This is a genomic window from Streptomyces sp. NPDC041784, from assembly GCF_055591025.1.
In genome coordinates this window covers 114478-172148 of record NZ_JBVJAB010000013.1, presented here as the reverse complement: position 1 = coordinate 172148, position 57671 = coordinate 114478, and the positions used below count along the sequence as shown (strand labels likewise).

46 protein-coding genes and 1 pseudogene (2 of these 47 only partly in view) are annotated in these 57671 nt (G+C 72.1%); 14 read left to right on the top strand and 33 right to left on the bottom strand.

The features are described from left to right. The 14 genes from ACZ6D7_RS27225 to ACZ6D7_RS27160 form a co-directional block, all read right to left on the bottom strand. On the bottom strand, positions 1-360 hold the 5' portion of the coding sequence (locus ACZ6D7_RS27225; RefSeq protein ID WP_469495901.1) for a phage baseplate assembly protein V. The gene continues 348 nt to the left of window position 1, outside the view; 360 of the gene's 708 nt are visible here — the first part of the coding sequence; the start codon lies at positions 358-360; its stop codon lies off the left edge, out of view. After that, positions 357-1493, bottom strand: coding sequence for a contractile injection system protein, VgrG/Pvc8 family (locus ACZ6D7_RS27220; RefSeq protein WP_469495898.1), 1137 nt, complete (start codon positions 1491-1493; stop codon positions 357-359). The genes ACZ6D7_RS27225 and ACZ6D7_RS27220 overlap by 4 nt, the downstream gene beginning before the upstream one ends. Next, positions 1490-1792, bottom strand: coding sequence for a hypothetical protein (locus ACZ6D7_RS27215; protein WP_469495894.1), 303 nt, complete (start codon positions 1790-1792; stop codon positions 1490-1492). Before ACZ6D7_RS27215 ends, ACZ6D7_RS27220 begins: the two co-directional genes overlap by 4 nt. Before the next feature lie 66 nt (positions 1793-1858). Next, positions 1859-2524, bottom strand: a complete 666-nt coding sequence (locus tag ACZ6D7_RS27210) for a hypothetical protein (protein ID WP_469495891.1) — start codon at positions 2522-2524, stop codon at positions 1859-1861. 46 nt (positions 2525-2570) lie between these two features. Further along, complete coding sequence (locus ACZ6D7_RS27205; protein WP_469495888.1) at positions 2571-5792, bottom strand: eCIS core domain-containing protein; 3222 nt, start codon at positions 5790-5792, stop codon at positions 2571-2573. A gap of 65 nt (positions 5793-5857) precedes the next feature. Continuing rightward, on the bottom strand, positions 5858-6115 hold the full coding sequence (locus tag ACZ6D7_RS27200; protein ID WP_469495885.1) for a hypothetical protein: 258 nt from the start codon (positions 6113-6115) through the stop codon (positions 5858-5860). Continuing rightward, the gene (locus ACZ6D7_RS27195; RefSeq protein WP_469495883.1) at positions 6108-8102 is read right to left on the bottom strand and encodes an AAA family ATPase; all 1995 of its coding nucleotides are present in this window, start codon (positions 8100-8102) and stop codon (positions 6108-6110) included. Before ACZ6D7_RS27195 ends, ACZ6D7_RS27200 begins: the two co-directional genes overlap by 8 nt. After that, positions 8099-8815, bottom strand: a complete 717-nt coding sequence (locus ACZ6D7_RS27190; RefSeq protein WP_469495880.1) for a Pvc16 family protein — start codon at positions 8813-8815, stop codon at positions 8099-8101. Before ACZ6D7_RS27190 ends, ACZ6D7_RS27195 begins: the two co-directional genes overlap by 4 nt. Before the next feature lie 13 nt (positions 8816-8828). After that, on the bottom strand, positions 8829-9848 hold the full coding sequence (locus ACZ6D7_RS27185; protein WP_469495877.1) for a hypothetical protein: 1020 nt from the start codon (positions 9846-9848) through the stop codon (positions 8829-8831). After that, positions 9845-10774: a T4 family baseplate hub assembly chaperone gene (locus ACZ6D7_RS27180; protein ID WP_469495874.1), complete on the bottom strand. Its 930-nt coding sequence runs from the start codon at positions 10772-10774 to the stop codon at positions 9845-9847. The genes ACZ6D7_RS27185 and ACZ6D7_RS27180 overlap by 4 nt, the downstream gene beginning before the upstream one ends. After that, positions 10771-11280, bottom strand: coding sequence for a phage tail protein (locus ACZ6D7_RS27175; protein WP_469495871.1), 510 nt, complete (start codon positions 11278-11280; stop codon positions 10771-10773). The genes ACZ6D7_RS27180 and ACZ6D7_RS27175 overlap by 4 nt, the downstream gene beginning before the upstream one ends. A 4-nt stretch (positions 11281-11284) precedes the next feature. After that, positions 11285-13357: a phage tail sheath family protein gene (locus tag ACZ6D7_RS27170; RefSeq protein WP_469495869.1), complete on the bottom strand. Its 2073-nt coding sequence runs from the start codon at positions 13355-13357 to the stop codon at positions 11285-11287. Between the two features lie 397 nt (positions 13358-13754). Continuing rightward, positions 13755-14474, bottom strand: coding sequence for a DinB family protein (locus ACZ6D7_RS27165; RefSeq protein WP_469495866.1), 720 nt, complete (start codon positions 14472-14474; stop codon positions 13755-13757). Between the two features lie 150 nt (positions 14475-14624). After that, positions 14625-15221: an NADPH-dependent FMN reductase gene (locus ACZ6D7_RS27160; RefSeq protein ID WP_469495862.1), complete on the bottom strand. Its 597-nt coding sequence runs from the start codon at positions 15219-15221 to the stop codon at positions 14625-14627. A gap of 112 nt (positions 15222-15333) precedes the next feature. Here ACZ6D7_RS27160 and ACZ6D7_RS27155 point away from each other — a divergent pair, with 112 nt between their 5' ends. Next, positions 15334-16170 (top strand): helix-turn-helix domain-containing protein, encoded by an 837-nt coding sequence (locus ACZ6D7_RS27155; RefSeq protein ID WP_469495859.1) that lies wholly within the window; start codon positions 15334-15336, stop codon positions 16168-16170. Positions 16171-16298: 128 nt separating this feature from the next. On the opposite strand, the gene ACZ6D7_RS27150 is transcribed toward ACZ6D7_RS27155, so the two are convergent. Then, complete coding sequence (locus ACZ6D7_RS27150; RefSeq protein WP_469495856.1) at positions 16299-17264, bottom strand: hypothetical protein; 966 nt, start codon at positions 17262-17264, stop codon at positions 16299-16301. 224 nt (positions 17265-17488) lie between these two features. Continuing rightward, on the bottom strand, positions 17489-18175 hold the full coding sequence (locus tag ACZ6D7_RS27145) for a TetR/AcrR family transcriptional regulator (RefSeq protein WP_469495854.1): 687 nt from the start codon (positions 18173-18175) through the stop codon (positions 17489-17491). A 94-nt stretch (positions 18176-18269) separates the two neighbouring features. On the opposite strand from ACZ6D7_RS27145, the gene ACZ6D7_RS27140 reads away from it, so the two are divergent. Continuing rightward, a complete protein-coding gene (locus ACZ6D7_RS27140) occupies positions 18270-18986 on the top strand; it encodes an NAD(P)-dependent oxidoreductase (RefSeq protein WP_469495851.1) in 717 nt (238 codons plus the stop codon). A gap of 145 nt (positions 18987-19131) precedes the next feature. On the opposite strand, the gene ACZ6D7_RS27135 is transcribed toward ACZ6D7_RS27140, so the two are convergent. Continuing rightward, positions 19132-20745, bottom strand: coding sequence for an FAD-dependent monooxygenase (locus tag ACZ6D7_RS27135; RefSeq protein ID WP_469495848.1), 1614 nt, complete (start codon positions 20743-20745; stop codon positions 19132-19134). Between the two features lie 72 nt (positions 20746-20817). Here ACZ6D7_RS27135 and ACZ6D7_RS27130 point away from each other — a divergent pair, with 72 nt between their 5' ends. Then, positions 20818-21468 (top strand): TetR/AcrR family transcriptional regulator, encoded by a 651-nt coding sequence (locus ACZ6D7_RS27130; RefSeq protein WP_469495846.1) that lies wholly within the window; start codon positions 20818-20820, stop codon positions 21466-21468. Between the two features lie 80 nt (positions 21469-21548). Here ACZ6D7_RS27130 and ACZ6D7_RS27125 read toward each other — a convergent pair whose 3' ends face one another. Further along, positions 21549-23540, bottom strand: coding sequence for a heavy metal translocating P-type ATPase (locus ACZ6D7_RS27125; protein ID WP_469495843.1), 1992 nt, complete (start codon positions 23538-23540; stop codon positions 21549-21551). A 94-nt stretch (positions 23541-23634) separates the two neighbouring features. Here ACZ6D7_RS27125 and ACZ6D7_RS27120 point away from each other — a divergent pair, with 94 nt between their 5' ends. Further along, positions 23635-24021 (top strand): ArsR/SmtB family transcription factor, encoded by a 387-nt coding sequence (locus ACZ6D7_RS27120; RefSeq protein ID WP_469495840.1) that lies wholly within the window; start codon positions 23635-23637, stop codon positions 24019-24021. Positions 24022-24178: 157 nt separating this feature from the next. Further along, positions 24179-25144, top strand: a complete 966-nt coding sequence (locus ACZ6D7_RS27115; RefSeq protein WP_469496209.1) for an arsenic resistance protein — start codon at positions 24179-24181, stop codon at positions 25142-25144. Positions 25145-25166: 22 nt separating this feature from the next. On the opposite strand, the gene gcvH is transcribed toward ACZ6D7_RS27115, so the two are convergent. After that, the gene (gcvH, locus tag ACZ6D7_RS27110) at positions 25167-25556 is read right to left on the bottom strand and encodes a glycine cleavage system protein GcvH (protein ID WP_469495837.1); all 390 of its coding nucleotides are present in this window, start codon (positions 25554-25556) and stop codon (positions 25167-25169) included. A gap of 312 nt (positions 25557-25868) precedes the next feature. On the opposite strand from gcvH, the gene ACZ6D7_RS27105 reads away from it, so the two are divergent. Further along, on the top strand, positions 25869-26339 hold the full coding sequence (locus ACZ6D7_RS27105) for a hypothetical protein (RefSeq protein WP_469495834.1): 471 nt from the start codon (positions 25869-25871) through the stop codon (positions 26337-26339). A 13-nt stretch (positions 26340-26352) separates the two neighbouring features. Here the strand turns inward: ACZ6D7_RS27105 and ACZ6D7_RS27100 are convergent, their stop codons facing one another. From ACZ6D7_RS27100 to ACZ6D7_RS27070, 7 genes are all read right to left on the bottom strand, one after another. Continuing rightward, the gene (locus ACZ6D7_RS27100; RefSeq protein ID WP_469495831.1) at positions 26353-27189 is read right to left on the bottom strand and encodes a hypothetical protein; all 837 of its coding nucleotides are present in this window, start codon (positions 27187-27189) and stop codon (positions 26353-26355) included. 54 nt (positions 27190-27243) lie between these two features. Beyond that, positions 27244-27585 carry a hypothetical protein gene (locus tag ACZ6D7_RS27095; protein ID WP_469495828.1) on the bottom strand — a complete coding sequence of 114 codons (342 nt, stop codon included), beginning with the start codon at positions 27583-27585 and terminating at the stop codon, positions 27244-27246. Between the two features lie 98 nt (positions 27586-27683). After that, a complete protein-coding gene (locus ACZ6D7_RS27090; protein WP_469495827.1) occupies positions 27684-29564 on the bottom strand; it encodes a hypothetical protein in 1881 nt (626 codons plus the stop codon). Between the two features lie 203 nt (positions 29565-29767). Then, positions 29768-32203: an outer membrane protein assembly factor BamB family protein gene (locus tag ACZ6D7_RS27085; protein ID WP_469495824.1), complete on the bottom strand. Its 2436-nt coding sequence runs from the start codon at positions 32201-32203 to the stop codon at positions 29768-29770. Positions 32204-32343: 140 nt separating this feature from the next. Next, positions 32344-33960 (bottom strand): mucoidy inhibitor MuiA family protein, encoded by a 1617-nt coding sequence (locus tag ACZ6D7_RS27080; RefSeq protein ID WP_469495821.1) that lies wholly within the window; start codon positions 33958-33960, stop codon positions 32344-32346. Positions 33961-33967: 7 nt separating this feature from the next. Continuing rightward, positions 33968-36175: a DUF4139 domain-containing protein gene (locus ACZ6D7_RS27075; protein ID WP_469495818.1), complete on the bottom strand. Its 2208-nt coding sequence runs from the start codon at positions 36173-36175 to the stop codon at positions 33968-33970. Positions 36176-36217: 42 nt separating this feature from the next. Continuing rightward, positions 36218-36538 (bottom strand): S26 family signal peptidase, encoded by a 321-nt coding sequence (locus tag ACZ6D7_RS27070; RefSeq protein ID WP_469495815.1) that lies wholly within the window; start codon positions 36536-36538, stop codon positions 36218-36220. A gap of 359 nt (positions 36539-36897) precedes the next feature. Here ACZ6D7_RS27070 and ACZ6D7_RS27065 point away from each other — a divergent pair, with 359 nt between their 5' ends. After that, positions 36898-37764 carry an AraC family transcriptional regulator gene (locus ACZ6D7_RS27065; RefSeq protein ID WP_469495812.1) on the top strand — a complete coding sequence of 289 codons (867 nt, stop codon included), beginning with the start codon at positions 36898-36900 and terminating at the stop codon, positions 37762-37764. 136 nt (positions 37765-37900) lie between these two features. On the opposite strand, the gene ACZ6D7_RS27060 is transcribed toward ACZ6D7_RS27065, so the two are convergent. Continuing rightward, the gene (locus ACZ6D7_RS27060; RefSeq protein ID WP_469495809.1) at positions 37901-38263 is read right to left on the bottom strand and encodes a winged helix-turn-helix transcriptional regulator; all 363 of its coding nucleotides are present in this window, start codon (positions 38261-38263) and stop codon (positions 37901-37903) included. 97 nt (positions 38264-38360) lie between these two features. Between ACZ6D7_RS27060 and ACZ6D7_RS27055 the strand changes: the two genes are divergently transcribed. Further along, the gene (locus ACZ6D7_RS27055) at positions 38361-39242 is read left to right on the top strand and encodes an NAD(P)-dependent oxidoreductase (protein ID WP_469495807.1); all 882 of its coding nucleotides are present in this window, start codon (positions 38361-38363) and stop codon (positions 39240-39242) included. Between the two features lie 108 nt (positions 39243-39350). Here the strand turns inward: ACZ6D7_RS27055 and ACZ6D7_RS27050 are convergent, their stop codons facing one another. Next, positions 39351-40439, bottom strand: a complete 1089-nt coding sequence (locus ACZ6D7_RS27050; RefSeq protein WP_469495804.1) for a barstar family protein — start codon at positions 40437-40439, stop codon at positions 39351-39353. 546 nt (positions 40440-40985) lie between these two features. On the opposite strand from ACZ6D7_RS27050, the gene ACZ6D7_RS27045 reads away from it, so the two are divergent. Next, positions 40986-42149, top strand: coding sequence for a G1 family glutamic endopeptidase (locus ACZ6D7_RS27045; RefSeq protein WP_469495801.1), 1164 nt, complete (start codon positions 40986-40988; stop codon positions 42147-42149). A gap of 92 nt (positions 42150-42241) precedes the next feature. On the opposite strand, the gene ACZ6D7_RS27040 is transcribed toward ACZ6D7_RS27045, so the two are convergent. The 3 genes from ACZ6D7_RS27040 to mmsA form a co-directional block, all read right to left on the bottom strand. Continuing rightward, positions 42242-43351: a substrate-binding domain-containing protein gene (locus ACZ6D7_RS27040; RefSeq protein ID WP_469495798.1), complete on the bottom strand. Its 1110-nt coding sequence runs from the start codon at positions 43349-43351 to the stop codon at positions 42242-42244. A 276-nt stretch (positions 43352-43627) separates the two neighbouring features. Further along, positions 43628-44926, bottom strand: coding sequence for a multiple monosaccharide ABC transporter permease (gene mmsB, locus ACZ6D7_RS27035; RefSeq protein WP_469495795.1), 1299 nt, complete (start codon positions 44924-44926; stop codon positions 43628-43630). Continuing rightward, the gene (gene mmsA / locus ACZ6D7_RS27030; RefSeq protein ID WP_469495792.1) at positions 44923-46473 is read right to left on the bottom strand and encodes a multiple monosaccharide ABC transporter ATP-binding protein; all 1551 of its coding nucleotides are present in this window, start codon (positions 46471-46473) and stop codon (positions 44923-44925) included. The genes mmsB and mmsA overlap by 4 nt, the downstream gene beginning before the upstream one ends. Before the next feature lie 216 nt (positions 46474-46689). Between mmsA and ACZ6D7_RS27025 the strand changes: the two genes are divergently transcribed. The 3 genes from ACZ6D7_RS27025 (at position 46690) to ACZ6D7_RS27015 (ending at position 53312) form a co-directional block, all read left to right on the top strand. Next, positions 46690-47949 (top strand): ROK family transcriptional regulator, encoded by a 1260-nt coding sequence (locus tag ACZ6D7_RS27025; RefSeq protein WP_469495789.1) that lies wholly within the window; start codon positions 46690-46692, stop codon positions 47947-47949. Positions 47950-48259: 310 nt separating this feature from the next. Continuing rightward, entirely contained in the window at positions 48260-51199 is a 2940-nt protein-coding gene (locus tag ACZ6D7_RS27020; protein ID WP_469495787.1) for a hypothetical protein, read from the top strand. Positions 51200-51212: 13 nt separating this feature from the next. Continuing rightward, on the top strand, positions 51213-53312 hold the full coding sequence (locus tag ACZ6D7_RS27015) for a hypothetical protein (RefSeq protein ID WP_469495784.1): 2100 nt from the start codon (positions 51213-51215) through the stop codon (positions 53310-53312). 39 nt (positions 53313-53351) lie between these two features. Here the strand turns inward: ACZ6D7_RS27015 and ACZ6D7_RS27010 are convergent, their stop codons facing one another. Then, complete coding sequence (locus tag ACZ6D7_RS27010; RefSeq protein ID WP_469495782.1) at positions 53352-54338, bottom strand: NAD(P)H-dependent flavin oxidoreductase; 987 nt, start codon at positions 54336-54338, stop codon at positions 53352-53354. Here ACZ6D7_RS27010 and ACZ6D7_RS27005 point away from each other — a divergent pair. Continuing rightward, a pseudogene (locus tag ACZ6D7_RS27005) lies at positions 54337-55613 on the top strand (aldehyde dehydrogenase family protein). The gene ACZ6D7_RS27010 and the pseudogene ACZ6D7_RS27005 sit on opposite strands and share 2 nt — an antisense overlap. Before the next feature lie 48 nt (positions 55614-55661). Here ACZ6D7_RS27005 and ACZ6D7_RS27000 read toward each other — a convergent pair. Further along, entirely contained in the window at positions 55662-57386 is a 1725-nt protein-coding gene (locus ACZ6D7_RS27000) for a dolichyl-phosphate-mannose--protein mannosyltransferase (protein ID WP_469495779.1), read from the bottom strand. 251 nt (positions 57387-57637) lie between these two features. Here ACZ6D7_RS27000 and ACZ6D7_RS26995 point away from each other — a divergent pair, with 251 nt between their 5' ends. Beyond that, positions 57638-57671: the beginning of a PP2C family protein-serine/threonine phosphatase gene (locus ACZ6D7_RS26995; protein ID WP_469495776.1), read on the top strand. 1223 nt of this gene lie beyond the right edge of the window; 34 of the gene's 1257 nt are visible here — the first part of the coding sequence; the start codon lies at positions 57638-57640; its stop codon lies beyond the right edge, outside the window.

The window sequence follows — 57671 nt, the reverse complement described above, 5'->3', positions numbered from 1 at the left end:
CGAGGTACGCCACACCGTGCGCCCCGGACCGGCCTCCGCGTCCCCGGGGCCGGTCGGAGCCTGGTCGTGACCCCACCACGTACCCGTCCACACCGGGCGGCACGGGTCGCCCGCCTCGAACTCGACCCACACCCCGGCACCCCGGGGCGGCAGCTGGAACAGACCCACCCCCGGCCCGGCACACGGCACACAGGGCAGAGCCCAGCCGGTCGGCTGCTCGCCCAGCACCTCGGGCACCCTGGCCCGCAGACGACCTCGGCCATCGGGGTCGGCCACGTCCTCCACCACCCCTCGGTACTTGCCGTAGAAGCGGTCGGCCTGCTGCTCCAGCAGGGCGGACAGCATGCTCTCCAGACTCACAGCAGCCCCCTCGGTCCCGTGCCGATCACACCGGTCGCGGCGCCCAGGGCGTTGCGGCGCGCGGTGAAGCGTTGGCCGAAGCCGCCCCGGGCCAGCGACATCCGCACCCGCACCAGCAGGTAGACGCCGCTGTAGAGCCGGCCGGCGCCGTGCAGCGCCACCGTCTCGCCCGGCCGCAGCAGCCCCACGTCGGCGCCGGTGCCGCCCTCCACCGTCACCGCCATCGCCGAACGGTCGGCCGCCGCACGCGCGGCCGCCGAGAGTTCGGACGGCGCGAAGGCGCCGGTGCCGGCCGGCAGGACTGCGGCCCGCCCGCCGTCCAGCCGCGCGGTCAGCCGCTCCAGCACCGGCTCGGCACCCATCGCGGGCAGCGAGGAGCGGTCGGCGCTCGCGCCGCGCACCGCGACCTCGGCGGCGTCCACCGACGCCAGCGCCGCCTCGGTCGGCCGCACCATGTCGTAGTGGGCGGTCAGGTCACGGACGTTGGTGCGCTCCCCGGAGGCGACGTACAGCTCGGCCCGGGGCCCGGCGGCGGTGTCCGGCGGGCGGAAGACGCCGACGTCGCGGCCGGTGTCCGGGTCGGTGCGGATCCAGCACCAGTAGCCGTTGCGGCGCGCCAGGCGGCGCAGGAAGCGCAGATCGGTGCCGCGCTGGAGGACCGTGCCCTCGGGGTCCACCAGGGCGGGCGCGGGGGTCGCGGCGGTGTCGGCGGCCAGTCCGTACGAGCCGAACACCGCCGCGGCGATGCGGTCGTCGGACTGGTTGGGCCACGCCCGCACCCGCTCGGTGAGATTCATGAGGCCCGCCGCATCCGTCCCGGAGACCTCCAGCCAGGAGCCACCGCCCTCGCCCCACCCCGCGCGCTGACCGGTGACCCGCCCGTTGAGCACCGCCTCGGGGGCGCCGGGCCGTCCGATCCGGATGCCCACCCTCGCCAGCGGCCCGAACAGGTCGTCACGCAGCAGCGACCAGTCGCCCTGTTCCGCGTGCAGGGCCAGCCGCAGCGTGAAGGCCCCCGCCATCTCCGTGGACAGGTCCACGGTCAGGTCCTGGACCGCCTCCGCCAGCCCCTCCGGCGCGGGACGGCCGTCCAGACCGAGCGTGAGCACCGTCGCCTCCGGCGCCGCGCTCACGCCGCGCCGCCGGGCGGGAGCCGCAGGAGCGTGCCGGGGACGGCGGTGGCCTCCTCGGGGTGCACCACCGCGTTGAGATCGCAGATCCGCCAGTACTGCTCCGGGTCGCCCAGCAGCTCGGCGGCCAGCCGGTCCAGCCGGTCGTCCGTGCCGACCGCGTAGTGCAGCCCCGTCGGGACGCCCGCCGCGTCCGGCGCCCGGGGGACGATGCGCAGCCGCACATAGGTGCGGGGCCGGCCCGCCGCGTCGAGGTGCACGGCGAGCGGCAGTCCGGCGTACCGGCTGGACGGGTCGAACACGGGTCCTCCTGAAGGCGTTGTCGGTGGGGGTGGGGGCGGGGGGCTGTGCCGGGATCGGGTCACGGGTCACAGCATGCGGAGACCCCCCAACCCCTCGGCGCCCGCACGGACACCGGCGGCGGTGGCGAGGGCGTCCAGGGAGGTGCGACGGGCCGTGAGCAGCTTGGCCAGCCAGGGCCGGCCGGCGGGCAGCTCGGACTCGCGCAGCACGCCCAGCGTGAGGTCCGCCTTGGCCAGCACCGGGTTGAGCCGTGCGTCGAAGTGCTGCTCGGTGATCACCAGCGCCCCGATCGCGACCGGCAGGACCCGGGCGCCCCACACGAACAGCACCGTGGGCAGCTGGTGCAGCATCACCTTCTCGTCGCCGGGGGGAACCGGCAGACCGAGACGGTCCAGCGCCTTGCCGAGGAGGGTGCCGCGGCCGGACGGGTGCAGGAGCGTCTCCAGCTGCGCCAGCGCCGGCTGGAGCCCCAGCTCGCGGGCGAGCGGATCCTGCATGGAGGGCTGGTCGCGGGAGTCCAGTTCCAGGGTGAGCTTGATCTGCTCGTCGGGCGGTCCGGAGGTGGTGGTGTGCCTGTCCTTGGACCCCGCGGCACCCGTGGGCCGGCCGCCGTTGTCGGGCAGCGAGAGCGTACGGGACAGCGACTCGCTGTTGAACTGGAACACGATCACCGCGGTGGGGATCGGCCTCGGATCGGCGAAGACCACGAAACCGCCACGGGAGACGGTCATGAGCGGCACTCCCTTCGTCGTCGGCGGCAATCGGACACGGGCGGCATCAGCGACTCCCGCCCGCCGCCGCGACCAGCGCGGGCAGCAGCCGGCCCAGGTCGATCTCCGGTGCGGTGACCCGCAGCCGGGACAGCTCGGGGAACCGGAACGGCTCGTCGGAGGCGTAGCGCAGGGGCATGGTCACGGCCAGCCGCAGCCCGCTGCCGTAGCGCCAGGCGCCCAGGTGCCACACCCATGAATGGGTCCACAGTCCGCGCAGCGCCTCGGCGGTGACGTCCGCGTCGATGCCCAGTTCCAGGAACGGCTCGGCCGCCAGTGTGACCTCGGCCGTCGCCTCGAACCGCCCGCGCCGGTAGCGCAGTCGGAACGGCGCCGACAGACCGCCGGTGATCCCGGCCTTCCCGGTGACCGTCAGCCCGCCGGTGGCGGAGGCGGCCACCACCGAAAGACCGACGGCCCCGCGCACCGAGACCAGCAGCGCCGCCGAGGCCGGTACGTCCAGGGTGGCGTCGGCCGCCAGGGCGAAGTCGCCCTCCTCCGCGAGCGGATTGAACCCGGCCTCGGCCGTGGCCCCCAGCAGCGCCGCCGGCCCCAGCGACAACGCGTACCCGGAGCCGAACGAGATCCTGGCGATCAGACCACCGCTGACCGCGCCCAGGGAGAAGCCCAGGATCGGGACGTCCAGGTTCAGCGGCGGGAAGTGGTGCTCGGCGCCGAGCTTGCGGAACAGCTCGATCCTGGGCGGGAGTTCGAGCCGTCCGGACACCCGCAGCGGCCCGTCCTTGGGCTTGTCCACTCCGAGGACGGCGGTCAGCGTGTCGGTGAGCCGCACACTGACCCGGCCCTTGCCGTACAGCCGGCCGTCCGGATCCAGGGCGACCTCGACGGATCCGCCCAGGCGGCCCCGGTCCAGCCGGACCGAGCCGCTGCCGGACACCTTCTCGTCCGCGTAGCGCACGGTCAGCGTGCCGGCGAAGCCGCCCAGGGAGATTCCCGTGGTACCGGTCACCGTGAGTGCCGCGCCGCCGTACTCGGCGTGCACGGTGACCGGATCCAGGCCGGGTACGGTCAACTGCCCGTCGCCGCTGAAGAGATAGCCGCGCGAACCGCCGGCGCGCACGTCCAGCCGCGCCTTTCCGTTGCCCGGCAACGCCAACTCCAGCGAGCCGGTCGGGTGCACGCCCCGCGCGTCGAATCCCACGGTCAGCCGCCCGGTGGGCCGCCCGGGGAGCCGGGCCAGCGCGGCGCTCTCCACCTCGACCAGACCGGTGAGGCCGGTCGCGGGTGTGTAGTGCAGGCTGCCCTCGGCCTTGTCCAGGCCCGGCAGATGGGCGCGCAGCACCCCGTCGGCCCGGAAGCCGGAGGCGTCGGCGGATGCGGTGAGCCTGCCGGACGCCATGCTGCCGACGGTGAAGGCGAGTTCGCCGCCGGCGGCGAACTCGGGGGTGAGCGCGATCTTCAGCTCGCAGACCGTGCAGGTGAAGCCGGGGACCCCGGGCACCTTGACCTTCTCCGGAGGCAGGGCGAAGACGGCGTCCAGGGCCCCGTCCCGCAGCGTGACCCTGACGTCGGCGCGGCTGAGCAGCGGGAGACTGGGCGTGAGGGTGCCGGTGCCCACCAGGCCGCCTTGGCCGGCGTCGGGCAGCTCGAAGTCCAGGGTGCCTTTGCTGAGCAGCGGATAGTGGAAGGGCAGGCTCGTGCCCTGGCCGGGTACCAGCTTCAGCCGCCGGGGCGCGGCCTCCCCCTGCGTCGGGTTCGTCTGCGGCTCGGTGAACAGCAGGATCTTGGTGCCCTTGGGCAGGTCGATGGGTGTGCGGCTCTTCTGGCTGCCGGCTCCCTTGCGCTTGGCGTCGATGTCGATCTCGGCGGTGACCTTGTGGTCCTTGTCCCCGGTCGTGTCGACCTTCTGGAGCACCATGCCGGCCACAGCCTCCGCGCCGGGCTGCCCCTGTACGTCGTTCACGCCGTTGCGCTGGGTGAGCATGAGCACGGCGCAGGTCGTGCCCGCGATGATGCGGTAGGGGATGCCTTCGACGGCCGGCGCGTCCACCACCGGGTGCTGAAGCGCGCGGGCCTCGATGTCATAGGGGTGCTTCGCCTCGGCGAACGCCGTCTCGGGTGTGCCGACCTGGGCCTTCTCCAGGTGGGATGCGACCTTGCCACGCCTGGTCTCGTCCGCCCTGGGCGCGCTGGTCTCCGCGGCCGGTGTGCCCTTGGCCTGCTCGGCGGCGGCGAAGTGCAGGACGACCGTGGACAGTTTCGGGTGCGCGTCGTGGATCCGGGCGGCCAGCCGGGAGAGAGTCGTCCAGATCTCCCTGCCCGACGTGGTGTTGTCGTGCTCGCCCAGCGGGCTGAGGTTCTCCGGGACGTTGGTGCCCTGGAGTTGCAGCTCGACGACGTGGTCCATGTGCACGGATTCTCCGCCGAGCTTGGGCGCCGCCGTGCGGAAGTCCACGCCGACGTCGCCGCCGTAGAACAGCCACAGGGCGGCGGCCTTCTCGGCGGGCCACTTCATCTTCTGCAACCACCGCGCACGCAGCTCGGGGGAGGTGCTGCGTCCCTGCCGCAGGGCGATCGAAGCCTGCTTGCCGACGAAGCCGACCTCGGTGCGCAGCCCTCCGGCCTTGGCCACTTCGGCGTACTGCTTCCCGGCCGGTCCCTTGGCGGCGGGAACCTCGAAACTCTTGAACCGGAAGACTCCGGTGGGCTCGCCGTCAGGCGCGGACGTCTCGGTGACGTCTGGCAGGCTTTCGTCGCCGACCTGGATCGCCGATCCGGCCGCGCCGTTCGTCGCGCGGGCCACGCCCACCGGCGCCGCCCCGATGCCCAGCCCGACCGCCGCCGTGCCGACCCGGTCCGGACCCGCGAGGGCGGCCAGGGCGGCGGCGTCCGCCTGCTCCTCCCAGCCCGGGGCGGCGAAACCGGCGGCGGCGGGTGCCTCGGCGAGACCCTGCTGCAAGGTGTGGGCGACCTCGTGGGCGAGCAGGGCCAGCCCGTCGCGCTCGCCCGGGCGGTAGGCGTCCGCCCCCATCACGATGTGCCGCCCCACCGCGACCGCCCGGGCTCCCACGCTCGAGGCGGCACGGGCGGCCTCGCCGTCGGTGTGCAGTCGTACGGCGCCCAGGTCGTGCCCGAACCGGCGCTCCAGCGTCGCGCGGGGCGCCGCGTCCAGCGGCCGGCCGTGCGCGGCGATGCTCCGCAGCAGCTGCGGGGTCAGTGCCGAACTGCCCTGCTCCGGTGGGGCGGAGGGGGCGGGGGGTGGCGGCACGGCCGGGCGGGGCGGACGCACGGACGCGGGCCGAGGCACCGGGACGGGGCCTGCGGGGCCCGCGCTCAAGGGGTCCCACCCAGCGAGGCGTAGAGCACCCGGGCCAGTTCCACGGCCAGCGCCGACGGTTCGGCGAGGCGGTCGGCGAGGGCGGCGTCCAGCCGCAGCACGGGTACGTCCGCCCCGGCCGTGGGCAGCCCGCGCTCGGCCACCAGGCGCTGGAGCTCCATCGCCAGCAGGTCGGCCAGCGCGGCCCGGTCGGTGCGCCCGGCGGGCAGCAGCAACTCCTCCACGACGATGTCCAGTTCGGCCCGGTCAGTCATCGGTGCCCTCCCCGTGTCCCCTCGGGTCGCTCCAGCCGCGTACCTCGGACTCCGGCACCGGCCGTCCCTGTTTGGCGAACTCCGCCCGCACGGCCTCCAGCACGCGTGTCATGGTCACCGGGCCGCCCGCGCCGGCCGCCAGCGCCGCGGCTCCCTGGGCGATGCTGCGGATGCCTCCGCCGGAGACCGACAGCCGTCCCAGCAGTGCCGTGTCCAGCCCGGCCACCGGGACGGGCGGCGGGAAGACCCGCTCCCAGATCGCCCGGCGGGCGGCCGGGGCGGGGAAGGGGAAGGTCACCGCGTAGCTGATCCGGCGCAGGAAGGCGTCGTCGATGTGCTCCGGCAGGTTGGTGGTGAGGACCGCGAGGCCCTGGTACTCCTCCAGTCGCTGGAGCAGGTAGGACACCTCGATGTTGGCGTAGCGGTCGCGTGCCTCGCGGATCTCGCCGCGCCGTCCGAACAGCGCGTCCGCCTCGTCGAAGAGCAGCATCGCGTGCGCCCGCTGGGCCGCGGTGAACACCCTGTCCAGCGCCCGCTCGGTATCGCCGAGGTACTTGGAGACCGTACGGGAGAGGTCCACCCGGAACAGGTCCAGGCCCAGCTCGGCGGCCAGTACCTCGGCGGCCAGGGTCTTGCCGGTGCCGCTGGGGCCCGACAACAGCACGGTCACCGCGCTGCCGCGCCCGGCGGGCCCCGACATCCGCCACTCGCCGCGCAGCAGCTCCTGGTGCCGGGCGTGGGTCACCGCCTGCCGCAGCACCGCCAGCGCCTGTTCGGGCAGCACCAGGTCCTGCCAGCGCGCGGCCGGCGTGCCGCACCGCACCGCGCCGTCGGTCCGCGAGCCGCCGGCCTGCCCGCGGGCCGCGTCCAGCAGGCGGCGGGCGAAGTCGGGGGCGCGCCCGTCGCCCCCCTCCGGCAGCGCGGCGGCCACGGCGGCACGTACGGCCGGCCCGGAGAGCTCGAACGCGTCGGCGAGGTCGGTGGCGAGGTCGGAGCCGAGACCGGGGCAGGGGGTGGGATTGGTGGCGAGGCCGGGGGCGGGCGGCTCGAAGGCGTCGGTGGTGGCGGACGCGGACCGCTCGGACCGTCGGCCGGCGCGCCGCAGGGCCGCTGCCCACAAGGACTGCCGCTCGCGCCTGCCGGGAGGGGCCACCGCCACGGTCACGCTCGGCCTGCGCACCGGCCAGGCCCCAAAGTCGCCGTCGAGCACCACGGGGCACGCGGTCTCCTCCGCCAGCAGCGCGGCGGGCGCCCGCGCGCCGGGCGGGGCCAGGCCGTCGGCCTCTATCAGCAGCCCGGCGCCGCACAGCACCGCCTCACGCTCGGCGGCCCGGCGCAACCGGGCCAGCGCCTCGAGGTCCGCCGGGAGCAGGTCGGCCGGCAGCAGCCACAGTCGCAGGCCCAGCCGTTCGGCCAGAACGCCCGCGGCCGCCCTGCGGCACACGGGGTCGGGGCCGGTCAGGCGCAGCACGGGGAGCTGCCCGTCCTCGGCCCGGTGTCCCGCCCAGACGGCGGCGGCCCACTCGGCGGCGCCACGGACTCCCTCGGTGCGGTCCTCCTCGGCCGGCGGCGCCAGCGGATCGGCCAGCGCGGTGAGTTCGGGCGCGCCGCCGCCGACGCCGAGGAGAGCCAGGACCACTCCGTCGGACAGGGACAGCCGGCCGGCGGTCAGCGGACCGCCCCGCTCGCGTTCCAGCAGCCGCCAGCGCAGCAGCGGGGCGGTCGGGGCGAGCGCGGTCCAGTGCGGTTCGGGCAGGCCGGCGAAGGCGGCGGCGACGGTCGGGCCGCCGGGCGGCAGCCCCGGGAGGTCCAGCTCCGCGGCCGCGGCCAGCAGCAGCAGATCGCGTTCGAAGGCGGTCAGGCCGAAGCCCGCCGTGGCACGCGCCAGCGTCTGGGCGTCCAGCAGTTCGGCGCACACGTCGGTGACCTTGCGCAGCCCGTCCGGACCCGCCCGCCGCCGCGCCGCGGCCTCCGGCGGGGCGCTCACGGCGCGTCCCCCCGGATCGGCCGCGCGCCGACCCGTACGCCGGCGTCGGGGTGGCCGCCGTCCCGGGGCAGAACCGGTGGCGCGGGTGCGGCGAGGACGCCGGGCGGCTGGGCCACCAGGACGGGTGATGCCTGGTAGCCGAGCGAGAGGCGATGCTCCTGCTGCGGGAACAGGCCCCAGATCTGGGCGAGTTCCGCCAACGGCAGTGGCTCCAGCACGAGGTCCACGGGCACCTCGCCGAGCGGCACCCGCCCGTCCGGGACCGGTGCGGGCGGTGCCTGGGGAGCCCCTCCCGCGGTGCGCAGCGCCATGAGGGCGGCGCGCAGCGCCGGGACGCCGAGCGTGGCCCGCTTCTTGAGGTGGGCGGCGGCCAGCCCGGCCAGTTCCTGGGCCCGGTGGTGATCGCCGCCGAAGACCAGCAGGTAGTGGAGCGTCAGCGCCTCCACGGCGGGCGGCCGGTGTCCGGGGGAGTCCCCGTACGGCAGATCGTCGTTGCCACGCCACGGACACGGGTCGACCCGGTACAGATAGATCGACACGAGTGCCTTGTCGGTCCGGTCGGGCGGCCCGACCGCGACCTTCACCGCGCCCGCCTCCGTGGTCAGCAACGGCCCGCCGTCCTCGGGAGGCACATGGGCGGCCGCGCTGACGGCCTCGGACAGGGCGGTCAGCAGCGCCTGGCTGACCACGGCGATGGTCAGGGTCGGGCTCATCCTCGGCCGCCGTTCACACGTATCCCGTACGGTCCAGCCCGAGCCGCGCGAGCACGGCGGCGTCGGTCGCGGGCGAGGGCGGGGGCGCCGGGCTTGCCGGGGGAACGGGAGCGGGCGGCGGCGCGGGGACGGCGAGTTCGATGCGGCCGATCCGCACCTGGACGCGGGGCCCGGTCCCGGCGGCGGCGGCTCGCTCAGGAGGGGCGGGCGGCAGCGGCATGGGCGCCTGCGGCAGCACCGATGTCCTGGGCTGCCGCACGGGCGGCGGCGAGGGCTCGGGCGGGTTCGGACGGTGCGGCCCGGGGGTGGGGGTCGCCGGCGGCGGCACGGTGGGCGAGACCGCGCCTTGGCCGGCCGACGGCGAAGGGGGCACGATGCCTCGGCCGGCCGACGGCGGGGGTGGCGGAGCGCCCGGGGGACGGGCCGCCGGTGGCGCCGCGATCGACGGGCCGGCGGCAGCTGCCCGTGCCCCGACCCGCGTGGCCGACGGGGAGTTCACGGGCGGGGCGGACGACTCGGCCCGCACCTCACCGACAGCGGCGGGCGATGACACAACCCCTGCCGCGTGGGGCGCGGCCGGCCGCTCGCCTCCGGAGCGCACGGGCCCGTCCGCGCCGCGCGGACGCACGGCGCCGGATCCCGTGGACAGCGGGAGCCGGGCCGTGTCACCGGCCTCGACACCCTCACGTATCGGACCCGCCGTCGCGGCGGCCGCGACCGTCGGAGTCTCGCCCCCGCCGCCCGTCCCGCCGCCCGTCCCGCCGCCCGTCCTGCCGTCCGCTCTGCCGCCGGGCAGGCCGTGCGCTCCGGGCAGGGCGGTGGGTGTGACGGGCAGGGCCACCTGCTCATCCGCCGAGAGGTCGTCGGCAGGTTGCGGGCCGTTTCTGAACGGCACGGTCACGGTCACCGGCAGGCTGTCCGAGGTCGTGGACGGCCTTGCGGCCACCGTCCCCTCCCCTGCGGCCAGCCCGGCCGAGCGTCGGCCGAGCCTGCGCAGATAGGCCCCCGCCACGGGGGTGGACCCGCCGGTCACGCTTCCTCGCCCAGCCGGTCGGCGAGGAACGCCACGTACCCGCGCCTGCGCCGCATGGGCAGATCGAGGATGCTGCGCTCCGACCAGTGGTAGCGGGAGGCGAGCAGATGGACCCCCAGGTCGAGCTCGCCCCGGCGCATCTCGACCTCTCGGCGCAGCAGGTCCGCCGCGTCCACGGCGAGTTCGAGCCGTCGGCCACAGGCCGGGCAGCTGGTGTCCAGTAGCACCTCGGCCTGCGGGTCGAGGCCCGGCAACCGCTCGGCGATGCGCTCCAGGACCTCGGCGTCCGGTTCGCCGTCCACGATCCGGCGCAGCAGTTCCACCCCCGCCGCCTGCGGGTCGGCGAGCGCGGTGCGGGCCACCGCCTCCTGGTCGGCTCCGGTCGGCAGCCGGAAGGCATGTCCGCCCTCCGTCGGCGTGGCGCCGTCGGACTCGACAGGGGACACCAGCAGATCGCCCGTCTTGAGTTCGACCTCCAGCTCTTCCTCGCACGGGGCGGAGCACCGGGCGCCGACCAGCAGGTCCTCGCCGACGCTGATCCGGCGCAGATGGAGCAGGAGCGCCTCCCGGTCGCCCACGCTCAGCGCCCGCACCGCCTCCTCACCGACGCCGGCGAGGCGGGACGTACCTGGGGAAGGCGCTCCCGGGTCACCTGGGGAAGACGCCCCCGGGTCACCTGCTGGAGGTGCCCCCGGGCCGTCCAATTCCAGTACGCAGCGTGCGAGCACCGCGGTCGCGAACGCGGCACCGCGCGGCGGGGAACCCATCTCGGCCAGCGCCAGCTCGTCGCGGCCGCAGATCGGACGCAGCAGAGCGTGCCGGGGACCGCCCCGCCCCGCGGCGACGGACGAGGTGGCGGACGAGGTGGCGGGCGAGGTGGCGGGCGAGGTGCCGGGCAGAGGCACCCGTACGGCGTGCTCCTTCATGTCCCCGCCTGGGGGTCGGTCACGTTCTCGTCCCGCACCCAGCGCCCGTACTCGATCTTGATGTGTTCGATGGCCACCGCGTTGCCCATCCCGTCCAGCTCGGGCAGCGCCTGGTACTCGCTCACCCAGGCGTTGAGCAGGTGGTAGCGCAGCGCCAGATGTCCGGTGACGGTGTACAGCTCGATCGTGACGTCGCGATAGACGAGCTTGGCGTCCTCGCCCTCCAGCGGCCGGGCCGCCGAGTTCCACACCTGGTTGGCCCATTCCTCGAACTCGAAGCTGTGGGTCAGCCCGCGCTCCAGGGTGACCGGCTCGAACTTGGAACGGGTGGGCACCCGGGGGACCCCGGACGCGTCCCCGCCCGCGCGGTGTTCGACGAACTCGGTGGTGCGTTTCAGCGCGCTCACCTTGCTCACTCCGGCCACCACCGTGTCGCCGAACTTCACGCGGAACTTGAACGTCCGGTATGGGTCGCGCCGTTGTGCGTTCGCGCTCACCGTGGCCATGTGCTCAGGCCTCCCCGTCCGACACCATCTGGCGGATGGACACCACCACGAACTCCGCCGGCCGCAGCGGCGCGAAGCCGACCTCGATGTGCACCGCGCCCCTGTCCGGGTCGGGAGTCGTGTTCGCGTCGCAGCGCACGTAGTAGGCCTGCTGGGGGGTGCCGCCCGCGAACGCCCCCTGCCGGAACAGCGCGTGCATGAAGCCGCCGACGGCCAGCCGTAACTGCGCCCACAGCGGTTCCGCGTTGGACTGGAACACCGCCCAGCCCAGGCTGCGTTCCAGGGTGTCCTGGATGTACAGCGCGGTGCGCCGCACCTGGAGGTACTTCCACTCCGAACTCTGCGCGTCCGCGCCGTACAGGGTGCGCGCGCCCCAGACGACGTTGCCGTACAGCTCGAAGCCGCGCAGGCAGTTGATGCCCAGGGGGTTGAGTACGCCGCTGGAGGCTTCGGTGAGGTGGTTCTCGAACCGGACGATGCCGCGCAGGACGGCCTCCGTGCCCGCGGGCGCCTGCCAGACTCCCGGCCCGGCGTCCGTGCGGGCGCAGAGCCCGGCGACGGCGCCGCTGGGGCCCACCGAGCGCTCCCGGTAGTCGTCGGTGGGGTCGGCGACGATCAGGCGCGGGTAGTACAGCGCGGCGTCGGGGCTGCGCAGCCCCCCGGTCCGAGCGACCCACTGCTGCACGTCGGCGACCGTGGCCGCCGACTCGGGCGGGTCGACCAGCAGCACGGCGTGCCGCGCCTGGCAGAAGCGAAGGGCCTCGGCCAGGGTGCTCGGGAGCTGCATCGGGGGGAAGTCGGGGTGGGAGATCCTCGGCAGGCACAGCAGGCCGATCGGGCCCGCCACGCCGAGCAGGGACTTCAGCCCGGTGGGCGGGTCGCCGTCGTGTCCGATGAGGTCGGCCCCCTCCGGAACGGCCCCGTCCGCGCCGGCCTGCGTGTCCGCGCGCCCACGCTCGGGATTGCCGGCGGCCAGGCCGAACCAGAACGTTCCCGACGAGGTTTCCGGGGATGGGGGTGGGGGTGGGGGTGGGGTTTCCGGGGCTGCGGGAGATGCCTCGGGGGGTGTGGGAGGGGTTTCGGGGGGTGTAGGAGGAGTCTCGGGGGACGAGGGAGAGGGCTCGTGGTCTTCTTCGGCCGTGGTCTCGGCCTTCAGACCCAACGCCGCGCACACTGCTGTGCCGCCCGAGTCGTCGTCGAACTCCCACCACAGGTCGCCCGGGGAGTCACCGGGCCCCGGTATCACTTGCAGCCGTTCGTCCTTGACCACACGGACGCGTGCTCCGCTCAGTGCGGGGTGGGCCAAGGGTTTGCCGTTCTCCGTTTGCTCAGCCATCCGCAGGGCGCTCTGCAGCCGTTGCGCGGCGTGCTGGATGTCGGGGATCCCGGTGGTGCCGAGGTCGGCCCGCCATGTGCCGATCTGCTGCTCCCCCTCGTCCTCGTCCCCGTTGCTGGAGAGCTTCACGGCGATCCTGAAGGATTTCCCGGTGGCGGCGGGGACGGCTTTGAAGGTGCCGTTCTCCTGCGGGCACACCAGTCCCAGGGTGCCGGAGGCCGGCGGCAGCGGTTCGTCGGTGTCCTTGGCGGTCAGGGTGGCCCTGGCCAACTCGCTGGCCCGGTCCAGCACCTCCGACGCCCGGCGGGCTTTCGGCCCCCGGCCCAGCCCGGTGTGCCGCTCCTGGCGGACCGGGGCGAGGCGTCCGTCGCGCTGTGCCCACTCGGTCAGCACCAGGTCGTAGGTGTCTGTGTCGGTGTACTCGACGACGGCCGCGACCCAGTTGCCCCACGCCCCGGGGGAACGGGCCGTCAGCGCGAGACCATCGGTGCCGGTGCCGGTGCCGGTGTCGGTCTCGGCTTCGGTCGCCATCTCGGGTGCGGCCGCGTTCGCGGTCGCGCGGGTCAGGGTGACCCGTGCGGCGACCGCGGTGCCGGCCTTGGCGACGCGGACCACCCGGGCCCGCGAGCCGCCGTTCCGGAAGAAGAGATCCAGCGCGTAGCCAGCCTCACTGCCGCGGTCCAGCCCGCCGAAGATCCGCTCCACGTCCGCCCAGTCGGACACCAGAACGGGTGTGTCCATCGGACCTCGGCTGAAGCAGTCCACAAAGGCGGTCACCGCCGTCGGCGCCCCGGAGATGGTCCGGCTGCCGCTCGGGACCAGCTGCGTGTAGACACCGGGATGGGTAGGTGCAACAGGCATGGCGGACCCCCAACCGCGACATGACCGCGACATGACCGAGCTTCTCGAAATTCTCGTGAGAACCCGAGTTCCTCGAGGGTAGGGGCGCACCCCTATGTCCGTCTCGAAAAACCTGGAATAGGAATAACAGTTGCCCTGGTGACGCCTGGTGAATTGGGGAAAGCTGGGTGGGGACAGAATGGGGGTTCTTTTTTGTACGGGGACTTATTCCGGAGCGGAATGAGGCGAGTGTGACCGCCGCTTCGGAGGGAGTGGTGGCCCAGCGGCGTGCCCGGGCCTATCCGCCGGTGGTGAACTGGGCCCGCCACAGGTCGCGGAGCAGCGCGATCTCGGCCATGTGATGGATGAATTCGAGGTTGGCCCCCGACAGCACGCCGATGTACGGGTGGTCGGCGTCGTTGCTGTACGGGTACTGCGAGAAGCCGACCATGTCGAGCTGCTCCTCGGTGACGGCGGCGACGCTGTCGCGCCAGCGGTCGATCAGCGCCCAGAACCGCTCGAGTGCCACGGCGGCGGAGGGGCTGAAGTCGACCAGCAGCTTCGGCTCCTGCCGCCGTTCACCGAAGGTCCATTCCCATGCGCCCGCGAAGTGGAAGTGCAGATGCCCCAGCCGCCAGGCGATGGTCGTGAGCGGCGTCTGGTCGGGCTCCGGCTCACCGGTGTGGGCGAGGACCTGCTCGACCCGCTCGACGCTCACGCTCCAGTCGTCGGCGATCTTGGCGACGCTCATGCCGCCGGCGGCCTGCCGGGCGACCTCGGCGTACTCGCTGGCCGGGATCCGCGGTTCGCCCTGGTCGAGCACCCACGCGCCCGGCCCGAACGCCCGGGGCGTCGCCGCCTCGCCCCGGCGTCGGACGGACCAGCAACCGGGCACCGGCTCCCACAGGTACTCCTCGTCGGCGAGCCCCGTCAGCCGCACCTGGGCCATCTCCCTGGCCTGGTCGAACTGGTCGAGCAGTGAGCCCAATCGGTCCGTCCGCGCGCCCTCGGTCTCCATGCCCGGCTCCCTTCGGGATCGCGCGCCGTAACTCACGGCGCTCAGGCGGAAGTTAACGGCTGGGCCGACGGGGCGCGACTGATTTTCCCGGCCCGCGGCCGACCAGCGGATCGGTGGTCCCGGCAGGGACCTGCTCCATCGTCGTCGTCCTCATGCCGGGTAGGGAGTGGCCTCGCGCGCCGTCCGGAGCGCGCCCGCCCACCAGGCCAGTTGGTCGAGCAGGGTCTTGGCGTACCCGGCGGTTTCAGGGTCGAGCGGAGAACCGTCCTGCCACGCGGTGAAGTAGTTCGGGAAGGCCAGGCCGTCGCGGATGGTCACCGCGTGCAGCTCGTTCAGGACGTTCTCCAGATGCAGCACCGCGTGCCGCCCGCCGGCCGCACCGCCGTAGCTGACGAAGGCGACGGGCTTCGCCGTCCACTGGGTGAAGTGCCAGTCGATGGCCGCCTTCAACGAAGCGGGGTAGCTGTGGTTGTACTCCGGCGTGATCACGGTGAACGCGTCGGCCCGCTCCAGTGCCGACGTCAGTGCCGCCATCCCGGCCGGACGGGGGTAGTCGTCGCCGGCGAACTTCGGTGGTGCCGCGGGCAGTGAGAGGGGGATGTCGATCTCGGCCAGATCGACGACTTCCACATCGAAACCACCGTGAGCGTCGGCCTGTTCGGCGATCCACGAGGCCACGACCGGGCCGAAGCGTCCTTCCCGAACGCTTCCGACGATGATCACCAGCTTGTGCTTGTCGTTGTCCATGCGCACCACGATCGGGCCGCACCGCGGCAGCAGCCAGACCGTGCTGAGGCTGGCCCCCGCAGGGCCACCCTCAGCACCGCGCGATCACCGGGCGGCGCCATATCCTCGGGGCATGGGTACGCCGTTGGGGGATTTCATCCGGGCCAAGCGCGACAGCATCCAGCCGGAATCACTGGGGCTGCCGGATCGCGGCCGCCGCCGCTCACCGGGGCTACGGCGCTTGGATCTCGCCGCGCGGGCCGGCATCAGCGTCGAGTACCTGACCCGCATCGAGCAGGGCCGCGACCGCAATCCCTCGGTGGCGGTGGTGAACGCGCTCGCCGACGCTCTCAGCCTCGACCCCTCGGAACGCAACCACCTGCGCTACCTCACGAAGATCACCGGCGGCGAGTGCTCCGCTCATCTCCAGCCCGCACCACCGCGCCGACACGTGCGACCGTCCGTCCTGGACACTCTTCGCCTCCTTGAACCGGGCATCGCCATCGTGACCAACCGGCTGGGCGACATCCTCGCCTGGACCCGCGCCTACGAGTCGGTGACGAGCGGAACCGGACTGCTCGACGCCGACACGCCGAACCTCACCCGCTACGTCTTCACCGACTCCCGCGCCCGGACGCTCTTCGCCGACTGGGACGACGTCGCGGACGAGCAGGCCTTCGACCTGTGGCTCGGACCGTCCGTCGAGAACTCCGAATGGCTCACGGCGGAACTCGCGCCCCTGGCCGGCCCCGACTTCACACGACGCCTGAACCGTCACGTGGTTCCACGACGTGGAGTCCTCCGGCTCAACCACCCTTCCGGGTGCGAGCTTCAGTTGCACCGCGAGACGCTCGAACTCTCCTCGGACGCACAACAACTGGTCGTCTTCCTCCCCGCGGACGAGCGGACGGCCCAGGCCGTCGACCAACTCCGCCCCAGCCCCCACGGCCGGCTCCGGGCCATCTCGTAACAGACTCCGGGCGCATACGTCGTCACGCCCCAGCCGATGCTCGATCCGGCACCGCTGCTCCGCCACCGGCGGGAGACGCCGTACACTCATCGTTTCTGTCACTGGCTGTTGGATGGCCTCGGGCTCCGTCAGCCTGCCGGGTGTGGTGGTGCGGACGGCAATGAATCGCGGGACCAGCGGACGGGGCCGTCGGTGAGCCAGGAGCCGTCACCCAAGGGTTCCAGGTCGTAAGGGTGGGCCACCTCGACGATCATCTCGCCGCTGATCGTGCCCGTGCGCACGTCGATCAGGTGGTGACCGAACCGCTCCTCCCCGTCCTCGGTCTCACTGCCGAGGGCGACCACAGCCGTGTCCGGGGTCAGATAGCCGCCGCTCCATTCCACGAAGGTCTCCTCCGGGTCGTACCCGAAGGCATCGACGGGGAGAGTGAAGAGCACGTCGCCGCTGGGGTGGTGGTGGAAGGCGATGTCAGCCTGCCCGTGGTCGACGGTCATGAACTGCTCCCCGCCTGGAGCCAGGTCGATCAGGCAGCGGTCCGACCACGGGTACGTCACGAACTCCACCTCGCCGTCGGCCCCGGCCGTACCCCGGAGAATGACCGAGCCGTCCTGGCCCTCACCGATGTCGAGGTAGATGCTGCCGTCCACGGGGTGCACGTGGTGGCCGGCGCCGTGCCCGACCGTCTCCAGCTCCCGGCGGGCGAGGACCGCCCCGCTGTCGGCGTCGTACACGACCCACTGGTCTCCGCCCCCGCGTCCCGCCATCGCGTCCGGCCGGTAGATCCATACAGTCCGGCCGTCCAGGGACAGCGCACAGCCCGGCCGGTGGCCATGGCGCACGTCGGAGTGAGGCTCGAAAGCCGACGTCCACACCAGGTCACCGGCGCGCGTGAGGCAGACGACCCCGTTCAGCGTCGTATACACGACTCGCTCCAGATCGGGCCGCACCACCGACTCCACAACCTCGTCGCCGGCCCGCGGCTGGAACGCCGCGGCGGGCTCCAGCGTCCCGAAAGCGCCGGAGCCGATCACGTAGGCATGGATCCGCCCGTCGCGGTGACGGGTGATGACCTTCAGGGGTTGGGCAGGAATCATCAGCCGAGGCTAACGCCCGGCTCAGGCGCCCGACGGGTGGGGCTGGCGTGCACGATCCCGCCCATGATGACTGCATCCAACGGGACGGGGTGGACGGTGTCAGCTATCGCCCTCAAGTGACAACCAGCGCGATCTGGCAACTGACAGAAGCCTGCGCCGCGCTGACATCATCTACTCTGCGCACCACAGCCTCCCGGCGACGACCGACAGGTACAGGACGGCCCTCAGGTGCTCGCGGTCTCGTCAGGGTGGAGGGCGTCGAGGATGAGGGTGAGGCCGAAGACGAACTCGTCGGCGTAGTCGTAGCCGGGCTTGAGGAGGTGCTCGGTGGCCAGTTCGGTGAGGTGGGGGTAGGCGTCGGGGCTGGGCATGTCGCGCAGGATGGCCTCCGCGACCTCGTCCAGCTCCGCCCCGCCTCTGATCGGCAGGCTCAGTTCCTGGAGCACGAAGCCGTAGAGGTAGCTGTCGATCAGTGAGACGGCGTGCGCGGTCATCGGGACGGAGAACCCCGCGGCGCGCAGCGCTCCGAGGACGGCGTCGTGGTGGCGCAGGGTCGCGGGGCCGGGCCGGGAGCGGGAGTCCATCAGGCCGATGGCCCACGGGTGGCGGCGGAGGGCGGCCCGGGCGGAGTCCGCTCGGTGGCGCATGGCGGTCTTCCAGTCGATGTCGCGCGGCGGCAGGTCGATTTCGCCGAACACCGCGTCCACCATGCCGTCGAGGATGTCCTCCCGGCCCGCCACGTGGTGATAGAGCGACATCGCCTCGACTCCCAGCGGTGCGGCGATGGCCCGCATGGTGAGCGCGGCCGACCCCTTCTCGTCCGCCACCGCCACCGCCGTACGAATCACGCGCTCGCGACTGAGCGGGGTGCGCGCCGACGCCCCGCGCCGGCCCTTGCCCTCCTCGCGCATCCGCCTCTCCTTTTCGCTCCCCTTGACCGCCTTACAGCATAAGGCTAGCGTGCCTTACAACATAAGGTCAGCATTCCGGTGGAGGGGCTGCGCCATGGGCACGGATCGTGTGGAGAAGGTCTGCATCGTCGGGGCTTCGGGGAAGCTCGGGCAGTACATGATCCGGCACGCGCTGGAACGCGGCTACGAGGTGGTCGGCGTGTGCCGGGAGCGCAGCGTGCCGAAGCTGGCCGCGTTCGAAGGCCGGATCACCGTCGTCCCCGGACAGACGGACGACCCGGACGTGATCCGGCGGGCGGTCGCCGGGTGCGACGGGGTGTTGACGGTGCTGGTGCCCTGGGGTGTGCGGCAGTACGCGTCGGGCACGGCGCAGGCGGTGCTCGACCACGCACGGCCGGGCGCGCGCCTGGTCTTCTCCTGCGGCTGGCACATCACACGCGACGGCAAGGACAGGTACTCGCGGCTGTTCACCCTGGCCGTTCGGATCGCCGCCGTGCTGGCCAAGTTCGTCCGCGCCGCCGAGATCGACGATCAGGTGGAGGCATGCCGACGGGTGTTCGCCAGCGACACCCGGTGGACCGTGGTGCGCGGCAGCAACCTGGAGGAGGGCGAGAGCCAGGGCCTGCCCGTGTGGAGCCGGCACGTGGGCGACCCGGTACTGGCCAGCAACCTGACGCGCCGGGTGGACTTCGCCCTGTTCATGGTGGAGGCCCTCACCGACGACACGCTCGTCCAGGAGGCCCCCGCGATCGTCGGCTGCCGAACCCCCAGCGCCCTCGCCCACACCGGCGACGCCCACGACCACGCCTGACGTCACCCGGGCGGCCCTCGCGTGCCGACGTCCCTCTCTCGAAGGCGAAGGCGAAGGCGAGGGCGAAGGCGAGGGCGACGGCGAGGGGCGGCGGCAAGGCCGAGGAGGCCGAGGAAGCCTTTGTGGAGCGGGCGGCGACTGCCCGTCAGGGACACCCGGCTCGGGGCGACTTCGCAAGGTTCCCGGCGATCGCGGCGAGCGGTGTGTCGCCGTGGGCGGTGGAGGCGTCCGAGGCCCAGCAGACGTAGCCGTCGGGGCGGACGAGCAGGGCGGCGGCGCCCAGATCGTCGGCGCACGTGGCGCGGACGAGGTCGATGCGTGGCGGGAGTCGGAGGTCGGCCGGGACCGTCCCGGCCAGATCGAGCAGGACGGCGTGCCCCGAACCGAACAGCGTCGACAGCCGGGTGGGTCCGGCTTCGGTGACCAGGTCGGCGTCCGGCACGCGCTGTCCGGTGAGCGGATGATCGCCGGGCAGGGGGTAGCGCAGGGAGAGGCCTGAGACCAGCCCGGCGAGGTGGCGGTTGGTGTCGGGCAGTCGCAGCAGGTCGATGAAGATGTCGCGCAGGGCGGCCACGTCCTCGCTCGGGTTCGGATCCGCCAGCACGCGCTGCGCCGACGTGTGATGCAGGACCTGGGCCCCGACCGGATGCCGTTCGGCGTGGTAGCTGTCCAGGAGACCGCTCGGCGCCCGGTCCTGGACGGCCGCGGCCAGCTTCCAACCGAGGTTGAAGGCGTCCTGCAGACCGAGGTTGAGACCCTGGCCGCCCAGTGGCGGGTGGATGTGCGCGGCGTCCCCGGCGAACAGGACGCGGCCCGTGCGGTAGTGCTCCAGCTGTCGGGTGGCGTCGCTGAACCGGGAGGAGTTGTCCACGGCACCGAGGGTGGTCTCCTGGCCGTACACGGCCTGGAGCGCGGTGGTGATCTCCTCGTGGGTGACGGGGGCGTCGCCGGCGACGTCCGCCTGGCCCGCGCGCCCGAAGGTGATCCGGTACCGGTCGCCGCCGAGAGGGACCAGCATCGCCCAGTAACCGCCCCCTTGACGGGTCAGGGTGCTCATATGCCCCATCTGTTGCGGCACCAGCGACGACACGGCGGACAGGCGGATGTCGGCCAGCACCGCCTGATGGGTCCCGGGCCTGCCGGGAAACGGCAGCCCGAGCAGTTTCCGCACCGTGCTGTGGCCGCCGTCGCACGCCACCAGGTAGCGGGCCCGCGCCCGCACACCGTCCGCCGTCACATCCACACCGTCGTCCGCCGTCACATGCACACCGTCGTCCGCCGTCACATGCACACCGTCGTCCGCCATCACATGCACACCGTCGTCCGCCGTCACGACCACACCGTCATCGTCCGACTCGACCCCCGAGACGGCGATGCCGCGCAGAACCCGCGCGCCGGCGGCGGTCGCCCGCTCCTCGAGTACCTCCTCGATCTCCCACTGCGGGATCGCGATCGGGAAAGGGTGCCTGGTCCGCCACGGTGTGCAGTCCAAGGGCACGGGCAGGGCCGCGAAGTGCCCGCCGACCGGATCACGCGGCGTGGCCCGGCGCAGCAGCGGTTCCAGGAGCCCGCGCGATTCCAGCAACTCGGCGGTACGGGGCTGAATCCCGCCGCCCTTCACCTGCTCGATGCGCCGGGGCAGCTTCTCCAGCACCAGGGTCTCGACCCCGGCCAGAGCCAGTTCGTACGCCAGCATCAGTCCGGTCGGGCCGGCGCCCACGACGACGACCTCGGTCGTGCTCTCCGTCAACACTCTCACTCCGTCTCATCTCTCGCCTCGGGGAAAATGTATACCAGGTGCAGAAATCCCCTCGGGAGAGCTATTGCTACGATGGATGGCGTGGACGGCAAGCCAGGGCTTCGGGAGCGGAAGAAGCAGCGGACCCACGCGGCGATCTCCGACGCGGCGATCACGCTGTTCCTCGAACACGGCTTCAACCAGGTCTCGGTGGCCCAGGTGGCCGAGGCGGCCGAAGTGTCCAAGCGCACGCTCTTCGCCTACTTCCCGACGAAGGAAGACCTCGTGGTGCACCGCCTCGCCGACCACGAGACCGAGATCGCACGCGTCGTGCGGGCTCGCCCGGCCCGCACCGCTCCGCTGACCGCGGTGCGCGAGCACTTCCTCGAGGGGCTGCGCGAGCGGGACCCGATCACCGGGCTCAACGACCATCCCCAGGTGCGCAGGGTCCATCGGATGATCCTCGACGCCCCCTCACTGGTGGCCCGGATGGAGCGCTTCAAGGCCGGCGCCGAACGAGCGCTGGCCCAGGCGTTGCGGGAGACGGCGGACACCCCGGAACTCACGGCGCGGTTGGCCGCCGTACAGATCGTCGCGGTCCAGTGGACGCTGGCACAGGACAACGCCGACCGCCTGGCGTACGGGGAGCCGGCCGACGAGCGCTACGCGGGCGCGGTGGCGGACGCGGAACACGCGTTCGCGCTGCTGGAGAACGGACTGCGGCACCTGACCCCGCAGCGGTGAGGCCACAGTGGTGACGCCGGGCGCCCGGCGCGCCCGCTCCAGGGGTGTCCTTGCCGAGGCGAGGGAGCTGGCGCGCCCGCCTATCGGCTGTCCTTGCCGAGGGAGCCGTTCCACGCGCGGTCGCGCAGCAGACGCAGGCCGTTGAGGCCGACGACGACGGTGGAGCCTTCGTGGCCGGCGACGCCCAGTGGCAGCGGGAGGGTGGCGATCAGGTCCCAGACCACCAGCGCGGTGATGAAGATCCCGGCGATGACCAGGTTCTGGACGACGAGGCGACGTGCCGTGCGGGAGAGGGCCACGACGGCGGGGATCGTGGCGAGTTCGTCGCGGACGACGACGGCGTCCGCGGTCTCCAGCGCGAGATCGGAGCCGGCCCGGCCCATGGCGATGCCGGTGTGCGCGGTGGCCAGGGCCGGGGCGTCGTTGACGCCGTCGCCGACCACCAGCACCCGGCGGCCCTCGGCCTCCCACGCCTGGACGGCGGCCACCTTGTCCTGCGGGAGCAGACCGGCGCGGACATCGGTGATGCCGACCTCGGCGGCGAGGCGGCGGGCGGCGCGTTCGTTGTCGCCGGTCAGCAGGACCGGGGAGCGGCCGGTCAGTTCGGTGAGTGCGGTCACCGTCGCCTTGGCGTCGGGGCGGAGACGGTCGGCGATGCCCAGCACGCCGACCGGCGTGCCGTCGCGCAGGACGAGGACCGCGGTGCGGCCTTCCTCTTCGAGCTCGCGCACCGTGCCGTCGCTGTCCGTGCCGTCGACCGCCGCGCCGCGGGCGGGGGCGAGACGGGCCGGGGAGCCGACCTGGACGATGCGGCCGCCGACCGTGGCGGTGACGCCGGAGCCGGGAGCGGAGGCGAAGCCCGTCGCCTCGGTGAGGGCGAGGCCCCGTTCGCGGGCGGCCGCGACGACGGCGCGGGCCAGGGGATGCTCGCTGGGGTGCTCGGCCGCGGCCGCCAGGGCCAGCAGCTCGTGCTCGTCCAGGCCGGACGTGGGCCGGGGTCGGATGTCGGTGACGTGGGGGGTGCCTTCGGTGAGGGTGCCGGTCTTGTCCAGTGCCACGGCGTCGATCTGGCCCAGGCGTTCCATCACCACGGCGGACTTCGCCAGGACGCCGTGGCGGCCTGCGTTGGCGATGGCGGACAGCAGCGGCGGCATCGTGGACAGCACCACCGCGCACGGTGAAGCGACGATCATGAAGGTCATCGCGCGGAGCAGGGCGGGCTGGAGCGCGGAGCCGGCGGCGAGAGGGATCACGAAGACGGCCAGCGTGGCGATGACCATGGCGATCGAGTACCGCTGCTCGACCTTCTCGATGAACAGCTGCGTGGGGGCCTTGGTCTCGGAGGCATCCTCGACCATCTTCACGATCCGGGCGATCACCGAGTCCGCCGGATCGCGTGCGACGCGGACGCGCAGGGCGCCGGTGCCGTTGACGGTGCCGGCGAACACCTCGTCCCCGGGCCGCTTGGCCACCGGCAGCGGCTCGCCGGTGATGGTCGCCTGGTCGACCTCGCCGGCCCCGTCGAGGACTTGGCCGTCGGCGCCGACCCGCTCGCCGGGCCGCACGAGGATCAGGTCGCCCACCGTGAGGGAGTCGGCCGGGACGCTCTCCTCCCCGCCGCCGGGCAGGAGCCGGGTCGCGGTGGTCGGCGCGAGGTCGAGCAGCCCGCGCACCGAGTCGGCGGTCCGCACGGTCGCGAGCGCCTCCAGGGCCCCGGAGGTGGCGAAGATGACGATCAGCAGCGCGCCGTCGAGGACCTGGCCGACGGCGGCGGCGCCGAGCGCGGCCACCACCATCAGCAGATCCACGTCCAGGGTCTTGTCCTTGAGCGCCTTCAGGCCCTCCCATCCCGGTTCCCAGCCGCCGGTGAGGTAGACGGCGGCGTACAGCGGGGCCCACAGCCAGGCCGGGGCTCCCAGGAGGTCCAGCGGGAGGGCGAGCAGGAACAGCGCCAGCGCGGCGAGCGCCCACCGGGCCTCCGGCAGCGCCAGAACCCGCGTACGCCGCCGGGGCGGCGCGGGACGCGGCTCGGCGGCGGCCGGGGCGGGCCGCTGGTCAAGGGCAGAGGACATGGCGAAACAACCCTTCACGGGCGGACGGGGGAGCACTGAGCACCATACAGGAATATATGAACAGGTCTTCAGGTGTCGTCGCTATCATGTCCGCATGGGCCACGGAACCGACACCGCCAGCAGCGCCACCACCCGCGAGCGTCTCGACGCCGTCGGCACGGCCGACGTCGCCGCCACGCTCCAGGCCCTCGCCACCCCCTCGCGGCTGTACATCCTGGCCCGCCTTCAGGAGGGCCCCTGCTCGGTCGGCGACCTGGCGGAGGCCGTCGGCATGGAAGCCTCCGCCTGCTCCCACCAGCTCCGCCTGCTGCGCAACCTCGGCCTGGTCAGCGGCGAACGCCACGGTCGCTCGATCGTCTACGCCCTCTACGACAACCACGTCGCCGAACTCCTCGACCAGGCCCTCTACCACGTCGAGCACCTGCGCCTGGGCGTCCGCGACGTCCCGGCCGACCTGCCCGAGCCCGCCACCGCCGACTGAAACCGGCGGTCCTGTGCGGACGCGTGGAAGGTCAGGACCGAACGGCGTGAGGAGATTCCCGACGGCGGATGGAACAGGTGGCTGCCACGGGCGGCCGGCACGGTACGAAGGAGCGGTTCGGGTGTCGCAGCAGGGGCCACAGGGCCTGGTCGAGCGGATGGAACGCCACCAGGTCGCGATCTACCTGGCGGTGATGGCCGTCGGCGCCCTGCTGGGCTGGGCGGCCCCCGGCCTCGGGCCGGGGCTCGAGCATGCGATCAACCCGGTGCTCGGGGCGCTGCTGTTCGTCACGTTCCTTCAGGTCCCGGCCGCGGAGCTGGTGCGCTCGCTGCGCGACGGACGGTTCCTGTCCGCGGCGCTGGCCGTGAACTTCGTGGTGGTGCCGCTGGTCGTCGCGGCGATGTTCGCCCTCCTGCCCGCCGACCAGGCCGTCCGGGTCGGGGTCCTGCTGGTCCTGTTGTGCCCGTGCGTGGACTACGTGATCGTCTTCTGCGGACTGGCCGGCGGCTCCAGCCGCCGCCTGCTGGCCGCCACGCCGGTCCTGCTGGTCACGCAGATGCTGCTGCTGCCGGGATTCCTCTACCTGTTCATGGGATCGGGGCTGGCCGACATCGTCGAGGCCGGGCCCTTCCTCGAGGCGTTCCTCGTCCTGATCGTGGTCCCTCTTGCCCTCGCGTGGACCTTGCAGGCGTGGGCCGCGCGCCGCCCGGCCGGGCGGAAGGTCTCCGAGGCGGCGACCACCACGATGGTTCCGCTGATGGCCGCCACGCTGCTCGTCGTGGTCGCCTCCCAGGTTCCCAGGATCGGCGACAGCCTCGCCGACGTCGCAGCGGTCGTGCCGTTCTACGTCGTCTTCCTGGTCGTCATGGCATTCCTCGGCAAGGCCGTTGCGTGGGTGTTCCGCCTCGACGCGCCCGCGGGCCGGGCCGTCGTCTTCACCGGCGCGACCCGCAACTCCCTCGTCGTCCTGCCGCTCGCCCTGGCGCTGCCCGACGAACTGGCCGTCGCCGCGGTCGTCGTGGTCACCCAGACCCTGGTCGAGGTCATCGGCATGGTCACCTATGTCCGCCTCGTCCCCCGCCTGGTCCCGGCTGAGGACGAGCGCGGTGCGGTCCCCGTGTGACCCCGCGGCTGCTCGTCGGTCCTCACTCTTCGCGGAGGTAGTCCTCGTACTCCTTGCTGGTGAGCAGGCCGGTGAGTTCGCTCTTGTCGGTGATCTTGACTTCGATCAGCCAGCCCTCTCCGTAGGGCTCGTCATTGATCGTCTCCGGACTGTCCTCGAGCCCCTCGTTCCGCGCGGTCACCTGGCCGGAGAGCGGGGTGTAGACCTCGGTCACCGCCTTGACCGACTCGATGCTGCCGAACGGCTCTCCCGCGGCGAACATGTCGCCCTTGGCCGGCAGTTCGGCGTACACGATGTCGCCGAGCTGCTTCTGGGCGTGGTCGGTGATGCCGATCCGCACCAGACCGTCGCCGGTCGGCCGCACCCACTCGTGGTCCTTGGTGTACTTCAGCTCGGTCAGGACGAACGCCACGGGGACTCCTTCAGGGCCGTCGAATGCCGAACGGTCTTGGTCGGCCCGGCCAGTCTGCGCGAGCACCTCGGCATTCCGACGCATCGTCACCCGTATGGCCCGCCGGGCTTGTGCCGGAAGCAGGTGTGATGTGCGCCCGCGTGGGGCCCCGAGCCCGTGCGGGGCGGTTCGTGCCCGCGTCCGCGCGGCCCGCGGCCCTGTGAACGCGCCACCTCGGTGGCGACTTGTCGCCGTTGACCGGCCCCGCCCGCCGTGCGAGCGTCACCGGGACGCCGCCCGCACCGCGCAGGGCGACCGACAGAAGGGGAAACCATGCACGCACCACGGACCCGTCACACGGTGGCGGTCGCGCTGGCAATCGCCATGACGCTCGGGACGGTGGGCGCGGTGGGAGCCGCCCAGGCGGCGGAGTCCCGCCACACCGCCGACGCGGTGCGCGTCCTGACGATCCAGAGCGATCCGACGCCCGAGGAGCAGGCGCAGTTACGGGAGGTCGCCGCCGCGATCTGGACGCCGGAACTGGCGGCCGGCTGGAACATGAACACCGACGTGGCCGCGGTCCTGTCCGATGCCACCGGCCAGATCCTCCGCTGCTCGGAGGCCTTCGCCCTCGTCCCCAAGCCGCCCGGCTTCCTCCCCGGCATCGTCTATCTGGTCAGCTACGCCCAGCAGTTGAGGAACTACTTCCTCGCCGTCCGGGACAACCGCACCTACCGCGCCTGTGTGGTGACCGCCGCGGCGAACTACCGCACCGCCGTCGAACTCGCCTCCATGGGCATCTGAGCCCCGGAGCGGGTCAGGACGCCGGCGGTGCCGGGCACTCCGTGGACGGCGGGCAGAACCACGCGCGGGCCGTGTCGAGCAGTTCGCGTTCGTCCTCGTTTCCGCCGTCGTCCTGGGTGCCGTAGACGATGAGGGCGTAGTTCTCGTCGTCCACGGCCTCGAAGCGGTAGTCGATGACGTGGTAAGAGGAACCGGTGGCGGGTTCGCCACTCAGTTCGTCGGCCGTGTACTCGTGCTCGGCCGCCTCGCCTCCGGAGGGATCTGGCACGTACTGCACATGGATCCTCTGGTAGCCGTCCAGCGTGCTCCCCGCCTTCTGGGCCTCCACCACCGAGGCGTGGGGCGAGTCCTCCATGAGCTGGAAGACCTGGACCCTGCGGACGCGGTCGGGCGCGCGGTACTCGACGACGTCGATGCCGTACTGCGACGGGCTGCTCTCGCGGGTCCATCCCTCGGGCAGGGCGATGCGGAAGCCCTCGGAGTCGTCGAGGACCTCGAATCCCGCGGGCGGCGACGCCGAGGCCGCCGTCACCGTGGGGCCGGCCGTCGTCTCGCCCCCCGAGGCATTGTCGCCCGTGGGCCCGTCGCCCGAGGCGTTGTCCCCGGGGGCGCTGTCGCCGGTCATGCCCGGGTCGACCGGTGCCTCCTGGGGCGGCGGACGGTACGGCTCCGGTTCGTCCTTCCAGCCGAGGGCCCACGCACCGAAGGACACGGCGCACACGGTGAGGACGATCGCCGTGCGCCGCAGGATGTGCCGCTGGCGCGGCAGGTCGAGATACCGCTCGGCGTCGAAGAGGCGTTCACGGCGCGATCCGGCCCACTCCTGCCGCTCGGTGTCGAACACTCTCATCGTCGCCGTCCTCCGTGCCGCGCTGCCGTGTCCGTCATCGATGTGGTCCGCACCTCAGCCGAGCAGTTGGGCGACCCCCTGGACGACCGCGGTGGCCGAGGCGACCGCGCCCGCGGCGGCGGCCTGGGACCCCAGCCAGCCCCGGACCCCGCCGAGCAGCCGGGTGAGCCGACCGGTACTGGCCGTGCCGGCCGCCACGATCTCGGCCTCGGCGTCGGCGAGTTCCCCGTCGAGCGCCGCGTCCTCGTCGCCGCGGTCCGCCACCGGCGGCAGTACCCTGCGCAAGTCACGTATGGCTTCGAGGAGTTCGGCGTGGCGCGGGTCCGGACCGCTGCCGCTCGTGTTGTACGACGTCGCCGTCCCGTGGCTGCCGGTGGCGACCGACCCTCCGGTCATCGACCCGATGCTCACGCTTCCGCCGCCGCTCGGCGGCCGCTCCTGAGCGCTCTGTTCGTCGCTCTGTTCGTCGCTCCGCACAGGGGGCATCCCTCGTCTCATGGTGTGGGACCCGAGTTGGTCGCGGGCGCCGCCGACGGGCGCGACGCCGGCCCGTGGTGGACGGCGCTGCCGTGGCTGCCCGTGGCCACCGCGCCGCCGGACATGTCCTTGACGAAGACGCTGCCACCGCTGAGCTGGTACACGTGCTGCTCGAACTCCTCGGTGCGGTACCCGTGCGCCTTGAGCGCCTCGCGGACGCCGTTGACGATGCGTTCCTGGATCGTCTTCACATACCGGGTGCTGTCCATCCGCTGGAACACCGACAGCCGCCTGGTGCTCACCAGTTCACGGAGCGAGACCCTCGGCACGTCCGGGAGCGCGTCGCCGGCCGACCAGCCGGTCGCGAGGGCGCTGCGCAGGGTGGCGAGTCCTCCGATGCCGGCGTCGAGTCCGACGACGGGCGCGTGCCGCAGGGCGCGCAGCGCCGCACGGACCCATGTCTCGGGAAGCTGGTCCACGAGCGTGTCGACGGCACGGAAGTCCTTGCGGACGGGGCCGAGGACATAGGGCAGCACTTCGAGGACCAGCATGCGGCCCTGGGTGTGCACGCGGACGAGGACGGTGACGACGACCTGCTCACGCCAGGCACCGACCCGGACGCGCAGGAACACGCGGCGGCCCTCGGCGCCCTCGTCGACGGCCTCGCGCCGGTGGGCGGCGACCTGGGCGGCGTCGTAGACGGGCAGGCCCCGGCGCTGACCGGATCCTCGGGTGAGGTCGGCCGCGTCGGGGACGCCGCCGACCTCCAGCTCCTCGTCGCGCGCCACGCCCCCCGGCAGGTAGACGAACCGCTCCACCTCCAGATCCCGCAGCCGGTCCTTGCCGCTCAGGGCGGCGGACTCGCGCAGCCCTGTCAACTGCGGTTCGATCATGGACAGCGCGCTCGCCGCGGTGAGGGGGCCGCTGATCCGGTGCGGCGGCCCGCCGCCGTCGGTGCCCTCGGAGCCGTCCCTGGCGCCGGTGCCGTCGGGGCTGTCGGGAGCGGGGTCCGTGGTGTGCACTTCGCCGGCCCGCCGGGGGCGCTTGCGCAGCTCCATCGCGAACGACCAGGGAGTGCCCGGTTCGCCCAGGCCGACGAACGGATCGTCGGCGTCGTACAGCGTGAGCGACGCCTCCTGCTCACGCCGTACGTCGTCCCGCAGCATCTCGAACAGCGGGCCCGGGGGCAGCTCCGGCTGGGTGGCGGCGGGAAACGTCCAGCGCGCCAGCCAGCGGCACAGGGCCTTGCGCTGCGAGCCCTGGTACCACCAGGCGATGAGCGCCATCGCGAGGGGGAACAGGAGGGGGTACGGCGTCTGGACGTGGCCGCCGAGCACTCCGAGGACGTACCAGCACCAGTAGAAGAGGGCGAAGGCCCAGGCTCCCAGCGAGAACAGGGACCCGGCGCTGTCGGCGGCCTTCGCGACGGGGTCGGGCAGTCCCGCCGAACGGGCGGCGGCGCCACCCCCGCTGACGGTGTGTGCGAACCAAAGCGACAGGGCGACCAGCGCGTACCACAGAGACCAAGGCAGCGGCAGTCCGTTCGTGAGCCGGTCGTCGCCCTGGAAGAACGCGGTGAGGACGTCGCCGAAGCCGACATCGGCGCCGACGCCCCAGCGGTCGGAGAGGCTGTCCCAGAACATGATGACGTCGGACAGGAAGAAGCCCGCCCAGGCTCCGAGCATGAGCAGCGCCGTACGTGCCTCCTGCCGGGTCACCCGCAGGGCGTGGGAGAGCACGGGCAGGACGTCCACGCCGTTGGGCGGGGCGACGGGCCGCTCCCGGTGGTCGAGCAGTTCCTCGATGACCCGTCGTCGGAAGCCCGCGTCCTGGTAGACACCGACGCACAGCAGGCGCGTGGCCTCCGTACGGCTGTAGCGGTGTTCCGGAAGTCTCACGCCAGACACGTCGCTCCCCCCGATGGCCCGTCGCACTCCCCGGCAGTCCGTCGTACCCCCGGTCACGTCGTGCCGTCGGCCGGCCGCCTCGCGTGACGTACACGGCCGAACCTCACGGACGACATCTGACGGGGTGTCGAGCATGGCTGGCGGTCACTCCCGTGTCGAGGGATGTGACGAGAAAAGGACGTGTCGATGCGGTCTCACGTTCTCACGGCGTAGACGTTGCCGTCGTCGCTGCCGAAGTACACGACGCCGGCCGCCACGGCCGGGGTGGACTTCACCGCACCGCCGGTGGTGAACGACCAGAGCTTGTCGCCGGTGCGGGCGTCCAGCGCGTGGAGCGAGGAGGCGTCGCTACCGACGTAGAGCACGCCCTCGGCGGCGACGGGTGACGATTCGACGCCGTCACCGAGGCTGAAGGACCACTTCTCCTTTCCGCTCTCCGGGTCCAGGACGTGCACGGCGTCGTCCCCGCCACCGACACAGACGGCGCCGTCCAGGACGAGAGGGCGCGTCGCCAGCGGGCCGCCGGTGCGGAACTGCCAGTTCCGGTCACCGCTCGTGGCGTCCACGGCGTACACATGGCCACTGTCGGCACCCATGTAGACGACGCCGTCGTCCACGGCCGGGGAGCCCGGCGCCGAGGCTCCGCCGATGTGGAACGACCATTTCTGACTGCCGGTCACGCCGTCCAGGGCGTAGAGGCAGCCGCAGTCGCTGCCGACGTAGACGACGCCGTTCGCGACCGTCGGGGACGAGCGTACGTCGGCGCCGGTGTCGTAGGTCCATGCTGTGTCGCCTGTGGCGGCGTTGACGGCGTGGAGGTTGCCGTCGTCGCTGCCGACGTAGACGACGCCGTTCGCCACTGTCGGGGATGAGCGTACGTCGGCGCCGGTGTCGTAGGTCCATGCTGTGTCGCCTGAGGTGGCGTTGACGGCGTGGAGGTTGCCGTCGTCGCTGCCGACGTAGACGACGCCGTCCGCGACCGTCGGCGACGAACGTACGTCGGCACCGATGTGGTACGACCATGTCTGTTCCCCCGACACGGCGTCCAGGGCGTAGAGGCAGCCGCAGTCGCTGCCGACGTACACGACGCCGTCCACCACCACCGGCGACGAACGCACCAGGTCCCCCGTATCGAACACCCAGAGCTTCTCCCCGGCCGACTCGGGGACGCTCGCAGAGGAGTCCTCGGAAGCGGAAGCGGAACCGGAGGTGCGTGAGGTCGGAGAGGTGGTGGGATCGTCGTCGCCCCGATCGAGCAGTTTCCATCCGGCGAAGGCTCCGCCCAGCCCGAGTGCGGCGGCCGCCGTGACTCCGAGGAGAAGGTTCCGACGTGAAGGGGAGCGAGACTGCCCGGGTGTTCCCGTGGGCGTTCCGGGCGGCCCGAGAATGACCGGAGGGGGCCATCCCGCTTGGGGCGGGGACGGCCGACCCGGTGGGGGTGGCCCCCAGGACTGGTGGACGACCGGTGGGGCGGGCGGCGGGGATGTGGGAGGTGGCGAAGCGGCGGGTGCGGATGCGGGAGGTGGCGATGCGGGGGGTGGCGATGCGGGGGGTGGCTCCAACGGCTCGGGCGGCGCCGACGCGAGCCGCGGATCTGTCCTCATGGACTCCGAGGGCCGGGGCGCTGACGCCGATGGCGGTGGCGGAGAGGGCGGTGACGGCGGTGACGGTGACGGTTCCGATGCCGGCGTGGGCAGCGGCGGCGGGGTCGAGGGCAGGGCCGCGGACGTCTGCTCGCGTACCTCCCGGGCGACGGGCGTCGGCATCCACTCCGGCTCGGTCAGCATGCCCGCCATGCCGCGTCCGCTGCCGCCCCCTTCCGCCAGTCGCTCCAGGAGCGCGGCCACACCGGGGCGGCGGTCGGGGTCCTTCGCGAGGCAGTCGGCCACGATGTCGCGGAGCACGGGCGGGACACGGGTCAGCTCGGGTGCCTCGTACACCGTGCGGAAGTTCAGCGCGTTCGCCGGGCCCGTGCCGAACGGGCCGGTGCCGGTGGCGACGTAGACGAGGACCGCGCCGACGGAGAACACATCGCTCGGCGTTCCCACCTCTTGGCCGGTGAGTTGTTCGGGGGACATGAAGCCGGGCGTGCCTACGACCGTGCCGGCATGGGTGAGTTGGGTGAGCATGCTCACCTCGGCCGCGCGCGAGATCCCGAAGTCGATGACCCGGGGGCCGTCGACCGCGAGCAGCACGTTGGACGGTTTGAGGTCCCGGTGGATCACGCCCGCCCCGTGGATCGCTTCCAGTGCCTCCGCCAGGCCGGCTCCCAGGGCGAGTGTCGGCTGCTCCGGCCACGGGCCGTGTTCGGACAACGCCTCACCCAAGGACATGCCGGGCACGAAGACCGTGGCGAGCCAGGGCGGTGAACCTTCCGGATCGGCGTCCACGACCCCCGCCGTGAACGCCCCGTTGACGCGCCGAGCGGCGGCCGTCTCCCGCGCGAAGCGCCGTCGGAACTCCCGGTCGCCGGCGAGGTCCGGCCGTACCACCTTGACGGCCACCGGACGGCCGCCCGGCGAACGCCCCAAGTACACCTGGCCCATGCCGCCGGCACCGATGCGGGCCACGATCCGGTACCGCCCGACGAGCCGCGGATCACCCGTTTCCAGGTCTGCGAACGTCCCCATACGCGCTGCCTCCCCCCGGCGGCACGGCTCACGGAGTCCACGCCGCGGAACAGCATCTTCCCCGATCACCCCCGCCCGGCTCAATGGATTCCGGCGGGCGTTCCGGCCGGGTCGGGCCGGCCCGGCGGGGGTGGCCGGGCTCAGAGTCCGGTGACCTTGGAGTTCGCCGACAGTTCGTAGACCAGGGTGACGGTGCGTCGGCTGCCGGGCGGGAGAGCGAGGCTCCAGCGGGCGATGCCATCGTCGTCGACCGTGTCGGGGGCGGGGGAGCAGGACTCCTTCCGCAGGCGCACCTCCACCGCGGAGACCTCGGAGACGGGGATCCGCTCGCGCAGTACGATCACCTGTTCGCCGTGCTCGCCACGCTCGCCGCGTTCGCCGTGCTCGCCGTGCTCAGCGCCTGCGCCGTGCTCGTCGGGGGCGGAGAATCGGGACAGGTGGAGCCGGACCGTGCGGGTGAGCACGGTTCGTTGGGTGAGTGTGGTGGTGTCGCGCGTCTCCTCGGTGTGCCGGACGACCCGGTGGTCGTCGCGGCTGCCGTAGGCGAGTTCGACGGGGGCGCCCGGGGCGGTGAAGTCCAGGGTGCCGCGCCCGCTGAATCCGCTGCCGCGGATGAGGTCGACGGGGCCGGCGAGCAGTGCGTGCCCGGACAGGTTGTCGAACCGCACCACCTGGGCGACCAGCGGGGACAGCTCGGGTGTGCAGGCGTACTCGCTGCTCGCGGCGGTGGTGAAGGCCGAGAGCGGCACGCGGTGGGCGCGCCCGTCCGCGGGCACGGAGACGGGCGCGGGGGAGTGCAGTACCCGTACCTCGCCGCCGTCGTCCACTCCCGGCAGGCCGAGCACCGGGGCCGGGCCGAGGTCCGCGGTCTCCTCCTCGCGCAGCTCGACGTCGACGGTGCGGCGCTCCGCGGGGGAGCGGTCCTGGAGCGTGAGCCGGTCCTCGTCCAGCCGGGGCGGATCGGTGGCCAGTGCCGAGCGCGCGGTCGACAGCGTCAGCCGTACGTCGGACCAGTCCTCGCCGGTGCGCTGCCAGACGATCGCGTCGGTCTCCAGGGTGAGGGAGCCACCGTCGAGGACGGCCCGGTAGGCGGGCCGCCACAGCGCGCACGGGGTGAGGTGGCCCACCCGCAGCCCGGCCGGACCGGCGGCCGTGGCCTCGACGGTCAGTTCGATGTGACCGACCAGCTCGGCGGGTTCCTCCTCGGCGAGGTCCATGGCCCGCTGGGCGTCGCCGAGTTCCGCGATGAGAGCGGCCAACTGCGCATCCACGGCGCGCAGTTGCTCGCCGTAGGAGTCGCGTTCGGCGTCCACCCGGTCCAGTTCGCTTCTCCAGTGGGGCACATCGGTCTCTCCGGAGCCGGTGCCTTCGCCGATCTCGCGCAGCAGATCGGCGGCGAGACGGCCGAGCGCGTCGAGGCGGGTCCGCAGCCGGTCGCGCCGCTGCCCCAGAGCGCCCCGTTCCTCTTCGAGGGCGTGCACGCGGTGGCGCAGGGCGGAGTCGTCGTCGGTGGGCCGGCGGTCGCGAGGCGTCCAGGCGCGGACGATCCGCACGTCGAGCACGGTCGCCGGGTGGTCGGCGGTCAGCTCGGCGTGGAGGGTGCGGTCGACGGCCAGTGCGCTGACGGGCCCGAGACGCAGCCGCTGGACACCGGCCTCGAGGTCCAGCACGGTGCTGCGTTCGACGTGGGCGCGGTCCTCCAGGCAGGTGACGGCGGTGACGGGGAGGGGGATCGGCTCCGGTGCCGTGGTGGACATGGGTGTGTCAGCTCCTGCGGTTGCCGCCGGCCAGGGCCTTGGCGGACGGGATGCGGATCTCGTAGCCACCGTCGAGGGCGGTGACGGCGCCGGCCGGCAGGTCCACCCGCCAGATGCGGGTGCCGGGTGCGTGCTGTTCCGGTCCCGCGCCGTCCCGGGGCTCCGTCCAGTCGGCCCGTTCCTCGATCCGGACGTCCGCGTCCGAGGTCACCGGGACCCGCTCGCGGACCTCGACGGTGACGGGCCGGGCGAGCCGGTTGGCCAGCTCCACGTGGACGCGGTGGTCGAGCACGGTGGTGGTGTTGCGCATCCCCGACGTCGACTCGTGCAGGTTCGTACGGCGGGTGACCCGGATGCCCTCGGCCGGCCCGAGCCCCACCCGGCACTCACCGCCGGGGGCGAGCGTGGGCAGCGCGGTGGTCAGCAGGAAGTCGTCACCGGCGGTGACCTCCACCGGGCCGGCCAGCAGAGCCTGGTCGGTGGAGTTGGCGAGCACGAGTGTCGCGTACACGGTCTGCTCCACGGACGGCACGCACAGGTACTCGGTGCGCAGACCGATGGGGATCTCGCCGACGGTGACGGTGTGCCAGGTGCCGTCCGAGGGGATGTCGGCGCGGGCGACGGCATCGAAGCGGTGGTCGAAGGAACCGGCCGACTCGCGGGGCCGCACGGCGTGTCCGGGCAGCGGCAGCGTGGCCACCGCTTCGGCGCGACGGCGGTACTCGGCCGCCACCGGGTCGAAGGCGGCGTCGGGGAACAGCCTGCCTCGGCGACCGCCCTGCTCGTCCGGGCCGCGCAGGACGAGGGCCGTGTAGTCGAGTTCGGAGCCGCTCGGCTGCGGCGGACCGGGCGCCGGCGCCGGTTCCGGTGCGATGAGGGGCGTCGACGGCGGGGGAGTCCCGCCCGGGGCCGCGGGTGCGGGGGGCGGTGGCGGGGCCGCCCGGCCGGAGGCGGCGGGGGCCATGGCGGCGGGCGGCGCGAGGGGCATGCCGCCGGCGCGCGGCCTGCTGCCCGGCCGGGAGGGGCGGGAGGCGACCGGCTGCGCGAGGTCACCCATCCCGCCGCCGAAGGCCTCCGGATAGGCGCCGTCCGCGCCGCCGGGCAGGAGCGCGGCGGGCGGCGTGCCGTAGCCCTGCGGCATCGTCATCGGCATCGGCGGAGGTGGCGGTGGCGGAACGGGACCGGACGCGAAGCCGCCCACCGCGGCCACGGCCACGGCCCCGGGAGCGGCGGTCGTGGCGGGGCGAGGGCCTGCCGCGTCGTATCCGACGAACAGGTCGGCCAGGCCCGCCGGGGGCTCGCGCCAGCCGGAAGGCGTGGGCGCGGGCTGACGACGTCCGATGCGGATCGAGCGGAGCCTGGGCAGGTCGGTGCGGCGCCGCAGGTCGGCGGTGGCCAGGGCGATGCGTACGCCGGTCCAGTCCTCGCCGGTGCGCTGGGCGACCGAGGCGCGCAGCACCAGACGGCCGCTGCTGTCGTCCTGACGGTGGGTGAGACGGTAGGCCGGCACCCAGACGGCGCCCGGCACCCCGTACTCCACCTCCACCTCTACGTCCGCTGCCGCTGCCGCTGCCGCTTCCGCCTCGGCCTCCGCCTGCGCGTCGCCGGGGTCGGCGAGGTCGAGGGTCAGGACCGCCGAGACCGTGGTCTCCACGTGCGCCGACGGTGCGTCGGTGGAGGCGCGGGCGAGCTTGTCGGCGGCGATGGAGAGCGCGTGTTCCGCGTGGCCCAGTGCCTCCTCCAGCTCGACGAGTCGGCCGTGCAGCCCGGTCAGCCGCTCGTCGACGAAGTCGGCGAGTTCGCACCACGCGTCGACCGGGGTACGGCGGTACGGGTCATCCCGCTTGCGGGGCGGCGGGACCGGGTGCAGCGCCCTGACCTCCTCGATCAGGCCCAACTGCCGGTCCCGGCGCCCCCGGGCCGCCGCGCACTGGTCATGCAGCCGCTCCACCTCGCGCCGCAACTCGTCGGGCGCGCCGGGGCCGAGCGGCTCGGCCTCGACCTCCACCCGTGCCTCGGTGACGCGCACCCCGGAGGTGCCCGTGATGCGGGCCCGCAGGGACCCCGGGTCCACTGAACGGGGCAGTCCCGTCACGCGCACCCGTCCGTCCGGTGGCACGCTGCCCCGGGCCACTCGGCGGCAGAGAGCCCCCTGCGCGTACACCACGACCGAATCGAGGGTCGACCCCCACGTCTGTGCCGTCTCAGCCGTCATGTACTCCGCCCCCCGGCCGTCCCTGTGCTGAGCGAAGCCTACTCAGTCACTGCCAGAGGGGTCGGCCGCAGGGGCCTTGTCCGCAGGGGCCTTGTCCGCGGGAGCCTTGTCCGCGGTACGTGCCCGGGGAACGCCGTCGACCGCCATACAGATACCGAAGACACGAGCGTGGCTGGTCCAGCCGTTGACATGGCCCCGGTTGTTGCTGATCTGCACCCGTTTCCTGGCCGGATCCACGGACGACACCAGGTGCAGGTACACCGTTCCGGCGACACGGGCGAGGACGATGTCCCCGACCTCCAGCTTGGACGGGTCGACCGGAGCGACGACCACCTGCTGCCGACTGCGTATCAACGGGACCATCGAGGAGCCGCTGGGCCTGAACTGAACGGTGGCCCCACCCGCAACCCTGCCCGCTACCGCGTCCAAAGCGCCCATTCGACGATGATGGCGCGGATTCAGCCGAGGTCACCACCGAATTTCGTCCCGCACTCCCTGCCGGCCCCGCTCCTCAGGCGGTTCGAGTCCCTCGCGCCGGCGCACCGGCCCGCGTGCTACGCGTGCGTCTGCGGGGGATCGCCGGCCAGGCCGATGCCGGTTTCCACGTCGAAGCCGACCGGCAGCCGAGTGCACCCGACCCGACTTGATCGGGCACAGGATGTCGGGTGCGGCGGGATGCGGGCCGCCTAGCGTGGTGATCGTAAAGAGGAAGGAGACCGGGCGTGCTGGAGCGGCTGAACCAGGCCATGGAGCACATCGAGCGCCATCTCGACCAGCCCATCGACGTGGCGGGGCTGGCGCGCATCGCGGCCACCTCGGAGTACCACCTGCGCCGGATGTTCTCCGCGCTGGCGGGGATGCCGTTGTCGGAGTACATCCGGCGCCGACGGCTGACCGTCGCGGGCGCCGAGGTGCTCGCGGGACGTGAGTCCCTGCTGGAGATCGCGGTGCGCTACGGCTACGGCTCGGGTGAGGCGTTCGCGCGGGCGTTCCGTGCCGTGCACGGTGTCGGGCCGGGCGAGGCCCGCCGCACGGGCTGCGCGCTCGTGTCCCAGCCCCGGTTGACCTTCCGCCTCACCGTCGAAGGGAGCAGCAGCATGCGCTATCGCATCGTGGACCGTCCGGCCTTCACCGTCGTCGGCCTCAAGGCCCGGGTGCCACTCGTGCACGCGGGGCCGAACCAGGCGATCATCGACTTCGTCCGCAGAATCGAACCGCAGACCCTCGAACGCCTGGAGAAGCTGTCGGACCAGGAGCCGCAGGGCATCGTCGCGGTCTGCGACGACCTCGACCCCAGCCGCGCCGAGGGCACCGAACTCGACTACTACCACGCGGTGATCACGGCCTCGGCCGCCCCCGAGGGTACGACCGTCCTGGCCGTCCCGGCCGGCACCTGGGCGGTGTTCACCACCTCGGGGCCGGTACCGCAGGCCATCCAGTACCTGTGGCGGGACGTGTTCACGGAGTGGTACCCGTCCAACCCGTACCGCAGCCGCCCCGGCCCGGAGATCCTGCGCACCCGCCTGTCACCGGACAAGACCGAGGCCGAAGCCGAGTTGTGGCTCCCGGTGGAAGGGGAACGGAGTTGAACACGGCGCCGCGTTCGTAGAGCGGAGTGGTGCGGGAACGGGCGCGGAGAAGGGCGGCCGCCGCAGCTCGGTGGCCGCCCGGGCGGGCTCACCCGAGCGGCGCGGCTGCACCCGGGTGACGTACCCCGACGCGGCCCTAGCCCATTTCCTCCGTCAGCCCTCGACGGGTCGGCCGTTCGCGTCCCCACGCGGCCAGTGGCTGGAGTGCGTCGTTGAGGCGCGTGCCGTCCTCGGTCAGGGAGTATTCGACGCGGGGCGGCACCTCGTCGTAGGAGACCCGGTGTACGACGCCGTCCGCCTCCATCTCGCGCAGGTGAGAGGCCAGCACCTTCTCGGTGATCCCCGGAAGCAGGCGGCGCAGCTCGCCGAAGCGGCGGTAGGGCTGCTCGTGCAGCGCCCAGAGGATCAGCACCTTCCACTTGCCGCCGATCACCTCCATCGCCGTGTCGATCCCGCAGATGTGTCCGTCCGGCCCGCCCGGCCGGTTCAGCGTCGTCATCGCCCCACCCCTCTGACCTCCACGCTCACCCCGGGGTAACCACCCACTCCGTAGTGCGTACTTGATCGCCGCCGGGCCTGTGACCAGCCTAATCGGCATGACACAGAACACTGTTGAGAAGACCGCCGTCACGCTGCTCGGCCTCGGTGCGATGGGGACCGCGCTGGCGCGTACCTGGCTTGCCGCCGGCCACCCGCTCACCGTCTGGAACCGCACCCCGGGCCGCGCCGCGGCACTCGCCGCCGAGGGGGCGAAGGTTGCGGACAGCGCCGCCGACGCGGTCGCGGCGAGCACCCTGGTCGTCGTCTGTCTGCTGGACGACGCCTCGATCGACGAGGCGCTGGCCGGAACCGACCTGGCCGACCGGGACCTGGTCAACGTGACCACCAGCACCCCTGCCCAGGCCCGCGCCCGCGCCGAGTGGGCCCGTGAGCGCGGCGCCCGCTACCTGGACGGCGGGATCATGGCCGTCCCGCCGATGATCGGTGTCCCGGAGGCCGGTGGCTACGTCTTCTACAGCGGCTCGGGGGAGTTGTTCGAACAGCACCGGGAGACGCTGGGCGTCCCGGCCGGCACCACCTACGTCGGCGAGGACGCGGGCTTCGCGGCCCTGCACGACGTGGCCCTGCTCAGCGCCATGTACGGGATGTTCGCCGGGGCCGCGCACGCCTTCGCCCTGATCCGCAAGGAGGACATCGACCCCGCGTCGCTGGCCCCACTGCTCGCCGACTGGCTCGTCGCGATGGCCCCGGCAGTCCACCAGACCGCCGACCAGCTGCGGAGCGGCGACTACACCAAGGGTGTCGTCTCCCAGCTCGCCATGCAGGTGGCCGGCACGCCGACCTTCCTGAGCACCGCCGAGCAGCAGGGCGTCAGCCCGGAACTGCTCAGCCCCTACTTCGACCTGATGCGCCGCCGCCTGGCCGAGGGCAGCGGCGAGGAGGACCTGACGGGCGTGATCGACCTGCTCGTACACTGACCGGCCGCTTCCCGACGCAGAGGCGAACGTACTGGTCATAGTCCTCGGCGCAGGGCGGGGCCATCGAGCCGCCCCGGCGCGCACGCCCACGCAAGGCGAATCCGCGGGTCACGCCAGGGTGACCCGCATCCCACCCTGGGCCAGGGCATCGAGCACGACGGCGAACAGGTCGTACGGCTGGCCGTCCGGCGTCAGGACGTGGGACAGGTGCGTGCGCGCCGTCACGGCGTCCCGCCAGAGGAGGGTCGCCGGGGCGGTGTAGCCGAAGGTGCCGCGCAGGCAGTCGTCGAGGGCGGCCAGGCAGCCGCCGAAGTAGCCGCCCGGCCCGTTCACCGCCTCGCCGAGCGCCAGGTAGAGGCCCGGTTCGTCGGTGATGTGCCGGCCGTCGAGTTCGTAGGCGTGACCGGCCGGCCGGTCATGGAGGGCGCGGTGGCAGGCCCGCTCTCGGACGAGGTCGTGCCAGGTCTGGCGGCTACGGGTGTCGAGGCCGGTCCAGGCACCCGGGGCGTCCGGAGGACCCGCGAGCCACCGTGCCCAGACGGGCCGGGAGTGCTCGGGAACGGGAGTGAAGAAGTCTCCGTCGAGCTCCAGGTCGATCAGATCCGGTCCGTAGGCGGAAGGGCGCCAGGACTTGACCCTGGTCCACAGCAGTCGGTCGGTCAGAGGCTCGCCCTGGTCGTCCCGGAACTCCAGGGCGGCCTGTTCCAGGTCCAGCGCCCGCCGCGTGCCCTTTGCCAGTGCCTCCCGAAGCTGTTCACCCTGGGCGAGCCCCCGCAGGACGAGCGGGGGCGCGACCTCCTCGGGCGGCAGGACGCGGGCGAATTCCCGGCACGAGCCAAGCCACCGGTACCCGTCGTGCACTCGGACGGGACCCCGGTGTCCCTCGGGCGGGCCTTCGTACTCGTCCAGGCCGGTGAGCACGAGACTGTCCGTCCCGGAGAGCCGTCCTGCGCTCTCCGCGTCTTCCAGCAGCCAGGGCTCGAGTGCCTCGTCGTCCGGCACGAGCCACACCCGCCTGCCGACCCATCCCCGCACCTCGCCGGCGCCTTCCGGGGCCCAGCCGAACAGTTCGTACGTCCCACGCCGGGGCGTTCCGAAGAGTCCGTCGGCCACGGCGCACACGCCCCAGACGTGCCCGTGCTCCGTGTTCCTCAGCGTGTAGCGCCCGAGCCCGCGCTTCTCCCCGTCCGCATGCACAGTCGGACATCATGCCCGGACCAGGCTCTCCCGACGAAGTCCTTTTCGCAGTGGCTGGAGGACAACCTCGAAGTTCTGCGTCAGCGCGGAGTTCGCCGACGCTTCGCCGGCTTCGTCCGGGAACAAGCCATCGGCCGCGTGATGGCCTGACGGTCGATCAGGAGGCGGGGTCGGACGGGGCGTTCGCGGTGTCCGCCCGGATGGTCGGGTCGCCCGCGGGGGTCCGTCGCGCCTGGGGTTGTGGACGTGCGGGGGCTGATACGGCGGGCTGTCTGCCTCTTGGACCGCGCGTACCCCCGGCGACGGGTGACTGGACGGCAGGCGTGCGGTCCGAAGTACGCGCCCCACATGACGCCTCCGTGCGCTGAGAGGAGGGCATGGTTGGCGGCTGCCGACGCCGTTAGCGTCCCGGTAGGCGGGGTGTGAGGACACGCCCCGGGGGACACACCGCGAGGGGGGCTCGTGATGTTCGGCGTGCGTGGGGACAGGGCGTTTCGAGGACCGTGGACATGGTCCGCGGTCTTGGTGCTGGCCATGGTCGGCGCCTTGCTGACCGGCTTGACGGGCCGTGCGTCGGCCGCACCGATCGGGACCGTCGACGACCCCGGTTTCGAAGGGCAGAACAGCCGGAGGATTTCTGCTCCCTGGACGAGCGAGGGCCCGGACCACAAGGGCATCGACATCGGCCTCGGGTACCACAAGACCGGGCGGAAGAACGCCTTCATCCGCACCTCCAGCCGCAACTGGAACGCCGTCACCCAGAAGGTGAAGGTCAAACGCCAGAAGGTGTACTACCTGGAGGGCTGGGTGCGCACGTCCGGCAACTACACCACCGGATTCTTCGGAGCGCGCGGTACGAACGGCCGCACGATCGTCCAGAAGAACTACGGAAAGGTTCTCACCAACGGCGCCTACCAGTTCCTCCGTATGGCCTTCAACTCCGGCACCAACACCTCCGTCACGCTCTACGCGGGCTACCGCGCCCCCGGCGTGGACTCCTGGGTCCAGATCGATGACATCAGCCTCGCCGGCACCCCCTACAGCAACTGGGCCGGCTACGCGGTGCCCAGCAGCCCGGTCAACGCGGCGCCGCACGCCGTGACCGCGGTGTGGACGCAGCCGCACTTCACCTGTCGCGAGGAGAACCCCGACAACCATGTCAGCGTATGGGTGGGCCTCGACGGGCTGGCCCAGAGCCGTACCGAGAGTCTGGTCCAGGTCGGTGTTCATGCCGCCTGCCGAGGAGAGCGAGGAGACCTCTACCCACAGCACCGGGCCTTCTGGGAGGTCATCAACGCCGGCGCCGACACGCTCGAGCAGCCGATCCCCATGGTGGTGCACGCGGGGGACCGTATCTCGGCATCAGTCGTCCGTAGCTCCGCCGATCCCGCCAACTACATTCTCACCATCGACAACCTGTCCCGGCCCGGACAACGCCGGACCCTGACCAAGAGGGCTCCCGCCGCACGCTCGGAAAGCGCCGAGATCATCGTGGAGCGCCCCACCGTCTTCACCCTGGGCTCGGCGTGGCCCAGGACCCTCAGTGTTCCGTTCTCCTATGTCACGGTCGACGGTGCGCCGCTCTCCTCCCATGACGTGTTCGCGCTCCAGGCGCGACAGAACGACACGGGGATCGTCTACCGGCCCTCGCCCGCCACCACCGACAGCGGCGGCTACAGCAACTTCACTCTCTCCTCGCGCCGGGGGTAGGCAGCCGCGGCTGCCCTGAGCGACGTCCCGCGTCGCGGACGCCCTCGCCCGCCCCGGAACGCTTCCGGGGCGGGCGAGGGCTGCGGCCCGTGCTACTTGGTGAGCGGTGCCAGCTTGGGGTCGTTGGCGTAGGCCTCGGCCGCGTTCTCCTTCGTCACGATGACGGGCGGGAGGAGGTAGGACGGGACGACCTTGACGCCGTTGTCGTACGACTTGGTGTCGTTGATGGTCGGCTTGTCGCCCTTCTGGACGGACTTGACCATGTTGATGGTCTCCGTGACGAGCTTTCGGGTGTCCTTGTTGATGGTCGAGTACTGCTCGCCGGCCATGATCGACTTGACCGACTCGACCTCGGAGTCCTGGCCGGTGACGACCGGGACCGCCTTGCCGGCGCCCTTCACCGAGGTGAGGATCGCGCGGGCCAGGGTGTCGTTCGGGGACAGGACGCCGTCGAGGGTCTTCTTGCCGCCGTAGGCCGAGGTCAGCAGCGAGTCCATGCGCTGCTGGGCGTTCTCGGCCTTCCAGCCCTGGGTGGCGGTCTGCTTGATGTCGGTCTGGCCCGAACCGACAACGATGTCCCCCTTGTCGATCAGGGGCTTGAGCACCTCCATCGCGCCGTCGAAGAACACCTTCGAGTTGTTGTCGTCCGGGGATCCGGAGAACAGCTCGATCGTCCAGGGACCCTTCGCCTTCTTCGCCTTCATGCCGTCGATCAGGGCCTGGCCCTGGAGCTGGCCGACCTTGAAGTTGTCGAAGGCGATGTAGTAGTCGACGTCCTTGGTGTTGGTGATCAGCCGGTCGTAGGCGATGACGGTGGCGCCCGCCTCCTTGGCCTGCGACACCTGGGTGGCGAGCTGGGAGGCGTCGGTCGCGCCGATGACGATGACCTTCGCGCCCTTGGTGACCATGGAGGAGATCTGCGCCTGCTGGTCGGCGACGGTCGTCGAGGCACCCGCGTACTGGACGTCGGCCTTGAAGCCCGCGTCCTTCAGTCCGTCGGTGAACAGGTCACCGGCGAGCACCCAGTTCTCCGAGGTCTTGGCGGGCAGGGCGACGCCGATCAGCGAGTCCTGCGCGAAGCCCTTGCCGTCGGCGCTGTCGCCGGCGGCGGAACCCTCGCGTTCGTTGGAGCAGGCCGTGCCCAGGGTGAGCAGGGCGGCGGCGCCGACGGCGGCGATGCTTCTGATGACGAGTGAGCGCATGGTGGTGTTGAACCCTTCGTGCGGTGCTGGTTGCCGGAGTGTGCTGCGCCGTCGAGCGCGGCGATGGCGGTAGAGGTACGGGCGGTGGCGGTGGCGGTGGCGGAGGCGGTACGGGCGGACGCGGTGCGACCGCCGGACCGTGAGCCGAGCCGAGCCGAGCCGGTGCCCGGTCGTGTCGGGGGAGAGGGACCGGGCACCCGGCTGTCAGGGGACCGGGTGCCCGGTCGTCGGGGGGACCGGAGTGTCCGGTCGTCGGCCGGTGAGCGGACCTGGCGGTCAGCCCGCGACCTTGGCCTTGTCGGCGTCGGAGTCCGCGGCCGGCGGTGCGGCCGGTGCCGCCGGATCGTCCCGCCGGAACGGGCGCGTCAGCGTCCCGATGATCGAGAAGCGCCCCTGGCTCTTGTTGTAGACGTCGAAGGCGACGGCGAGCAGGAGGACCAGACCCTTGATGATCTGGACCATGTCCGAGCCCACACCCTCCAGTTGGAGGCCGTTGTTGAGCAGGGCCATGACCAGACCGCCGACGATCGACCCGCTGACGGTGCCGAGGCCGCCGGACACCGCCGCGCCGCCGATGAACACGGCCGCGATGGCGTCCAGTTCCCAGCTCAGACCGTCCTGCGGTCCGGAGGCCGAGGACCGGGCCACGAAGATCATGCCGGCCAGTGCGGCCAGCACCGACATGTTCATCATGACGAGGAAGTTGACCCGCTTGAGCTTCACACCGGACAGCTCGGCCGCCCGCGCGTTGCCGCCGACGGCGTAGATGTGCCGGCCGCCGATGGTGTTGCGGGTGTAGTACGAGTACGCCAGGACCAGGACGATCAGGATGATGCCGGAGATCGGCAGGCTGGTGCCGATCCGGCCGCCGGCGAAGCGGAGCGTCGCGAAGACGATCACGCCGACCATGACGGCCAGCCGGATGCCCGTGACCCACAGGGGTGCCACGTCCGCCTTCATCTCACGGCGTGTCTCCCGCGCCTTCCACTCGCGCCACACCACGCCCGCGCAGGCGACCACACCGAGCAGCAGCGTCAGGTTGTTGTAACCGGTGTCCGGCCCCACCTCGGGCAGGAAGCCCGCGCCGATCTCGCGGAAGCCCTCGGGCACCGGAACCGTGTCGGCGTTGCCGATGTACTGGTTGCCGCCGCGGAACAGCATCATTCCGGCGAGGGTCACGATGAAGGCGGGCAGACCCATGTAGGCGACCCAGAAGCCCTGCCAGGCGCCGATCACCACGCCGACGAGCAGACCGAGGGCGATGCCCAGGGGCCACGGAAGCGAGTACTCCTCCATCGCCTTGGCGACGACGATGCCGGTGAACGCGGCCACGGAGCCGACCGACAGGTCGATGTGCCCGGCGACGATCACCATCAGCATCCCGATGGCCAGGATCAGGATGTAGGAGTACTGGCTGACGACCGCGATGAGGTTGCCGGAGGTGAGCGTCAGGCCGCCGGTCCAGATCTGGAACAGCAGGACGATCGCCACCAGAGTGGAGATCATCCCGAACTGGCGGGCGTTGGAGGTCGTACCCCCGAAGAGGTTCTTCTGCAGGTCAGTTATACGGCTCATGGAGTCGGGCTCTTCTTGGTAGCGGTCATCTGCTTCATCAGGAGTTCCGGGTCGGCGTCGCCGCGCGCCACATCGCCGGTGATGGTGCCCTCGAACACCGTGTAGACGCGGTCGCACAGGCCGATCAGCTCGGGCAGTTCGGAGGAGATGACGATGACCCCCTTGCCCTGGGCGACGAGCCGCTGGATGATCCCGTAGATCTCGAACTTGGCGCCCACGTCGATGCCGCGGGTCGGCTCGTCGAGGATCAGCAGGTCCGGGTCGGTGAACATCCACTTCGCCAGCACGACCTTCTGCTGGTTTCCGCCGGAGAGCTTGACGACGCCCTCGTCGACGCTGGGTGTCTTGATCCGCAGGCTCTCGCGGTACTCCTCGGCGATGCGGTGCTCGCGCACCGGATCGATGACCCGGCGCCGGGCGATCTTCGACAGCTTGGCGGCCACCATCGAGGTCTTGATGTCGTCGAGGAGGTTGAGGCCGATCGACTTGCGGTCCTCGCTGACGTAGGCCAGTCCGTGCCGGATGGCGTCCGAGACCGTCTTCAGCTGGATCTCCTCGCCGTCCTTGAAGACCTGTCCGGACAGCCAGGTGCCGTAGGAGCGGCCGAAGAGGCTCATCGCGAGTTCGGTGCGGCCCGCGCCCATGAGCCCCGCGAAGCCGACGATCTCCCCGCGGCGGACGTGGAACGTCGAGCCCTTGCACACCAGCCGCTCGTCCGAGCTGGGGTGCCGTACCGTCCAGTCGCGGACCTCGAAGAAGACCTCGCCGATGTCGGGTGTGCGCTCGGGGAAGCGGCTGCTGAGTTCACGGCCGACCATGCCCCGCACGATGCGGTCCTCGTTGACGCCGTCGGCCCGCACGTCGAGGCTCTCGATGGTGCGGCCGTCGCGCAGGATCGTGATGGTGTCGGCGACCGCCTCGATCTCGTTCAGCTTGTGCGAGATCATGATCGAGGTGATGCCCCGCTCGCGGAAGCCGCGCAGCAGATCGAGCAGGTGCTGGGAGTCGTCCTCGTTGAGGGCCGCGGTCGGCTCGTCGAGGATCAGCAGCTTCACGTCCTTCGCGAACGCCTTGGCGATCTCCACGAGCTGCTGCTTGCCGACGCCGATGTCCTTGATCAGGGTGTCGGGGTCCTCCCGGAGCCCGACCTGCTCCATCAGCTCCAGGGCCCGGCGCTGGGCCGCCTTCCAGTCGATGGCGCCGCGCCGACGCGGTTCGTTGCCGAGGAAGAGGTTCTCGGTGATCGACATGCCGGGCACCAGGGCCAGTTCCTGGTGGATGATCACGATGCCGGCCTGCTCGCTGGCCCGGATGTCGTGGAACCGGACCGACTCGCCCCGGTAGACGATGTCGCCGGTGTAGCTGCCGTGCGGGTGCACCCCGCTCAGCACCTTCATGAGGGTCGACTTGCCGGCGCCGTTCTCGCCGCAGATCGCATGGATCTCGCCCTCCCGCACGGCGAGGTTGACGTCGGCGAGCGCGGTGACGCCGGGGAAGGTCTTGGTGATCGACCGCATCTCGAGCAGGTTCGGGGCGGTGGGTGTCATGAGTGGTGCTCCCCACCGCCGGGAACGCGTCGAGGCGTTCCCGAGTCCTCGGGCCTGCGGCATTGCATGGACATCAACTTGCCTCCGATGGCACTGCCCTGTGCCGTCGTGTCCGGGATGTTTCGTCTGCGGGACCGGACACTAAATCCATTTGTTTTACTAAGTCAATGGGCCGCGAAGGATATGTTGGCGGGGGGTAACGAGAGAGGACCGTACGTGCGGCAGGCAGGAACGAACCTTCCGAAGGTCGGGCGATACAACCGGGCCGTCGTCCTCGACCAGATTCAGCTCGCCGACGGCATCAGCCGCGTCGAGATCGCCCAGCACACCGGTCTCACCCCGCAGACGGTCTCCGGCATCGTGCGCCGTCTGATCGACGAGGGCATCGTGCGGGAGGACGGCGCGAGCAGGGGGTCCGGCGGCGGCAAGCCCCGCACCACCCTGCGGCTCAACGCCGACGCGGGCAGCGCCGTCGGCCTGCACTTCGACCCCGTGGAGCTGAGCTGCACCGTCGTCGACCTGCTCGGGCGGCCGCTGGTCGTCAAGAAGCGCCCCATGGATCCCGGCTCCGACCCGGCCCAGGTCGTGAAGGCCATGGCCGAACTCGTCGCCGACGTGCTGGCCGAGACGGGCGTCGACCGCGACAAGGTCCTCGGGCTGGGCCTCGCCACTCCCGGGCCCATCGACGTCGAGCGGGGCATGATCATCGGCGCGCCCCAGCTCTCCCACTGGACGCGGGTACCGGTGCAGCACATGCTGAGCGAGGCGACCGGGCTGCCGGTGACCCACGACAACGACGCCACCGCCGCCGCGGTCGGCGAGCGCTGGTCGGGCGCCGGCAGGGGAGTGGCGGACTTCGCCTACTTCTTCTTCGGTACCGGCGTCGGCGGCGGCCTCATCCTCAACCACCAGGTGTACAGGGGCGGTTCACTCAACGCGGGCGAGTTCGGGCACTCCTCGGTGCTGCCCGACGGCCCGGAGTGCTACTGCGGCAACCGGGGGTGCCTGGAGCGGCTCGTCAACCCCACCGCGATCGTCGCCGAGGTGCACCGCAGACTCGCCGCCGGACCGCACCCGGACAGTGCGCTGGCGCGGACGTTCGCCCGGGATCCCGAGGCGGTCGACCATGCCGCCATCCGGGAGGCCGCGGCGGCCGGCGACCCGGTCGCGGCGGCGGTCATCGACGAGACCGCCGAGCACGTCGCCTCGGTCGCGGTCGACATCGCGAACTTCATCGACGTGGACCTGATCGTCCTCGGCGGGCACGGCATCCAGCACGTCGAGTCCCGCTACGTCGACGTCGTGGCCGCCGCGCTGGCGAGCCGCCCCCTGTCCCGTCACATCCGGGTCGTCGACGTCGAGGCGTCCCCGCTCGGTACGGACGCGGCGGTGGTGGGCAGCGCTGCGCTCGTCCTGCACGCCACGTACTCCCCGCAACTGTCGGCTCTGGTGGGGACGGCTCCCGGCGGGATGTGACAGCCGAGGTCCGGCTTGCCGTCGGCTCACCGGAGGAGTCTCCCCGCACCCTGCGACGAGTGGTCAATCAGGCAACAACTCCGCAGGTCGACAGCGGGAAATGCGCGGCGTAGTCTCGAAATCGAAGCCCGAATGCCCGTGTTGCCCGCGTTGCCCGCATTCTCCTGGCGGAGCCGGTGGCCTCATCATCGTGCAGGCACGTCTTGGTGCCGCGCGCACTCCTCATCCTGACGGTGTATCAGCCGTGGTCCCAGGCGGCGCCGGAGAGACCCCGAGACGGACACCAGGCCTGCTGGACGGGGAGATTGTGATGTCCACCTTCTATGACGGCTCGGTCAAGGGCCACATCACCAAGGACGGCGCCACCGTCACGCACATCCGATACAGCCAGGAACTTCCGGTCAGCGACGAGAACGACCCCGTCGAAGCGGCCGGCGCCTACCTCAGGGAAAGTGCCGAGGTGCTCGGGCTGGAGCGGCCGCGCCTCGGCAGTCTGCGGGTGAGGGCCGAGGCCATGGCCCCCGAGGAGAAGGGCATCGACTACCGGTTCGAGGACGACAAGAGACTCTTCGACGCGACGACCGTCGCCTTTGCCCAGACCTACTTCGACGTGCCGGTCTTCCGCCGGGGGATCTCGGTCGAGGTGAAACAGGGACCGAACCGGATCGTCGGCGTCACGAACAACACGGAACCCGGCCTGGAGGGCGAGCTGCCCAGCCAGGAACGGATCGACTTCTACCGCACTCTGTTCCAGGACGGCGCCGGATTCCTGGGCCGCGTCTCGCACCGCGAGAACGGCGGGGCCGAGGTCCCGGCAGAGGCCGCGGCCAAGGTCGCGGAAGCGACAGAGGCCGTCCGGCGCACGCTCGGCCTCACCGGACAGGCCCCCGCGAGGCGGAACGGCAAGCCCGCCGTGACCGGCCTGATGAACGGACGGTTCGTCGCCTACCGCTACCAGCCGGAGCTGCGCTTCGACGGCGGGCCCGAGCCCGCCCGCGACGTCCTTCCCCGCCCGGACGGCGAGGCGGAGTCCCCTGAGGCGGTGGCCACGGAGAGCATCACACCGCCGTTCCCGGACATCCCCCCGGTCGACGAGTCGATCGAGCCCGGACGCACCTATCTGTGCGCCGAGATGATCGTCCGGCACGACCTGCCGGAGTACGGCGACCTGGTCTGGCTCCTCCTCGCCGAGGTGGAGACCGGATCGGTCCTCTACATCGAGTGCCAGACCTGCTTCGTCAGCGGCCTGGTCTTCCGTGTCGACCCCCAGGTGGGCAGCGGCAACCTGAGCGTCACCTCCGACGACGGTGACACCGTCCTGCAGAACCACGACTCCAGCGAGGTGCTCAACGACCTGGACGCGCCGGCCGCGGGGACGCAGAACCTGCGGGGCGCGTTCGTGGAGATCCAGGACGTCGAGGCACCGGACGTGGCCCCTCCCAGCCGCCCGTCGGGGGCGGACTTCGACTTCGCGCCGAGAACCAATGACTTCGCGGCCGTGAACGCCTACTACCACCAGACCCAGCTGTTCCGAAGGATCGCCGATCTGGGCTTCCCGATAGGCAGCTACTTCGACGGGACGGACTTCCCCATCCCGGTCGACCACCGCGGCACGGGCGTGGACGAGATCAACGCGCACTGGGCGCCCAACGGCTCCGGCGGCACGGGCCACCAGTGCTACTCCCTGTGCGACCTCACGAACACCGCCAAGCCCCTGGGCCGAGCGGTCGACCCGTGGGTGCACTGGCACGAGATGGGTGGTCACGGAACGCTCGGAGACCATGCGGGCAAAGGCACGTTCGGCTTCGCACACAGCGCCGGCGACGGCCTGGCCGCGCTCCAGATGGACCCCGAGTCCGCGTTGCGGGGAACGACGGAGCGGTTCCACTACGCGCCGTTCCGGCCCGGGACGCCGCGGCGCTTCGACCGCACCTGGCTGTGGGGCGGGCCGGAGGACGACAAGCGGTACCAGAGCGAACAGATCCTGGCCACCTGCCACTTCCGGATCTACCGCTCGATCGGCGGCGACCACGCGGACCTGGGAAGGCGGCTGTTCGCCTCCCGCGCCGCGACGTACCTGATCCTTCGGGCCATCGGACAGCTCACCCCCGCCACCAACCCCGGCACCGCCGACGTGTGGTGCGAGCAGCTGCAGAAGGCGGACCTGGAGAACTGGCTGTCCGAGGGCCTGTCCGGCGGTGCCTACAACAAGGTGATCCGCTGGGCGTTCGAGAAGCAGGGATCGTACGGCGGCCGGCCACCGGCCGTCGACGTGTACATCGACGACGGGCGTGCCGGTGAGTACCAGTTCGAGCCGGTGCACTGGGCCAATCCGTCGATGTGGAACCGGAACGCGCCCGACGGCCTGCCGGGACACCAGAACGCCGTCGTGGGCGCGAAGAATTTCTTCTACGTGAAGGTCAAGAACCGTGGTACCTCGCCATCGGGGACCGTGACCGTCCAGGGCTACCACTGTCTGCCCGGAGCGGGGCTCACCTGGCCGGGCGACTTCACGGCCATGTCACCGGCGGCGGGGCTCACCGTGCCCGGTATCCCCGCGAACGACACGGCGGAGGCCGTCGTCGGTCCCTTCGAATGGACACCCGACGAGAACGCCCACGGACACGACTGCGCGCTGATGATCGCCACCACGGCGGGCGACCCGAGCAACGTGGCGCACCTCACCGGTGCGGAGTCGATCGAGGAGTGGCGGCTGGTGCCGGGCGACAACAACATCGGCCAGCGCAACGTCACCCTCGTGCCCGGCGGCGCGGGGCCCGAGGCACTGATCGCGGCGATGGCCGACGCGGTCTTCGTCGCCGGCAACAACCTGCCCCGGCCCGCGCTCATGAACCTCAGGGTCACCCTGCCCGGCGTCCTCGCGGAGAAGGGGTGGGCGCTCGACCTCGGTGACGCGGCGAACGGATTCCGGCTGGAGGCGGGGGCGAAGCGCAGGCTGAAGCTGCGGCTGGTGCCGGGCGAGCCGTTCACCGCCGATGAGCTGCGACAGGCCGGCGACCAGGCGATCGAGGTCGGTCTGCTGGCCGACGGAATGGAGATCGGCGGGATGCGCTACTCCGTCGATCCGGCCCTGGGCACGAACCCGGAGGGCGCAGTGCGCGCACTGGGCGCCCGCAACGGTGACGCCGTCCACGGCCTGCTCGCGCGCCTCGGCGTGGACGAGGCCGACATCGCGAACGTCACGGTGAAGAAGGTCAGCCTGGACATCGAGTTCGGGCACCCCGACTGACCGGAGGACGACCATGACCGGCAACTGGGAGGTGGCGCCACCGCCGAAGACGGTCGACGGACTGCTCGCCGTCCCTGTCGACATCAGCTCCCTGACGGCGTCGCTCGTCTTCGACGGTGCGTCCGGTGCGGCCACGGCGGACGCGACCCTCACCTACACCGTGGGGCCGACGTCCGGGAACCCCTTCTTCGACCTGCGCCAGCCGGTGTCCCAGGCGTGGCTGGACGGTGCGCCGTTCCCGGCGGACAAGCTGGCCCACCATGCTTTCGGCATCGGGCCCTTCACCGATCTGCGCGTCGTCGAATCCCCTCAGACCGCGGGGTCGGCGCACACGCTGCGCGTGCGGTACCAGCCGGCGCTTCCGGACAGCCAGCTCGGCGGCTCCTACCTGCCCAGACTCGAGTGGGCGCCGGGTCCCCGCCTGACCTTCGCGTTCGGGCTGTCCGACCTGAACCGCGCCCGTTACCTGGAGGCCTGGCTGCCGGCCAACCTTCAGTTCGACCAGTACTCCGTCGATCTGGACATCCAGCTCCGCCACACGGCCGTCCCCCACTCGGTGATCACCAACGGCTCGGTCACGGAACTCGCCGCTCACCACTGGGCGGTGGCGTTCCCGGCCCGGTTCACCTCGGTCTCCCCGCTGCTGGAGGTCCGGGCGGCCGACACGGTCGAGCGGGCGACCGGCACCGCGACGCTGCCCGTGTCCGGCCGGACGGTCACCATCGAGGCGTGGCGGCCGGCCGGCTCGGCCGCCGACCTCGCGGGCCGGATCGGCGCGATCCGTGGCCTTCTCGTCGACAACGAGAACGCCTACGGCGGCTACCTCCATGACGACCGGTACGTCGCGTACTTCACGGGGGCCGGGGGCATGGAGTACGAAGGGGGCACGACGACGTCGGACGACGCCCTCGCGCACGAGATGTTCCACAGCTGGTTCGCCCGCGGCCTCAAGCCCGCCCGCCAGGCCGACGGCTGGTGGGACGAGGCCTTCACCACGTTCCACGACGACGGAGCGGACGACGCCGTACCTCTCGATTTCGCCGAGCCGCCCGTCACCCTCTGCTCCCGGGACCCCTGGCAGCGCGACACACCGACGACCTCGTACGTCGCCGGCAGGGCCCTCTTCAAGGGACTGGCCGCGATGATGGGCGCCGGGCCGCTCAACCGGCACATGCGCTCCCTGTACGAGTCCCAGGCGGGCGGGTTGCCGCTGTCCACCGAGCGGCTGGAGGAGCATCTGGTCGCCCGCAGCGGCGACGTCCGGGTGGTGCACGCCTTCCACCGGTTCGTCTACGGCCTGCCCGACCCCCTCCCGGCTCCCGCCCTGTGGCTGCGCGACGACGTCGCCGATCCCGGGGCGGACACCTGGGCAGGCGCGTTCTGGGACTCGCCCGATCTCTGGGTCCGCACGTGCGACGACGGCGGCACGATCCATCAGAATCCGGAGTACGGCCAGGACAACTGGTTCCATGCGCGCGTGCGCAACCGGGCCGACGCCGGTGCGGCGGCGCATTTCGTCGTGACGTTCCGGGCGACCGGATCGGCCGGGACCGACTTCGTCTTCCCGGCCGACTTCTTCGAGGCCACGGCGGTGAAGGCCGAGTTCCACCTGGCACCGGGCGAGACGCGCGTCGTCACGGCGCGCTGGCCCCGGGCGTCGGTGCCACCGCCCGGATCGCCCACGTGCGTGGTGGCCGCGGTGCTGAGCCGCTTCGACGACCCCGCGGCCGGCAGCCACGTCTGGGAGGCCGGGAACCTCGCGCAGAAGAACGTCGCCGTGGTCGACCTGGTCCCCGGCGAGTCCGTCATCGTCCCGATCGCCCTGCCCAACCGACCCGACGGGGAGCAACTCGTCCACGTACGGCGCTCCGACGCCCGGCTTCCCCTCGCGGTGGTCCGCCGCTCGGCCGGGCCGCTCGACCTGCGAGACGAGCCCGTGACGCTCGGCGCCGGCCCGCTCTCACCGCTCGTGGTCGGCCTCAAGGTCGAACTTCCGGAGGGCTGGGAACCCGGGCACCGCCACCGGGTCGACCTCGTGCAACGACGGGCCGACACGGGACGGATCGTCGGAGGTCTCGCCGTCCTGGTCAACGCGGTCCGGCGCACGGAATGAGGAACATCCCCACGACAGCGAGGCACCGAAGCACGACCCCTAATGCGGCCGGTTGTTCGGGCGGCGCCTTCCCGCCCAGGTCAGTGCGTCCTCGGCCTGGGTGGCCAGGGTGGTGACGAGGTCGGCCGCGGACGGCAGATCGGTGATGAGGTCGGCGGCCTCGCCCGCCCAGACCGGCAGGGGCGGAATCGCCCCTCGCGCCACGTCGTCCCGGTAGTCCTGGCGGGCCCGGGGGTCGGCGGCCAGCTCGGCCTCCCGGCCGCGCCATCGGTCGAGGTAGGGGTGGCTGAGGGTACGGGCGGTGTACTTCCGCGTCGCCCAGCCCGCGCCGCGGGCGATGTCCAACACGCCGTTGCGCTCGGTGTCCTGCCCGCGCCCTTCGATGATCGCCTTGCTGACCGAAGGGTCGACCAGTGCCTCGACGGTGGCCTGGAAGCGGGTGCCGATGAGCGCTCCGGCAGCACCCAGCGCCAGTGCCGCGGCCACACCGCGCCCATCGGCGATCCCGCCGGCCGCCAGCACCGGCACCGGCGCCGCGAGATCCACCACGAGCGGCACGAACGGCAACGTGGACCGCCCGTGCCGGGCGCCGTGGCCACCGCTCTCGGTCCCCTGCGCCACGATGACATCGGCGCCCACGTCCACGGCCCGCCTGGCCTCCTCCAGATCGGTTACCTGGACGATCAGAACCGCGTCCGACCGGCGGATCCGATCGACGAACGGGCCCGGGTCGCCGAAGGACAGCATCACCGCCGCGGGCTGGAACTCCAGGGCCTGCTCCACCGCGTCGGCATCGATCGCCCAGGTCAGAAAGCCGACACCCCACGGTCGGTCCGTGCCCTCCGCGACGATCGTCAGCTCGCGCTCCAGCCACGCCCGGTCCCCGTACCCACCGCCCAGCAGCCCGAGGCCGCCGGCCCGGGACACGGCCGCGGCCAGCGCGCCCCCGGCCGAACCGCCCATCGGCGCCAGCACGATCGGGTGCCGCACGCCCGACAACTCCGTGAACTCCGTCGACAACGCCATGGCCCCATCATCGCTGCGGTGCCGACGGTCCGGCCGTGGAACGAGGCAAGCCGAGGACATCGTGACGTTGATGGCCGAGGAGGTCGGCGGTGTCGCGCCCTGGGCCGGCTTCAACGCCCATCTGGCCGCCGACATCCTGCTGGAGGCCGCCGCCGAGGTCACCCGGCCCACCGGCCAGACCCTCGCGACCAACGCCGACGGCGTCCTCTCCACGCAGGTCAGGGTGCCCAAGGGGGTGATCGCCGCGATCTCGCCGTGGAACGCGCCGGTCATCCTCGGCGTCCGCGCGGTGGCGATGCCGATCGCGATGGGCAACACCGTGGTGATGAAGCCCAGTGAGGACGCGCCCATCGCCTGCGGCCTGCTCGTCTCCGACGTACTGCACGAGGCCGGCCTGCCGCCCGGTGTCCTCAATGTCGTCACCAACGACCCCGCCGACGCCGCCGAGGTCGTCTCGGCGCTGATCGCCGATCCTCGCGTACGGATGGTCAACTTCACCGGCTCCACGGAGATCGGCCGCACCATCGGCGTCCAGCCGCCCGGCACCTCAAGCCGGCGGTCCTCGAACTCGGCGGCAAGAACGCCCTGCTGGTCCTGGACGACGCGGACGTCGACTACGCGGTGGACGCCGCGGTCTTCGGCTCCTTCATGAACGCGGGGCAGATCTGCATGTGCGTGGACCGGGTGATCGTCCACCGCGCCGTGGCCCAGGAGTTCACGGCGAAGTTCGCCGACCGCGTCCGGGCCCTGCCGTACGGCGACCCGGGCGACCCCGGCACCGCGGTCGGCCCGGTCGTGAACCCGGCCGCCGCCCGCCGGATCGCGGCACTCGTCGCGGACGCCGTCGCCCAGGGCGCCGAACTGGCCGCCGGCACGGGCGAGATCGAGAAACCGGGCACACTGATCCGCCCCGTCGTCCTCACCGGGGTCACCAAGGAGATGAGGATCTACTACGACGAGATCTTCGGCCCGGCGACAGTGGTCCACACGGTCGACAGCACCGACGAGGCCGTGGCCCTCGCCAACGACACCCCGTACGGGCTGACCGCCGGCATCATCACCGAGAACCTGGCCAGGGACTGGAGGTGGCGGGACGGCTGCGCACCGGCATCGTCCACGTCAACGACCAGTCCATCGGACGAACCGCAGGCTCCGTTCGGCGGGGTCAAGAGCTCCGGCTACGGCCGCTTCGGCGGTCAGGCGGGCGCCGAGGCGTTCACCGACACCCGCTGGGTGACCGCCCAGGCCGTGGGGCATGCCCGCTTCCCGATCTGAGACGGACGGCCGCCGGGGCAGCCGTATCCATCTGTAGCTCGGCCGGGCTCAGACCCACGTGTCGAGCCACATTCTGGCGTTCCAGTCGGCGTACGGGATGGTCTGCCCCGTGTAGATCGGGAAGAAGTAGATGAAGTTCCACGCGATGAGCAGCACCAGCGTGCCTGCCGCCACCGCACCCCGTACGCGGCGTTTCTCGGCCGCCCCGGGCGGGCCCAGCACCGCTCCCAGCATCATCGTCACGGCCAGGCTCAGATACGGGACGAAGACGACCGCGTAGAAGGAGAAGATCGTACGGTCCTGGTACAGGAACCAGGGCAGATAGCCGGCACCCACCGCACACAGGACGGCTCCGGCGCGCCAGTCGCGGCGCAGCGCCCAGCGGTAGAGCAGATACACGAGTGCGCAGCATGCCGACCACCACAGGAGCGGCGTGCCGAGTGCGAGGATCGCCTGTGAGCAGTCGGCCGTCGTCCGGCAGCCGTCCTCGCCGGGCTTCGGGGACTGGTAGTGGAACAGCACGGGGCGGCCGAGGACCAGCCAGCTCCAGGGGTTGGACTCGTACTTGTGGGGAGTGTGCAGCCCGACGTTGAACTGGTACACCCCGTACTCGTAGTGCCACAGGCTGCGCAGCGGAGCCGGTATCCACGACCAGGTGCCGCCGCGGCCGTCCGCCCAGTGGCGTCCGTAGCCGTTGTCGGACAGGAACCAGCCGGTCCATGTCGCCAGATACGTCACGACGGCGACCGGAACGACGGACAGCACCGACCCGCCGAGGTCCTTGCGCAGCATCGCCCGGTAGGGGTGGCGCGCCCCCGCCACGCGGCGAGCGCCGACGTCCCACATCAGGGTGAGGATCACGAAGAAGGCGAGGAAGTACAGGCCGCTCCACTTGCTGGAAGCCGCCAGTCCCAGGAAGAGGCCGGCCGCGAGCCGCCATAGACGCGATCCGGTTCCGGCATGGTCGCCGGTGTGCTCGTCCGGGCGCGCACGGCCGTCCTCGCCGACCGGCAGGGCCGCCGCGAGCCGGGCTCGTGCGCGGTCCCGGTCGATCAGCAGGCAGCCGAAGGCCGCCAGTACGAAGAACATGACGACGAGGTCGAGGAGCGCGGTACGGCTCATCACCACGTGCAGACCGTCCACCGCCATCAGCGCGCCGGCCAGGCAGCCCAGCACCGTCGAACGGAACAGGCGGCGTCCTATTCGGCACAGCATCAGCACCGACAAGGTGCCCAGGACCGCCGTCATGAAGCGCCAGCCGAACGGGCTGAGTCCGAACGTCCACTCGCCGAGGGCGATCACCCACTTGCCCGTCGGCGGGTGTGCGACGAAGGCCCCGGTGTCGGAGAGCGGGATCATCTGAGGGTGCGCGAGGATCTGCGGGTCGGCGATCTTACGGTCCGGCCAGGTGCCCTCGTAGCCGAGTCGCAGCAGGGACCAGGCGTCCTTGGCGTAGTAGGTCTCGTCGAAGACGAGGTCATGCGGCCGGTCGAGGCGCCAGAAACGGATCGCTCCGGCCAGGACGGCGACGAGTACCGGCCCCAGCCAGTCCATCGCCTTCGCGAGGCGGTACGCCAGTGCCGGGTCGAGGCGCATGAGCTCCCAGGGACGGGTCGCCGGCCCGGGGAAGGGGGGAACCAGGCGTTCGCGGATGTCGGCCCGGGGGTGTTCGACGTATCCGAAACGGCGAAGTCGTTCCGGCCGGTCGCTGGGCGACGTCGCCGGACGGGGACCGTCGAGGACATGGGAACAGGGCGTGTTGCAACTCGTCACCGGATGACCTTAGTTGGGGACCCGCGTGGCGAGGCGCGCGGCGCGGCCGCCCACACGGGCAGGGTCAGCGGAACACCGCGCTCCGCAGGGTCTCGGCGGTGATGCCGACGCCCCCGATGGACGCCGCTGTATCCCTTCGTTCGCACTCCGTATCCCGCCGCCCCGTCGGCGAGTCTCTTCGAATACACGTTCGACATGCGGAAATGTGGGTGTTACCTGCGCTGCCTTGTGGTGCTCTTAGGGTGGTGGGTGTGGCGCGATGGTTCGAGTCCTTTCGAAGTCCGG

Excerpts from the sequence above, each read along its gene's own strand:
- ACZ6D7_RS27210 (WP_469495891.1), bottom strand. The coding sequence starts at position 2,524 with ATGACCGTCTCCCGTGGCGGTTTCGTGGTCTTCGCCGATCCGAGGCCG.
- ACZ6D7_RS27200 (WP_469495885.1), bottom strand. The coding sequence starts at position 6,115 with ATGACTGACCGGGCCGAACTGGACATCGTCGTGGAGGAGTTGCTGCTG.
- ACZ6D7_RS27190 (WP_469495880.1), bottom strand. The coding sequence starts at position 8,815 with ATGAGCCCGACCCTGACCATCGCCGTGGTCAGCCAGGCGCTGCTGACC.
- ACZ6D7_RS27180 (WP_469495874.1), bottom strand. The coding sequence starts at position 10,774 with ATGAAGGAGCACGCCGTACGGGTGCCTCTGCCCGGCACCTCGCCCGCC.
- ACZ6D7_RS27175 (WP_469495871.1), bottom strand. The coding sequence starts at position 11,280 with ATGGCCACGGTGAGCGCGAACGCACAACGGCGCGACCCATACCGGACG.
- ACZ6D7_RS27170 (WP_469495869.1), bottom strand. The coding sequence starts at position 13,357 with ATGGACACACCCGTTCTGGTGTCCGACTGGGCGGACGTGGAGCGGATC.
- ACZ6D7_RS27165 (WP_469495866.1), bottom strand. The coding sequence starts at position 14,474 with ATGGAGACCGAGGGCGCGCGGACGGACCGATTGGGCTCACTGCTCGAC.
- ACZ6D7_RS27160 (WP_469495862.1), bottom strand. The coding sequence starts at position 15,221 with ATGGACAACGACAAGCACAAGCTGGTGATCATCGTCGGAAGCGTTCGG.
- ACZ6D7_RS27155 (WP_469495859.1), top strand. The coding sequence starts at position 15,334 with ATGGGTACGCCGTTGGGGGATTTCATCCGGGCCAAGCGCGACAGCATC.
- ACZ6D7_RS27150 (WP_469495856.1), bottom strand. The coding sequence starts at position 17,264 with ATGATTCCTGCCCAACCCCTGAAGGTCATCACCCGTCACCGCGACGGG.
- ACZ6D7_RS27145 (WP_469495854.1), bottom strand. The coding sequence starts at position 18,175 with ATGCGCGAGGAGGGCAAGGGCCGGCGCGGGGCGTCGGCGCGCACCCCG.
- ACZ6D7_RS27140 (WP_469495851.1), top strand. The coding sequence starts at position 18,270 with ATGGGCACGGATCGTGTGGAGAAGGTCTGCATCGTCGGGGCTTCGGGG.
- ACZ6D7_RS27130 (WP_469495846.1), top strand. The coding sequence starts at position 20,818 with ATGGATGGCGTGGACGGCAAGCCAGGGCTTCGGGAGCGGAAGAAGCAG.
- ACZ6D7_RS27125 (WP_469495843.1), bottom strand. The coding sequence starts at position 23,540 with ATGTCCTCTGCCCTTGACCAGCGGCCCGCCCCGGCCGCCGCCGAGCCG.
- ACZ6D7_RS27120 (WP_469495840.1), top strand. The coding sequence starts at position 23,635 with ATGGGCCACGGAACCGACACCGCCAGCAGCGCCACCACCCGCGAGCGT.
- ACZ6D7_RS27115 (WP_469496209.1), top strand. The coding sequence starts at position 24,179 with ATGGAACGCCACCAGGTCGCGATCTACCTGGCGGTGATGGCCGTCGGC.
- ACZ6D7_RS27105 (WP_469495834.1), top strand. The coding sequence starts at position 25,869 with ATGCACGCACCACGGACCCGTCACACGGTGGCGGTCGCGCTGGCAATC.
- ACZ6D7_RS27100 (WP_469495831.1), bottom strand. The coding sequence starts at position 27,189 with ATGAGAGTGTTCGACACCGAGCGGCAGGAGTGGGCCGGATCGCGCCGT.
- ACZ6D7_RS27095 (WP_469495828.1), bottom strand. The coding sequence starts at position 27,585 with ATGACCGGAGGGTCGGTCGCCACCGGCAGCCACGGGACGGCGACGTCG.
- ACZ6D7_RS27085 (WP_469495824.1), bottom strand. The coding sequence starts at position 32,203 with ATGGGGACGTTCGCAGACCTGGAAACGGGTGATCCGCGGCTCGTCGGG.
- ACZ6D7_RS27080 (WP_469495821.1), bottom strand. The coding sequence starts at position 33,960 with ATGTCCACCACGGCACCGGAGCCGATCCCCCTCCCCGTCACCGCCGTC.
- ACZ6D7_RS27075 (WP_469495818.1), bottom strand. The coding sequence starts at position 36,175 with ATGACGGCTGAGACGGCACAGACGTGGGGGTCGACCCTCGATTCGGTC.
- ACZ6D7_RS27070 (WP_469495815.1), bottom strand. The coding sequence starts at position 36,538 with ATGGTCCCGTTGATACGCAGTCGGCAGCAGGTGGTCGTCGCTCCGGTC.
- ACZ6D7_RS27060 (WP_469495809.1), bottom strand. The coding sequence starts at position 38,263 with ATGACGACGCTGAACCGGCCGGGCGGGCCGGACGGACACATCTGCGGG.
- ACZ6D7_RS27055 (WP_469495807.1), top strand. The coding sequence starts at position 38,361 with ATGACACAGAACACTGTTGAGAAGACCGCCGTCACGCTGCTCGGCCTC.
- ACZ6D7_RS27040 (WP_469495798.1), bottom strand. The coding sequence starts at position 43,351 with ATGCGCTCACTCGTCATCAGAAGCATCGCCGCCGTCGGCGCCGCCGCC.
- mmsB (WP_469495795.1), bottom strand. The coding sequence starts at position 44,926 with ATGAGCCGTATAACTGACCTGCAGAAGAACCTCTTCGGGGGTACGACC.
- mmsA (WP_469495792.1), bottom strand. The coding sequence starts at position 46,473 with ATGACACCCACCGCCCCGAACCTGCTCGAGATGCGGTCGATCACCAAG.
- ACZ6D7_RS27020 (WP_469495787.1), top strand. The coding sequence starts at position 48,260 with ATGTCCACCTTCTATGACGGCTCGGTCAAGGGCCACATCACCAAGGAC.
- ACZ6D7_RS27015 (WP_469495784.1), top strand. The coding sequence starts at position 51,213 with ATGACCGGCAACTGGGAGGTGGCGCCACCGCCGAAGACGGTCGACGGA.
- ACZ6D7_RS27010 (WP_469495782.1), bottom strand. The coding sequence starts at position 54,338 with ATGGCGTTGTCGACGGAGTTCACGGAGTTGTCGGGCGTGCGGCACCCG.